Origin of the sequence: Thalassospira sp. NFXS8 (genome assembly GCF_040148805.1) — a bacterium.
Taxonomy (GTDB): Bacteria; Pseudomonadota; Alphaproteobacteria; order Rhodospirillales; family Thalassospiraceae; genus Thalassospira.
Genome location: NZ_JAGEMF010000001.1, coordinates 1,614,511 through 1,672,181 on the forward strand (window position 1 = coordinate 1,614,511; position 57,671 = coordinate 1,672,181).

The 57,671-nt window shown below is 53.6% G+C and carries 51 protein-coding genes and 1 riboswitch (2 of these 52 only partly in view); of the genes, 20 read left to right on the forward strand and 31 right to left on the reverse strand.

Annotated features, from left to right (window positions below):
- The 3 genes in view from J4E05_RS07340 to xseA are tightly spaced (each overlapping or abutting the next) and all read right to left on the reverse strand, a layout consistent with a single transcriptional unit that may run on beyond the window.
- Positions 1–652, reverse strand: the beginning of a protein-coding gene (locus J4E05_RS07340; RefSeq protein ID WP_349593848.1) for a gamma-glutamyltransferase family protein. 938 nt of this gene lie to the left of the window's left edge; only the first 652 of its 1,590 coding nucleotides appear in the window; its start codon is at positions 650–652; its stop codon lies off the left edge, out of view.
- A complete protein-coding gene (locus J4E05_RS07345; protein ID WP_349593851.1) occupies positions 649–1,506 on the reverse strand; it encodes a M23 family metallopeptidase in 858 nt (285 codons plus the stop codon). The genes J4E05_RS07340 and J4E05_RS07345 overlap by 4 nt, the downstream gene beginning before the upstream one ends.
- Complete coding sequence (xseA, locus tag J4E05_RS07350) at positions 1,506–3,197, reverse strand: exodeoxyribonuclease VII large subunit (RefSeq protein WP_349593854.1); 1,692 nt, start codon at positions 3,195–3,197, stop codon at positions 1,506–1,508. Before xseA ends, J4E05_RS07345 begins: the two co-directional genes overlap by 1 nt.
- Positions 3,198–3,319: 122 nt before the next feature.
- Between xseA and purD the strand changes: the two genes are divergently transcribed.
- The 4 genes from purD (at position 3,320) to J4E05_RS07370 (ending at position 8,637) form a co-directional block, all read left to right on the forward strand.
- Entirely contained in the window at positions 3,320–4,603 is a 1,284-nt protein-coding gene (gene purD / locus J4E05_RS07355) for a phosphoribosylamine--glycine ligase (RefSeq protein WP_349593857.1), read from the forward strand.
- A 133-nt stretch (positions 4,604–4,736) separates the two neighbouring features.
- Positions 4,737–6,218, forward strand: coding sequence for a sensor histidine kinase (locus J4E05_RS07360; protein ID WP_349593860.1), 1,482 nt, complete (start codon positions 4,737–4,739; stop codon positions 6,216–6,218).
- Positions 6,196–7,647, forward strand: a complete 1,452-nt coding sequence (locus J4E05_RS07365; RefSeq protein ID WP_349593862.1) for a sigma-54-dependent transcriptional regulator — start codon at positions 6,196–6,198, stop codon at positions 7,645–7,647. The genes J4E05_RS07360 and J4E05_RS07365 overlap by 23 nt, the downstream gene beginning before the upstream one ends.
- Positions 7,648–7,896: 249 nt before the next feature.
- Complete coding sequence (locus J4E05_RS07370) at positions 7,897–8,637, forward strand: hypothetical protein (protein ID WP_349593864.1); 741 nt, start codon at positions 7,897–7,899, stop codon at positions 8,635–8,637.
- A 52-nt stretch (positions 8,638–8,689) separates the two neighbouring features.
- Here J4E05_RS07370 and J4E05_RS07375 read toward each other — a convergent pair whose 3' ends face one another.
- The 5 genes from J4E05_RS07375 to J4E05_RS07395 form a co-directional block, all read right to left on the reverse strand.
- A complete protein-coding gene (locus tag J4E05_RS07375) occupies positions 8,690–9,460 on the reverse strand; it encodes an ABC transporter ATP-binding protein (protein WP_349593866.1) in 771 nt (256 codons plus the stop codon).
- The gene (locus J4E05_RS07380; protein WP_417844891.1) at positions 9,457–10,491 is read right to left on the reverse strand and encodes a FecCD family ABC transporter permease; all 1,035 of its coding nucleotides are present in this window, start codon (positions 10,489–10,491) and stop codon (positions 9,457–9,459) included. The genes J4E05_RS07375 and J4E05_RS07380 overlap by 4 nt, the downstream gene beginning before the upstream one ends.
- Positions 10,492–10,493: 2 nt before the next feature.
- Entirely contained in the window at positions 10,494–11,519 is a 1,026-nt protein-coding gene (locus tag J4E05_RS07385) for an ABC transporter substrate-binding protein (RefSeq protein WP_349593868.1), read from the reverse strand.
- A gap of 161 nt (positions 11,520–11,680) precedes the next feature.
- A riboswitch (cobalamin riboswitch) is annotated at positions 11,681–11,884 on the reverse strand.
- A 56-nt stretch (positions 11,885–11,940) separates the two neighbouring features.
- Positions 11,941–13,275: a type II toxin-antitoxin system HipA family toxin gene (locus J4E05_RS07390; protein ID WP_349593870.1), complete on the reverse strand. Its 1,335-nt coding sequence runs from the start codon at positions 13,273–13,275 to the stop codon at positions 11,941–11,943.
- A complete protein-coding gene (locus J4E05_RS07395) occupies positions 13,272–13,526 on the reverse strand; it encodes a helix-turn-helix domain-containing protein (protein ID WP_349593872.1) in 255 nt (84 codons plus the stop codon). The genes J4E05_RS07390 and J4E05_RS07395 overlap by 4 nt, the downstream gene beginning before the upstream one ends.
- A 321-nt stretch (positions 13,527–13,847) precedes the next feature.
- Here J4E05_RS07395 and J4E05_RS07400 point away from each other — a divergent pair, with 321 nt between their 5' ends.
- Positions 13,848–15,455 (forward strand): OpgD/OpgG family glucan biosynthesis protein, encoded by a 1,608-nt coding sequence (locus tag J4E05_RS07400; protein WP_349593874.1) that lies wholly within the window; start codon positions 13,848–13,850, stop codon positions 15,453–15,455.
- Between the two features lie 88 nt (positions 15,456–15,543).
- On the opposite strand, the gene J4E05_RS07405 is transcribed toward J4E05_RS07400, so the two are convergent.
- Positions 15,544–17,052 (reverse strand): DASS family sodium-coupled anion symporter, encoded by a 1,509-nt coding sequence (locus J4E05_RS07405; RefSeq protein ID WP_349593877.1) that lies wholly within the window; start codon positions 17,050–17,052, stop codon positions 15,544–15,546.
- A gap of 271 nt (positions 17,053–17,323) precedes the next feature.
- On the opposite strand from J4E05_RS07405, the gene J4E05_RS07410 reads away from it, so the two are divergent.
- Together J4E05_RS07410 and J4E05_RS07415 are read left to right on the forward strand one after the other, a co-directional pair.
- Positions 17,324–18,259 (forward strand): AraC family transcriptional regulator, encoded by a 936-nt coding sequence (locus J4E05_RS07410; protein ID WP_349593880.1) that lies wholly within the window; start codon positions 17,324–17,326, stop codon positions 18,257–18,259.
- A 105-nt stretch (positions 18,260–18,364) separates the two neighbouring features.
- Positions 18,365–19,114: an SDR family oxidoreductase gene (locus J4E05_RS07415; protein ID WP_349593882.1), complete on the forward strand. Its 750-nt coding sequence runs from the start codon at positions 18,365–18,367 to the stop codon at positions 19,112–19,114.
- A 109-nt stretch (positions 19,115–19,223) separates the two neighbouring features.
- On the opposite strand, the gene J4E05_RS07420 is transcribed toward J4E05_RS07415, so the two are convergent.
- Positions 19,224–19,676: a nucleoside deaminase gene (locus J4E05_RS07420; protein ID WP_085592482.1), complete on the reverse strand. Its 453-nt coding sequence runs from the start codon at positions 19,674–19,676 to the stop codon at positions 19,224–19,226.
- 236 nt (positions 19,677–19,912) lie between these two features.
- On the opposite strand from J4E05_RS07420, the gene J4E05_RS07425 reads away from it, so the two are divergent.
- The 6 genes from J4E05_RS07425 to J4E05_RS07450 all read left to right on the forward strand — a co-directional run bounded on the left by J4E05_RS07425 (position 19,913) and on the right by J4E05_RS07450 (position 26,659).
- Positions 19,913–20,641 (forward strand): gamma-glutamyl-gamma-aminobutyrate hydrolase family protein, encoded by a 729-nt coding sequence (locus J4E05_RS07425; protein ID WP_349593886.1) that lies wholly within the window; start codon positions 19,913–19,915, stop codon positions 20,639–20,641.
- Positions 20,638–22,530, forward strand: coding sequence for a pseudouridine synthase (locus J4E05_RS07430; RefSeq protein ID WP_349593889.1), 1,893 nt, complete (start codon positions 20,638–20,640; stop codon positions 22,528–22,530). Before J4E05_RS07425 ends, J4E05_RS07430 begins: the two co-directional genes overlap by 4 nt.
- A complete protein-coding gene (rsmD, locus tag J4E05_RS07435; RefSeq protein ID WP_349593892.1) occupies positions 22,530–23,102 on the forward strand; it encodes a 16S rRNA (guanine(966)-N(2))-methyltransferase RsmD in 573 nt (190 codons plus the stop codon). The genes J4E05_RS07430 and rsmD overlap by 1 nt, the downstream gene beginning before the upstream one ends.
- A gap of 116 nt (positions 23,103–23,218) precedes the next feature.
- Complete coding sequence (locus tag J4E05_RS07440) at positions 23,219–23,812, forward strand: helix-turn-helix transcriptional regulator (protein ID WP_085592472.1); 594 nt, start codon at positions 23,219–23,221, stop codon at positions 23,810–23,812.
- 159 nt (positions 23,813–23,971) lie between these two features.
- A complete protein-coding gene (locus J4E05_RS07445; protein ID WP_349593895.1) occupies positions 23,972–25,129 on the forward strand; it encodes an MFS transporter in 1,158 nt (385 codons plus the stop codon).
- 93 nt (positions 25,130–25,222) lie between these two features.
- Positions 25,223–26,659 carry a serine hydrolase domain-containing protein gene (locus tag J4E05_RS07450; RefSeq protein WP_349593898.1) on the forward strand — a complete coding sequence of 479 codons (1,437 nt, stop codon included), beginning with the start codon at positions 25,223–25,225 and terminating at the stop codon, positions 26,657–26,659.
- Between the two features lie 191 nt (positions 26,660–26,850).
- Here the strand turns inward: J4E05_RS07450 and J4E05_RS07455 are convergent, their stop codons facing one another.
- From J4E05_RS07455 to J4E05_RS07465, 3 genes are all read right to left on the reverse strand, one after another.
- The gene (locus tag J4E05_RS07455; protein ID WP_085592466.1) at positions 26,851–28,320 is read right to left on the reverse strand and encodes an AMP nucleosidase; all 1,470 of its coding nucleotides are present in this window, start codon (positions 28,318–28,320) and stop codon (positions 26,851–26,853) included.
- A gap of 1,358 nt (positions 28,321–29,678) precedes the next feature.
- The gene (locus J4E05_RS07460) at positions 29,679–29,921 is read right to left on the reverse strand and encodes a hypothetical protein (RefSeq protein ID WP_349593902.1); all 243 of its coding nucleotides are present in this window, start codon (positions 29,919–29,921) and stop codon (positions 29,679–29,681) included.
- Positions 29,922–29,923: 2 nt separating this feature from the next.
- On the reverse strand, positions 29,924–30,448 hold the full coding sequence (locus J4E05_RS07465) for a sigma-70 family RNA polymerase sigma factor (protein WP_349593905.1): 525 nt from the start codon (positions 30,446–30,448) through the stop codon (positions 29,924–29,926).
- Between the two features lie 347 nt (positions 30,449–30,795).
- Here J4E05_RS07465 and J4E05_RS07470 point away from each other — a divergent pair, with 347 nt between their 5' ends.
- Positions 30,796–31,005 (forward strand): hypothetical protein, encoded by a 210-nt coding sequence (locus tag J4E05_RS07470; protein WP_085593582.1) that lies wholly within the window; start codon positions 30,796–30,798, stop codon positions 31,003–31,005.
- 90 nt (positions 31,006–31,095) lie between these two features.
- Here J4E05_RS07470 and J4E05_RS07475 read toward each other — a convergent pair whose 3' ends face one another.
- Both J4E05_RS07475 and J4E05_RS07480 read right to left on the reverse strand, forming a co-directional pair.
- Complete coding sequence (locus J4E05_RS07475) at positions 31,096–31,740, reverse strand: YqaA family protein (protein WP_349593909.1); 645 nt, start codon at positions 31,738–31,740, stop codon at positions 31,096–31,098.
- Between the two features lie 163 nt (positions 31,741–31,903).
- A complete protein-coding gene (locus tag J4E05_RS07480; protein ID WP_085593589.1) occupies positions 31,904–32,353 on the reverse strand; it encodes a hypothetical protein in 450 nt (149 codons plus the stop codon).
- 193 nt (positions 32,354–32,546) lie between these two features.
- Between J4E05_RS07480 and J4E05_RS07485 the strand changes: the two genes are divergently transcribed.
- Positions 32,547–33,050: a Dps family protein gene (locus J4E05_RS07485; RefSeq protein WP_085593580.1), complete on the forward strand. Its 504-nt coding sequence runs from the start codon at positions 32,547–32,549 to the stop codon at positions 33,048–33,050.
- 155 nt (positions 33,051–33,205) lie between these two features.
- On the forward strand, positions 33,206–34,576 hold the full coding sequence (locus J4E05_RS07490; RefSeq protein ID WP_349593914.1) for a diacylglycerol/lipid kinase family protein: 1,371 nt from the start codon (positions 33,206–33,208) through the stop codon (positions 34,574–34,576).
- 184 nt (positions 34,577–34,760) lie between these two features.
- Here the strand turns inward: J4E05_RS07490 and ftsY are convergent, their stop codons facing one another.
- The 11 genes from ftsY to J4E05_RS07545 form a co-directional block, all read right to left on the reverse strand.
- Positions 34,761–35,696: a signal recognition particle-docking protein FtsY gene (ftsY, locus tag J4E05_RS07495; RefSeq protein ID WP_349593917.1), complete on the reverse strand. Its 936-nt coding sequence runs from the start codon at positions 35,694–35,696 to the stop codon at positions 34,761–34,763.
- Entirely contained in the window at positions 35,693–36,940 is a 1,248-nt protein-coding gene (gene mtaB / locus J4E05_RS07500; protein ID WP_349593920.1) for a tRNA (N(6)-L-threonylcarbamoyladenosine(37)-C(2))-methylthiotransferase MtaB, read from the reverse strand. Before mtaB ends, ftsY begins: the two co-directional genes overlap by 4 nt.
- Positions 36,941–37,429: 489 nt before the next feature.
- Entirely contained in the window at positions 37,430–38,479 is a 1,050-nt protein-coding gene (locus J4E05_RS07505) for a GGDEF domain-containing protein (protein ID WP_349593923.1), read from the reverse strand.
- Between the two features lie 174 nt (positions 38,480–38,653).
- Positions 38,654–39,580 (reverse strand): acetylglutamate kinase, encoded by a 927-nt coding sequence (gene argB / locus J4E05_RS07510; protein ID WP_085593576.1) that lies wholly within the window; start codon positions 39,578–39,580, stop codon positions 38,654–38,656.
- A gap of 37 nt (positions 39,581–39,617) precedes the next feature.
- Positions 39,618–40,280, reverse strand: coding sequence for a ribosome biogenesis GTP-binding protein YihA/YsxC (gene yihA / locus J4E05_RS07515; protein WP_085593575.1), 663 nt, complete (start codon positions 40,278–40,280; stop codon positions 39,618–39,620).
- Between the two features lie 43 nt (positions 40,281–40,323).
- On the reverse strand, positions 40,324–42,048 hold the full coding sequence (gene yidC, locus J4E05_RS07520) for a membrane protein insertase YidC (protein WP_085593574.1): 1,725 nt from the start codon (positions 42,046–42,048) through the stop codon (positions 40,324–40,326).
- A 50-nt stretch (positions 42,049–42,098) separates the two neighbouring features.
- Positions 42,099–42,389, reverse strand: coding sequence for a membrane protein insertion efficiency factor YidD (yidD, locus tag J4E05_RS07525; protein WP_085593573.1), 291 nt, complete (start codon positions 42,387–42,389; stop codon positions 42,099–42,101).
- On the reverse strand, positions 42,386–42,847 hold the full coding sequence (gene rnpA, locus J4E05_RS07530) for a ribonuclease P protein component (RefSeq protein WP_085593572.1): 462 nt from the start codon (positions 42,845–42,847) through the stop codon (positions 42,386–42,388). The genes yidD and rnpA overlap by 4 nt, the downstream gene beginning before the upstream one ends.
- Before the next feature lie 4 nt (positions 42,848–42,851).
- A complete protein-coding gene (gene rpmH, locus J4E05_RS07535) occupies positions 42,852–42,986 on the reverse strand; it encodes a 50S ribosomal protein L34 (RefSeq protein ID WP_073953396.1) in 135 nt (44 codons plus the stop codon).
- A gap of 489 nt (positions 42,987–43,475) precedes the next feature.
- The gene (locus J4E05_RS07540) at positions 43,476–43,934 is read right to left on the reverse strand and encodes an RNA-binding S4 domain-containing protein (protein ID WP_349593930.1); all 459 of its coding nucleotides are present in this window, start codon (positions 43,932–43,934) and stop codon (positions 43,476–43,478) included.
- Positions 43,935–43,970: 36 nt separating this feature from the next.
- A complete protein-coding gene (locus J4E05_RS07545) occupies positions 43,971–46,913 on the reverse strand; it encodes a helicase-related protein (RefSeq protein WP_349593932.1) in 2,943 nt (980 codons plus the stop codon).
- A 567-nt stretch (positions 46,914–47,480) separates the two neighbouring features.
- Between J4E05_RS07545 and katG the strand changes: the two genes are divergently transcribed.
- Complete coding sequence (katG, locus tag J4E05_RS07550; protein WP_349593935.1) at positions 47,481–49,655, forward strand: catalase/peroxidase HPI; 2,175 nt, start codon at positions 47,481–47,483, stop codon at positions 49,653–49,655.
- A 160-nt stretch (positions 49,656–49,815) separates the two neighbouring features.
- On the opposite strand, the gene J4E05_RS07555 is transcribed toward katG, so the two are convergent.
- Positions 49,816–50,139, reverse strand: a complete 324-nt coding sequence (locus J4E05_RS07555) for an HPF/RaiA family ribosome-associated protein (RefSeq protein WP_085593568.1) — start codon at positions 50,137–50,139, stop codon at positions 49,816–49,818.
- Positions 50,140–50,400: 261 nt separating this feature from the next.
- Between J4E05_RS07555 and htpG the strand changes: the two genes are divergently transcribed.
- The 3 genes from htpG to J4E05_RS07570 all read left to right on the forward strand — a co-directional run bounded on the left by htpG (position 50,401) and on the right by J4E05_RS07570 (position 54,612).
- Positions 50,401–52,290 carry a molecular chaperone HtpG gene (gene htpG, locus J4E05_RS07560; protein WP_349593938.1) on the forward strand — a complete coding sequence of 630 codons (1,890 nt, stop codon included), beginning with the start codon at positions 50,401–50,403 and terminating at the stop codon, positions 52,288–52,290.
- A 110-nt stretch (positions 52,291–52,400) separates the two neighbouring features.
- Positions 52,401–53,183 (forward strand): SDR family oxidoreductase, encoded by a 783-nt coding sequence (locus J4E05_RS07565; protein ID WP_349593941.1) that lies wholly within the window; start codon positions 52,401–52,403, stop codon positions 53,181–53,183.
- A 103-nt stretch (positions 53,184–53,286) separates the two neighbouring features.
- The gene (locus tag J4E05_RS07570; protein WP_085593565.1) at positions 53,287–54,612 is read left to right on the forward strand and encodes a deoxyguanosinetriphosphate triphosphohydrolase; all 1,326 of its coding nucleotides are present in this window, start codon (positions 53,287–53,289) and stop codon (positions 54,610–54,612) included.
- Between the two features lie 129 nt (positions 54,613–54,741).
- Here the strand turns inward: J4E05_RS07570 and J4E05_RS07575 are convergent, their stop codons facing one another.
- From J4E05_RS07575 to J4E05_RS07590, 4 genes are all read right to left on the reverse strand, one after another.
- A complete protein-coding gene (locus J4E05_RS07575) occupies positions 54,742–54,939 on the reverse strand; it encodes a YqaE/Pmp3 family membrane protein (protein ID WP_085593564.1) in 198 nt (65 codons plus the stop codon).
- Positions 54,940–55,164: 225 nt separating this feature from the next.
- Positions 55,165–56,031: a DUF748 domain-containing protein gene (locus J4E05_RS07580; protein WP_349593945.1), complete on the reverse strand. Its 867-nt coding sequence runs from the start codon at positions 56,029–56,031 to the stop codon at positions 55,165–55,167.
- A 239-nt stretch (positions 56,032–56,270) separates the two neighbouring features.
- Entirely contained in the window at positions 56,271–57,065 is a 795-nt protein-coding gene (xth, locus tag J4E05_RS07585; protein ID WP_085593562.1) for an exodeoxyribonuclease III, read from the reverse strand.
- A 29-nt stretch (positions 57,066–57,094) separates the two neighbouring features.
- On the reverse strand, positions 57,095–57,671 hold the 3' portion of the coding sequence (locus tag J4E05_RS07590; protein ID WP_349593947.1) for a fumarylacetoacetate hydrolase family protein. 110 nt of this gene lie beyond the right edge of the window; the window shows 577 of its 687 coding nt (coding positions 111–687); its start codon lies beyond the right edge, outside the window — the gene reads right to left on this strand; the stop codon is at positions 57,095–57,097.

Genomic DNA, 57,671 nt, shown 5'->3' on the forward strand with positions numbered 1-57,671 from the left:
GTTCTTCAATCGTCGTGGCCAGTTGCGATTGAACGTGGAGGTCACCCGCGTTCGCCACGCGAAACGCAGTGCCGGCGCCATCACCTTCTGCCTGTTGCAAGTCGCCTTTGGCACCATAAATTGCCCGGGTTTCTTCGCAAAACCCCAGTAACGGGGTTACAATATTCATAACGTAATTCTGGAAATCATCGATGACGACACCGTCACGGGCCAGTTTGCAGGCCGACTGCGCCAAATCGGCCATCGGCAAATGGCACAAATCGCCATGCACCGCAAATAACCCGGCAACCATACCCGGTGTTGCCACAGCCCCGTAACCGCCATGAAATTCCTGCGTTACACCCCCCGCAAAACGGGCGATACAGCTTTCAAATTCAAGGCTTTCACCCGGGCGTTTGGCGAGCGGTGTTTCGACAAAAAAATCATATAACCGGGGTGTTTTCCCTGCGGGTCGGGCCATTAAAAAACCGCCACCACCTAACGATGCCAGCACCGGTTCCGCCACACAGGCCGCCCACATTGCAGCAATAATCGCATCAAAGGCCGTGCCCCCCGCCTCAAGCACGTCCTGTGCGGCGCGGGCTGTTTGTTCGTGCCCGGCGGCTACGGCACCCCGGGTATGGCAGGTTTCATCGCCCCGGTGAGGTGTCATTTTTTCGCCCCCGCCAAAACCTGTTCCATCGGTGGCACCAGCAAGGCCGCATCAATGCGGGTTGGGCCAACATTTACCCGCCAGTCCAGATGCGGCCCGGTGGCACGGCCACTGGCCCCCGAATGCGCCACCACATCGCCCTGATGCACCACATCGCCAACTTTGACGTCAATTTTCGACAAATGCAAAAAGGCCGAAACAACGCCAAGGCCATGATCAATAAACAATGTTGCGCCCGAAAAATACATATCGGGATGGGCAAGGGTTACAACCCCGTCCGCCGGGGCAACAACGGGTGTTCCCATTGGTACCGCAACATCAACCCCCCAATGGGCCGCGCGCGGTTGGCCGTTTAAAATGCGTTGCGATCCATAAACCCCGCTAATGCGCCCGGTCGCGGGCCAGATAAAGCCGGATTTATAATATTCAGTGGCAAATCGTTCGGTGCGGGCTTCGCGGGCCTGGCGGGAATCATCCTTGATCCGGTCCATCACTGCCGGGTCCGGCGTCACCATTTTGGGCGGCAAACCATCAATACGCTGAATGTTAAATTCGCGGTGTTTGATCGGATAGGTGAATTGTTCGGTGCTGCCATCGGCATGGGTCAATGTCAGGGTTGCCGGGCCTTGATAATCGCGTTCAAATCCCAGGGCAAAATTGCCATCCGGGGCGATTGTATCAATCTTTTCGCCGTCCAGCATCACGCTGGTGCCCGGCGTTGTCTGACCAAAGACAACCCCGCCCTGGCTAAACGCACCTTTAAATTCCGGCGCGCCGGCCTGTGCGGGCATTCCCGCCGCCGTCATTCCGGCCAGCACGGTTGCAATAAATGCCAGTTTCGTTACCCAACGCATTATAACAGGCTCCCTTGGCGGTCATCATCTTTGGGGCGCGGATCTTTTTTGCGCCGGGGTTTTTCAGGTTTCGGTCGACCTTGCGCGTCATCATCCGGCGACGTTTTCACCGATTCTGCATCTGCATCCGATGCTAGGTTGTTTTGCCCGTCAGGCGGGGTTTGGGTACTGCCGCCTGTAACTGCATGACCGGCCACCACATTGGCAACACCGTCCTGCATTTCCAGAACATATCCTTCCCCGTCGACAAGTGATGCTGCCTGTGCGCGTAATTTACCGTTCCGGTCACGGACCACGGCGAAACCGCGTTTTAAAACATTGCGGTACGAATAACTTTCCAGCAGCCGGTCATAGCGAGCCAGCCCGTCTTTTTCGCGGGTGATGGTGTTTTTTACCGCGGCATTCAGCCGTGAGGCCAGGTCGGCCACATGTTTACGTTCGCGGTTAATATCGCGGGTCGCATTGCCGGGGCGCAACCCTGCCGCCGTCTGGTCCAGCCGGGCTTTCTGGCTTTGTACCCGCGCACTGATGGCACCCTCCAGCCGCAGCCGGGCATTTTCCAAACGCCCCCGTTTTTCCGACAATTGTTCGCGCGGGCTGACCAGCCGGGCACTGGTTTCGTTCAACCGCGATTTTGCCTGTTGCAACATCGCCTGTGCCGCACGCGGCAACCGATCGGACCAGTTATCTAGCATCTGGGCACGGTCTTCGAGCATTCGTTTCGGGTCGCCCAACCCACGCCCGGCACTATCAAGGGCGATACGTTTTTCTGCCCCCAGTCGCCGAACGGCCTGCGCCAGCCGCTGCCCGTCGTCGTTGACCTGTGCCAATAAATCCAGCCGTACCGGCACTGCCTTTTCCGCCGCCCCCGTCGGGGTTGGCGCGCGCAGATCGGATACATAATCAATCAGGGTGGTATCGGTTTCGTGGCCTACCGCCGAAATAACCGGAATGGTCGATTCCGCCACCGCACGGGCAACGATTTCCTCGTTAAAGGCCCACAAATCTTCCAGCGAGCCGCCTCCACGCGCCACAATCAGCACATCGGGGCGGGGAATATCGCCATACGGCAGTAATTCGTTAAAGCCGCGCACGGCATGGGCTACCTGCTCGGCTGCCCCCTTGCCCTGCACCATAACCGGCCACAATAACACCCGGCGTGGAAACCGTTCGCGCAGGCGATGCATAATATCGCGAATCACCGCCCCCGTGGGCGAGGTGACAATACCGATAACATCGGGCAAAAAGGGAATCGGACGTTTACGGTCAGCTTCGAACAGGCCCTCGGCAGCCAGTTTTTTCTTGCGGTCTTCCAGCAATTTCAACAGGGCGCCTTCACCGGCCACTTCCATGCTGTCGATCACGATCTGGTATTTCGACCGGCCGGGAAAAGTGGTGAGACGCCCGGTAACAATCACTTCCATGCCGTCTTCGGGCTGCACACCAAGTTTACCTGCGGCCCCGCGCCAGCACACGGCATCAAGTACCGCACTGTCATCCTTAAGCGCCAAATACAAATGGCCGCTGGATGCCCGTTTGAAACCTGAAATTTCGCCGCGCACCCGGACAAAGGAAAAGGCATCCTCGACCGTGCGTTTCAGCGCGTTGGACAAATCGGAAACCGAAAATTCCGGCAGATTGCCAGATTGTTGCGGTTGCGGTGCATATGGGTCGAACAAATCTTGCGTCATCAAGGGTACTTTATGCTAAAAGCCCGCGTGAATTATTAACGCGGTTACGTAAAACATTACGCAGTGGAGATGTGAAGCCTAAAGGATCACATCTGGACCATCAAGCAGTCGGGGTAAAAGTCATGAAAGTTCTGGTCGTTGGCGGCGGTGGACGGGAACACGCATTATGCTGGGCAATTGCACGCAGCCCGCGTTTGACCAAACTTTGGTGCGCACCGGGTAATGCCGGGATCGCCGATTCTGCGCAATGTGTTGCCATTGCCGATAGCGATATGGACGGCCTGGTAAAATTTGCCACCGATCATAAGGTTGACCTGGTGGTGGTTGGCCCCGAAGCGCCACTGGTTGCCGGTTTGGGTGACGCGTTGGCAGCTGCCGGTATTAAGTATTTTGGCTGCACCGGGGCCGCTGCCCAGCTTGAAGGTTCCAAGGGTTTCATGAAGGACATGGTCGCCAAATTTGGCGTACCAACGGCTGGTTATGGCCGCTTTACCAATCGTGACGACGCCCGCGCATTTGTTGAAAAAACCGGCGCGCCCATCGTGATCAAAACCGATGGCCTGGCCGCAGGCAAGGGTGTGACCATTTGTGAAACCATCGCTGACGCCTATGCCGCCATTGATGACGCCATGATTGGCGGCAAATTTGGGGATGCCGGGGCCGAACTGGTGATTGAGGAATTTTTACGCGGTGAAGAAGCATCATTTTTTGCCGTGTGCGATGGCAAAAATGTAATTCCGCTGATTGCGGCACAGGACCATAAAGCCGTTGGCGAAGGCGACACCGGCCCCAATACCGGCGGCATGGGGGCCTATTCCCCGGCACCGGTATTTACCAAAACGGTTGAAGATCGCGTAATGCGCGACATTATCGTGCCCACGGTCGAGGGCATGGCCGCCGAAGGACACCCGTTTAGCGGCGTTTTGTTTGCCGGACTGATGATTGACGAGAACGAAAACCCGAAACTGATTGAATATAACATCCGTTTTGGCGACCCGGAATGCCAGGTTTTGATGAGCCTTCTTAAATCCGACGTGCTGGATATTCTGGAAGCATCAGCCAACGAAACGCTGGATCAGGTTACCCCGCAATGGCATGACGAAACCGCCCTTGTGGTCGTGATGGCCGCCAAAGGCTACCCGGGATCGTATGAAAAAGGCAGCGAAATTAAAAACATTGATGCCGCCAATGCCATGGAAAACGTTAAGGTTTTACACGCTGGCACCAAAATGGATGGCGATAAGCTAACCGCAACCGGCGGCCGGGTTCTGGGTGTGACGGCACGCGGCACCAGCGTTGGCGATGCTCAGAAACGCGCCTATGAAGCCGTTGATGCCATTGATTGGGACGGTGGTTTTTGCCGCCGCGATATTGGCTGGCGTGCAATTGCCCGCGAACAGGCCTGATCTGCCAAAACGGCGAACATCGGTTTGCCTTAATCTGTTCCTATGAAACGAATCGCCTCCTGTTTTCACGATCCTGAACCGGCCCCCGGTTTTCAGGATCGTGAACTTCATTTCGTTTCAAGGAAACCCGCCTATGCCCCCTGCTTACGCAAGGCCAATGTCGGCGCGCACCACATTGTTGCAGCCTCTTCGGGTGTCGGTGGCACTGGCAACCATTGCCCTTATCCTGTCACTTGGGTTTCTTGCCTTAACAGCGTGGCATTCGGCCTATCGGCTTAGCCCGCTTGAAAATCACATTCGTCAAATTCAGGGTTTACAGCAAACCGACATTGCCATCGGCAAATTACTGACCCGTCACCTTGGCAGTCACCAACCGCCAACGGCGATGGAACTGGCACATATCCGCGCCGATCTGGACGATTTATTGCAGCAAAACGGGCAATTATCACCCAAAACGCCCGAAAACCTGCGAATGGCGTCAGATTATCTTTCCTTGCCAATTGATAACCCCAGCAGCAACCTGATTGGTGCCTTGTCCCTGATCCGCAAGGTTTTGACACAGGAAAACGCCCTGCAACAGCAGGCAATAAAAACGGCCCGCCAGTCGGCCGATCAGGAATTTACCATCGCCCTAATCGCCTTGATCGCAACCCCGATCCTTGCCATTGCCGTGATGATATGGTTTCGCCGCCGGGCGTTTCGCGCAGTTAGCAGACTTTCGGAATTATTAGATAACGTTGCCAGTTTGCGATTTGTCGAAATCGGGCCGGTATCGGAAAACGACCCGCTCGCGCCGATCTATGACCACTATAATGAAATGACGGCCAGCCTGCGCACAGTAGCGCAGCAAAGCCGAGACCATACCGACCAGCTTGAAAACCAGGTGCGTGCCGCATCCGAAACCTTGTTACGCCAACAGGCAGAGCTTGAAAACGGGGCAAAAATGGCCGCGATTGGCGAATTTTCCGCCCGACTTGCCCATGAACTGCGTAACCCGGTATCGGGTATTTCAATGGCCCTGCGCAATATGGAAATTGAAACCGAAGACCCCGACCACCGCGAACGCCTGGGCCTGATTGCCGGGGAAATGGACCGGGTAACGCGATTGTTAAATTCATTACTGCAAAACAAATCCTTTACCTTGGAAACGCCGGTGCAGGTATCAAGCGACCAATTGGTTGGCGATGTGGTTAAATTGTTTGGCTATCGCCTGCCCACGCATATTTCAATCAAGGTCCACAGCGAAAATTACACTATCGTTCTGCCGCGCGACACGGTACGTCAGGTCTTGCTTAATCTGTTGAAAAACTCGTGCGAGGCGCTGGGTGACCAGCCAGGCACCATTACTGTTTCCTTTGACGTTGCGAAAAACACAGCCCGCCTGACCGTCGCCGACACCGGACCGGGATATTCCGATGCTCTGTTGACGCGGGGTATTCGGCCGTTTCAAACGGGCAAGACGGATGGCGTGGGCCTTGGCCTGTCGATTGTGCAACATCTGGTACATGGCGCGGGCGGCACCCTTCACTTTGATCGCAACACCAATGGCGGCGCCAAAACCGTTATCGAATTCCCCTGCGAGGAGCCTGATCATGCGCACCATCACCATCATTGAAGATGAAAAATTGCTGGGCAGCGAACTTAAACGCCGGTTCGAGCGCGAAGGATGGTCCGTCACATTATCGCCAACACTGGCCGATGCCCGGCGATTAATTATGGAACTTGATTTCAGCCCGTCGATTGTTCTGTCTGATATGAACCTGCCCGACGGCAACGGACTGGATTTTTTAGAAGAAGTGCGCGAACACGGTGGCCGATCGGAATGGATTTTTCTGTCGGGTTATGGATCACGGCAGGATATTGCCCGGGCCGCAAAGCTGGGGGCGCTGGATTTTCTGGCAAAACCGCTGGATTACCACAAGCTGGACCTGACAATTGCCACCGCAACGCGTGGGGCACGTGCCCGCCAGCGCATCACAGATACAGCCCGAACAGGGGCGCAAAAATACAGCCCCGACAGCTTTATAGGCGACAGTCCTGCGGCCACACAGGTGCGCACCATGTTGGGCCAGCTTGCCACCATTCCGATCACCAGCATTTTGCTGGGCGGCGAAACCGGCACTGGCAAGGGTTTGGTTGCCAAAATACTGCATTATGCCGGCCAACGCGCCGAAGGGCCCTTTGTGGATTTAAACTGTGCTGCCATTCCGCGTGACATGCTGGAATCCGAACTGTTTGGCCACGAACCCGGGGCCTTTACCGGGGCCAAGGGCCGTCATCGTGGCCTGATGGAACAGGCCGATGGCGGCACCCTGTTTTTAGATGAAATTGGCGAAATGGATATTGGCCTGCAATCCAAATTGCTAAAGGCGATTGAAGAACAAAGTTTTCGCCGGGTGGGCGGCGAGGAAAAAATATCGGTCGATATTCAGTTAATTGCCGCATCAAACCGCGACTTGCGCGCGGCATCCGATCAGGGCGATTTCCGCCGCGATCTCTATCACCGCATATCTGTTTTTGAATTGCGCTTGCCCAGCCTGCGCGAACGGCCAAACGACATTGCCAGCATTGTCACCACCCTTTTTACCGAATTTAACGCCCGGTCGGGCAAACAGGTCAGCATCTTGCCACCGCCCATTCTTGAAACCCTGCAATCCTATAGCTGGCCGGGGAACGTGCGTGAATTACGCAATGTGATCGAACGTTCGGTGATGCTGGCGACCGGGCCGGAACTGCCCCGCGAATGGTTGGGCATAGCGCCTGACAGTACTACTGCGTCACCCGCAACACCGGTTGCCCCACACCGGCAATCTGGCCCCGCCCCCATCGCCCCGGCCGATGCGACGTTGCACGATCCCGACGGGCTAACATTGCCACTTGATGGATCAATGACGCTTGATGACATGGAAGAATGCATTATTCGCACCGTGCTGGAACGCCATAATTACAATGTGATGGCCGCCGTTCGTGCGCTGGGCACCACGCGAGAAACCCTGCGTTATCGCATTCGTAAATACGGGCTGGAGGCCCTGGTGAACGCCTAAGCGGGCAATACAACCGGGCCAACCACCACATCACCCCCAAAATTGGTGGTAATATCCACCAATGCCCGGCGTCAAACTGGCACCATTTATAAATATCATTTAAAATCAAATAGTTAAATTCTGGCACGGTCCCTGCAAAATAAAGATCAGATGTCGCAGAAAACGACATACGGAACGGCCCACAAACGACACCCATCGCGGACCTTCTGATCATTATCTTTATCGGGTTTTGTAAAAAGGACTAAAGCCATGAAAAACGTTACCCGCAAATTTGCCATTGCCACCCTGGCTTTTGGTGTTTCTGCCGCCTTTGTTCCGGCCTTTGCCAATGCTGCCAGTGCAAGCCCCTATCAGGCAATTGTGCCCAACAATACCGCTGGCAAACATGGGGCGGAAAAAGAATATGAAATCTGGCTGGCGGCACACCCGGATACAAATACTTCCGACCAGAACAGCCCGGCCCACATCAGCCACGAAGTTGTTCCAAACAATATCAGCGGGCCGCACCGCGCGCGCAAGGAAACCGATATTTATGACGCCAAACAGGCCAAACTGCCCCAGCCGGACGTCAACAGCCCGGCCATTCAGGCCCAGTTTTCACAGGAAGGGCAAACTGTTTTACAGCAGGTTCATCAGGCCCGCGTCGCCCTTGCCAAAAATGACCGGGTAACAGCGAAAAAGCTGTTGCACAATGCCCGCGCCACAATGGCAAACATGTATGACGAAGGCGCAAGCGGCAATCTTGTGATCAATGGTCAATTGGTAATGGATCAGGATCTTGTCGTTCCGCAGGACAGCACAGGCACCAAGGTTGCCTTTAACAAGGTTATCATGCCGTTTTCCGAAACCCTTGGCGATTTGAACCTGGCCTATACCCAGTTGATCAACAGCCAGCCGCAAGACGCCAATAAAACGCTGGGGCTGGTCGAACGCAACCTGAGCGTTCAGTCCGCCCTGGTCACCCAGGCCCCGACCACAGCCAAATCATAACCGGACTGAAATCGTCGCATCAAAATACCGGGTGGAAACACCCGGTATTTGCCTATTTGTCAAACGCGGCGTGATAACGGATAAAACAGTTACCGTCATTGTCCTGCTCAACCTGGGCTGACACGCCAAAAACATCGCGCAGCATGGTTTTGGTCAATATCTCGGGCACCGTGCCAAGCCCCACCAGTACGCCGTGGTTCATCACGGCAATACGGTCACAAAACAGGGCTGCATGGTTCAAATCATGCAGGGCGGCAACCACCGTTACCGGCAATGTGCGCACCAGTTCCAGCAGACCAAGTTGATGGCGAATATCAAGATGATTGGTTGGTTCATCAAGCAGCAGAAATTTGGGTTCCTGTGCCAACGCACGGGCAATGTGAACCCGCTGTTTTTCCCCGCCCGACAAAGTCTGCCAGTGACGGTCTGCCATATGCGCCATATCCACATCGGCCAATGCCTGTGCCACCAGGTCATCATCGTGTGATGTCCAGGGCGACAACATGCTTAAATATGGTGTGCGCCCCAACGAAACCGCTTCGCGTACCGTTAAACGGTCGGTGGTATCGGCCTGCTGTTCGACAAAGCCAATATGTTGCGCCAGCTTACGACGGCCGTGCCTGTGCATGTCCTGGCGGCTTAACAATGCCCGCCCGCGATCCGGGCGACGAATGCCCGACAGAATTGACATCAAACTGGTTTTACCTGACCCGTTCGGGCCAATCAGGCCTAAAAACTCGCCCGGTATAACTTCAAGCGAAACCCCCTTGATAATCTGGCGGTATCCGGCGAACCATTCCACATCCTGCAATTCCAAACTCATCGCAAAACCCTTCGATGACATAGAATCAGGGCAAAGGCCGGTGCCCCAACAAGGGCCGTTACCACGCCAATTGGCACCACCTGGCCTGGCACAATGATGCGGGAAATAACATCGGCACTAATAAGAAAAAGCGCCCCGATCAAGGCCGATAAAGGCAATAACAAACCATGGCGTGCCCCGACAAAAAACCGCGCGGCATGGGGAATAACCAAACCGACAAAACCAATAGAACCAACAATGCTGACCATAACCGCCGTCATCATCGCCGACGACCCGATTAACACCACATAAACCCGCCGCACCGGAATACCCAGCGATGCCGCTGATTCCCGGCCAAATGTAAAAGCATCAAGCGCACGGGCATACCACAAACACACCAGCAAACCGCATATTACCGCAGGCAATGCCAACCACACATCGGGCCAGCGCACCCCGCTTAGATTTCCTAGCAACCAAAACATAATGCCGCGCGCCTGTTCGGCATTGGCTGATTTGGTGACGATAAACGATGTCAGGGCGTTAAACATTTGCGACCCGGCGATGCCGGCCAAAATAATTGCGCCGGTGCCCCGCCCGGCCTGAAGGGCCAGTAAACTGACAAAGGCAAAAGCCGCCACGGCACCGCCAAATGCGCCCAACGACAAGGAAACCATGCCCCCGCCAAGCCCGAGAATAACCACACTGACAGCCCCGGTAGATGCCCCGGCTGATATGCCCAGTAAATAGGGATCGGCCAAACTGTTGCGCAAAAGGGCTTGCAACACCACACCAGAAACGGCCAACCCGGCCCCGCAACACGCGGCCACCACGGCCCGGCTAAGGCGGTAATTCCAGATAATACCGGAATCGATGGCATCGACATGACGATTGGCATCGAACAAATGATTTGCCAGCGTATCAAGCACCGTCCGGACCGGGATTGACGTTTCACCCACCGAGGCGGCAAATGCCAATGCCGCACAAAGCAGCATCAGCGCGGCCAAAGCCGCGCCAATACGGTGCCAGAAGGCAGGATGTTTAAACAAACCCACGCTTACTGATCTAGCCCAAAGGCCTTGATCGCCTTTGCCAGGTTTTCAATCCCGGCAATGGTCCGAATTGTAGGGTTCATCGACTGGGCATCCATCACGACAATATGGTTATTCCGCACTGCTTTCATCTGGCTGGCAACCGGGTCAGACTTCAGAAACTGCATTTTCAGTTCCCAGTTATCGGCCGGGAAACGACGGCGTTCCATTTTGCCGATCACGATAATGTCGGGGTCGGCCCGGGCAATGGTTTCCCAGCCGACGGTGGGCCATTCGTCGTTACTTTTGATAACGTTTTCAATGCCCAATATGTTTGAAATATAGCCTGGCGCCCCCTTTTGCCCGGCAACGTACGGGTCGATCTGCAATTCTGCACTGGAAAACCAGTAAACAACCGATATGTGGTGCCCGCCAATATTGGCAACGGTTTCGCGGGCAGCTTTCTCGCGCTGTTTTAGGTCCGCAATCAGATCGGCCCCACGTTTTTCAACGTTAAATATCTTCGAAAAGTCTTCAATTTCCTGGTAAATGCTGGTCATGGCAAAGGCGTCTTCGCGGGTGCCATCACCACCTGTGGTATTATCCTTGCCCACACAATCGGCCGGGGCGGTATAAACCGGTATGCCCAGTTCACCAAACTGGTCGATCGTGCCAACGGCCCCATTTGGCCCGACATGCCATTGAAACTGGGTTGTTACCAGATCAGGCTTTTGCCCGACCACACTTTCAAATGACGGGTCATTATCGGCCAGACGGGGAATTTTGCTGTTCACGTCGGCAAATTCCGGCATTACCGGGTCAATCCACACCGCCGTTCCCACAACCGCGTCCGCCAGCCCCAGCAGGTATAAAACCTCGGTATTGCTTTGCCCCAGCGACACAACACGCTGCGGGGCCTGGTCAAACGTAAGGGTTCGACCACAATTTTCGATGGTCAACGGATAGGTGGTTGCCTGCGCCCCACCATTTGACAACAACATGCCTGCTGCAAACGCCCCGGCAGCAAGAACCTGTTTTAATTGGCTGGTCATTTCCAGTCCTTTCAAAGGAACACCAGTTACGCCAAACGACGTACCAGCGGGGAAACCGGAAAATCAATAGGAGGGCCCAATGCAATAAGCCAGGATCCACACGGAAACAGGGGTGCGGCATCAAAACCTGCGCAGGACAACTCCGGGGCACCCCGCCCAGTCTGTCGTTACGGTTGTCGGCAGGTCTCCTGGCTCGCGGGTCAAAACATGTTCCTGGCCTTCCCGGGGCAAATACCCCAGTGGCATTGATCAGGACATGCTCGCCGCATACAGTTGCGGGGGCAGCTTCGTTTGACTGCCTGGAAAATCAGGCAGCGTTGAATTCCCTTTTATCCAAAATGGATACCGACAAAAATGATGTCCCATAAGGACCGATCATCGTCAAGGCGTTTGATCACTCATGCCTGACGGGCATAAGCCTTCATGCGTCCAATTTCGCGTTGTGAGAAAGCCCCAAACCCAATATCCGGTGACGGGCCTTAATGCCATTCACAAGGGCATCACATAAATCCATCGGAAAATCATTGGGTAAAAGGGCGATTGTTTGATCAATTGCAGCAGGAACATCCTCGAAAATTCTGGTGAGGAGATCCAACACAAGGGAAACGCCAAAACCGGATTCCTTTGCGGATTGCAGGAAATGCAGCGATGTAATTTCATCAATGCGATAGTGTTTTTTTGCCCCGACAGACATTGCCAGCCGATACTGGCCATGCCGAATTTGCCCTTCATCAGCGGCCTGCTGCGCTGACAAAATATCGTATAAAGGCGTCATTACAAAACCGGCGCCGGGTTGTAAAAACAGGCTGAAGTTTTTGGCATGACCATCTGTTGCCCCTAAAATCCAGAACAAAATCTGAGCCTGAAAAAATACAAGCTGGTCATCGGTTGGCGTATTACTGCCAGCCAGCAACGCTGCACAGGATTTAACATCCGGTCCACCATCCGCCTGATATTTCTGACTGGGCGAATATTTCAGAGCCTGGCAAAAATCCTCCTGTGGCAGGCGGATCAGCTTGCCCTGACGGGTCCAGCGCCGATCAAACCGCTCGATAATCAAGGCCCGGGTATCGTCGAAATCATGGATTTCCACGTTGGCCACATTGGCCCCCATCGCGCGACAAAACTCCATGCAGAAAAACTCGTTCTCCACGCTGCGAGATAAATTAACCCCGTTTGGCAACTGGCCTAATTGTGTTTTCACAATATGCGTGGTTGGTGTCGCCCCCAAAGGACGCAACCATTTGCCATCTTTCCTTAATAGCGCGGTTTTTTCCTGTGCCCCGGCAATCGAAATTCTAAAATCATCTTCTTCAACGATGCCAAGTGGGGCTGTAGCAAGATTCTTGATCACGTCTGCAATTTGCGTGTCGCTCAGAACATCTCCATCCAGTGCCGGCGGCCCGGCCTCACCGTCATAATCGGCCAAAAATTGCAACGCCCCGACACAATCACGTCCGATTTTTTCCAGCATATGATACGCATCAGTCCCCTCTGCCCCTACCTTTGCGGCAACACGCTCCCGAATTTTCTGATTATCAGGAAGCAGATTTTCCAGATACGAAATAACCGGCGCACCAATATGGGCTTGCACCTGCAAAGGCAGTGACAGCGAAACTGGCAGGGCATATTCCCAATCCAGCCAGGTCTGATCGTATCGAAATGTCACCGCCCCGCTGGTTGCCATCACAATTTCGCCAACAAGCCGCCCATTCAGCACAACCGTCAAAGGTTTGTTACGTCTTGTCGGTTTCAAGAGAAAATGTCCTCTATGCTGGGTTGGTTTTCCTGAACGCGGTCCTGAACAACGAATTCAAGATCAAGGGCCGCCAGCACACTTAACACTGTGCGCATTTGCGTCCCCGGATCCCCGTTTTCCAGGGACGAAATCGTTGCCACCCTCAAATTGGTTCGCGCACTGACATCTTTTTGGGTCATGCCTTTGGCCTTGCGCACACGCCGCAAGGCATTACCAATCTGATCAGGCGTTCGGGCAGTAATTTTCATCGGGATCCTCAATATTACGCTATAGCGTAATTTATCTTATTTTACGCCATAGCGCAAATTTTATCATATTACGCTATAACGTAATTTATATACTTTTACGCTATGGCGTAATACAAAGCCTGACCCGAGCCGACATATTGCCTTTGCAACATCCGAGAAAATGTCAATCGCACAAAATGATGTGCTGCCATCTAAAACGGGATCAATTCAAAAACTTGCGCGTTGGTATATTTGGCCGCGAATTCGCCATGCTTTGTCCGAATTGCCACCACAGTATTTCGCAAGTTTGTGCAAATCAAAAATATAACAGGGATAATTTCGATGGACACTTCCGCACAGCGCCGACACTTTTTAAAGTCCGCTGCGGCTGCCGGTTTGATATTGCCGGGTATGTCGATGTGGCAACAGGCCTTTGCCGCCGATGCCGTTAAAAAGCTGGCACTGGGCAAAAAGCACAAATTCAGCTTTGATGCGCTGGTCGAGCGCGCCCGCAAAATGGCAGGCAAACCCTATGTTGCCCCGAAAACACCCGACAAGGCGATCCTTGAACAGATTGATTATGCCGAACATGGCAAACTGAAATACAAACGCGACTTTGCGCCTTTTTCTGACGGGTCAGGCACCTATCCGGTCACCTATTTCCATATGGGGCAGTTTTTCCAGAAACCGGTGCATATGTACCTTTTGGAAAACGGCATGTCGCAGGAAGTCGAATATAAAACCGATTATTTCGAAATGCCCGAAAACAGCCCGGCACGCAAACTGTCGGAAAATATCGGTTTCGCCGGTTTCCGCCTGCATGAAGACATTCACCGCGATGACTGGAAAACCCAGGACTGGGTTGCCTTTTTGGGCGCGTCCTATTTCCGCGCCATTGGCGATGAAGGGCAATATGGCCTCTCTGCGCGCGGCATTGCCATTAATACGGCCACCCCGCAGGGCGAGGAATTTCCCGATTTTACCGAGTTTTACATTGAACCCGCGAAAAGTGCCGAAGACCCGGTAACGGTTTATGCCCTGCTAGATGGCCCCAGCATCACTGGTGCTTACCGGTTTTACCTGACGCGCGACAAGGGTGTGACGATGGATGTGGAAAAATTCCTGTTCATTCGCAAGGACATTGAACGGTTTGGCGTTGCCCCGCTGACCAGCATGTTCTGGTATTCGGAGCAAAACCGCCCATTCCGCATGGACTGGCGCCCTGAAGTGCATGATTCAGACGGGCTGGCCTTATGGACCGGCGGCGGCGAACGCATATGGCGGCAACTTAACAACCCCGAATTTACCCGCGCATCGGCCTTTGGTGATGATAACCCGCGCGGCTTTGGCCTGATGCAACGCGACCGCGATGTCACCCATTACCTCGATGGTGTGATGTATCATCGCCGCCCCAGCCTGTGGGTCGAACCGCTGGGGGCCTGGGGCAAAGGGGCTGTGCAACTGGTCGAAATCCCCACCGACGATGAAATCCACGACAATATTGCCGCTTTCTGGGTGCCGGAGGCCCCGGCCAAGGCCGGGCAATCCTATCATTTCCGCTATCGGCTATATTGGCAGGCGCACACGCCTTATCCACTGGAAAAACTGGCCCATGTCAAGGCCACAAGGCTTGGCCGCGGCGGACAGGAAGGCCTGCCACGGCCCAAAGGCCTGACCAAATTTGTTGTTGATTTTGAAGGCGACATTTTGGGAACACTGGCCTATGGCGAATATCCCGAAGCGATTATTTCGGTATCACGCGGCAAACTGTCGCGGATCAAAACAGAACCCATCCCCGACACCCGCCTGTGGCGCGCGATTTTCGACCTTGAAGTCGAAGGCAACGATCCCGTTGATATGCGGATGTATTTGAAACGCGGCGACGCCCCCTTGTCTGAAACCTGGATGTTCCAGCATTTACCGGGCCTAAAAAACTGGGATGAACAATAATCCCGGCTTGATCGATATCGTCGACATGTCAAGTACGAACCCGCCTTGCACAGGCGGGTTCGTGTGCTTTCTGGCCGCCTCGTCACAGCTAGGCAAGCCCCAGCCATTTCCAGTACGTGGCGGTAAAGACCAGCGTCAAACCATAGGCGATCACGGTTAACACCAGCCCGGTCCGGACAAAGTCCTTTACCGCGAAGGTATCTGTGCCATGCGCGACCATGCCCTGCGGCGAGTTGACCGGTAAAATAAAGCCGAAACTGACCACGAATTGCAGCAAAATGGTAGTGCCAAACACATTGACACTGCCATTATCCATTTGCTGGAGAACGGCAATGATAATCGGGATCATCGAGGATGCCAAAGCCGTGGCGCTGGCGAACCCCAAATGGATCACAATCAAAAATCCACCCAGAACCGCGACAATGCCCAAAGTACCAAAGCCCGACAGGCCAAATATATCAACCGCCGACTTTGCCAGCCACGACGCCGCCCCGGTACTCAGCAATGCGGACCCCAGACTGATACCAACCCCGAACAAAACAATGGTGCCCCAGGGAAATTTGGCATTGGCCTGTTTCCAGTTCATGACACCCACACCGGGCAACAGCAAAAATGTCACGGCAAGGACGGTCAAAGTTGCACTATCAAAATGATGCAGAACCCCTTCGGTTGCCCAGCAAAAAACCAGTAACAGGGAAACCACCAACAGGCGTTTTTCCGCCCCGGTCATGGGGCCTATTTCTTTAAGGGCGGCGGCCACACTTTCGCGCCCGCCTGGCACCGTGTCATGTTCTGGCGGCATCATCCGCATCATCACAAAATACAGTGCCACCGACATCAGCAGTGAAAACGGCGCTGCGGCAATAAACCAGTCCAGCCAGGTAATTTCGACGCCCAAAATCCGCTGTAAAAACCCGACAGCAACCATGTTCTGGGCTGCCGCTGTTTTAATACCGACATTCCAGATGCTGACAGCCTGAACCGTTGTCATAATCAGCAAACCGGCAAAGCGGCTTTGTTTACCCGCCCCAAACGTGGCCACAATCCCCATCATAATCGGGATAACGGCAGCGGCACGCGCCGTTGCACTGGGCACAAGAAATGCCAGCAAGGTGGCAACAACAATACTGCCAATCACAATATGACTTACCTTGGCCCCCACCTTGGACAATACCATCATCGCGATCCGGCGATCCAGCCCGGTCAGGGTCATGGCGGCGGATAACAGCAAGGCCGACGCCACGAGAATAAGCGCGCGGCTGCTAAACCCGGTAATGGCGGTGCCCAGCGCCTTGGATGTACCCAAGAGTGTGTCGCTATCGCCCACAGCGGGCGACAGGCCAAGCGTCACCGCAATCATGGCGGCGATCAGAATGGCACTTACGGCGAAATCGACCGCTTCTGTCACCCAGATAATGACGGCGAACATAAAAATCGCCAACATCCGCTGCCCGGCAATTGGCAGGCCCTCGGGTGTTGGCAGCAGCATGATTACGACAAAGGCCGCAATCGCCGCAATCAAACCAAAATTCAGCGCTTTTGCAGGCGCGCGAAAAGGTGTTTTATCCTTGTTGGCGGCAGGCGTTTTGTCAGACATCAAATTTCCATCCGTCTGTTTTGATCCCGATGATCAAAAACATGTTTCTGACAAACGTTTTATACCTGTTTTAAAACCGGTTTTCTGATCTGGCGCAGACAACCAAAAAATCTTTGCCGCCTGTTGGGGGCTTTGTCACCAAATGGGCCGGGTTTCATTGTTTTGTGGCTATAGGTCCATCGCTGTCCCTATAATCCAAATCGCGGTCATACCCGCATGGCGACAGGTATCAATGATATATCCCCATTCCCACATATAACTGGAATTACCGATGTCTGATCCTTTAGCCGAAATTGTCACGCTGCTGCAGCCCCAGGCACCTTTTTCAAAACTGGTCAAATCAAGCGGCGCATGGCGTGTTCAGCGCACAAATGTGGACCAGGTATATTATTGTCTGATCCTTACGGGCCAGGCCTGCCTTGAGGTTAACGGGAAACCCCCGTTAACCCTTAAACAAGGCGATTTCGCGCTTATTCCGGAAGCCTACAGTTTTGCCATGTCAAGCGTTACCCCCCCCAAACCGGAGGACGACCTTAGAAGCGTCCCGGTCAAACAGGACGACGGAACCTTCCGGTTAGGGGACCCGAACGTTCCGGTCGAAACACAACAGCTAATCGGATTTTGTGTTTTTGGCGCGCCCGATGCCTCCCTGCTGGTATCCCTGCTGCCCGATGTCATTGTCATTCGCGGGCAAAGCCGCATTCGTACCCTGGCAAAGCTGGTTGGCGACGAAGCGCGGGCCAACCGACCGGCCCGCGACATATTGCTCGAACGCCTGCTGGAAGCACTTTTAATTGAAACCTTGCGATCCGTCCCGGAAACAACCGCATCACCGGGCTTGCTCAAGGGGTTGTCCGACGACCGGTTAAACATTGCCTTGCGCTGCATGCACGCCAAACCGGACCAGAACTGGACCGTCGCCGAACTGGCAAAACAGGCCGGGTTATCGCGATCGGCATTCTTTGCACGCTTTAACAAAACACTTGGCATCGCCCCGATGGATTATCTTTTGCACTGGCGCATGACACTGGCAAAACAGATGTTGCGACAAACCAAATGTGGTGTTGCCGAAGTCGCCAACAAAGTTGGCTATGGTTCGGCCAGCGCATTTAGTGTGGCGTTTTCCCGCCATACCGGGTTCCCGCCGGCGCAATATGGCCGCCAGACCGATCTTATGGCAACAACCGAACCTGCCGAGCCGATATAACAGCGCAAATTGGACTAACTCTAACGTTTTATGGATTTCAGATTATAGAAGGTACGGATCCTTCATCCTATATCTTGGGCCTCATCACAACACAGAGGTCTTCCCATGAAAACAGTTCTGATTACAGGTTGCTCGTCCGGGTTTGGTCGCGATACCGCCAGCTATTTTCTGGCACAGGGGTGGCATGTTATCGCAACCATGCGCACCCCGAACGAAGATGTTTTGCCCAAATCCGACAAACTGCGCCTGATCAAACTTGATGTTACCAACGATGCCAGCATCGCCGCTGCCATCAGGGACGCCGGTAAAATTGATGTTCTGGTAAACAATGCCGGTATCGGCTGGCTGAACGCGGTTGAAGGCACATCAATGGAAATTGTGCGCCAGATTTTTGAAACCAACACCTTTGGCACCATCGCCATGACCAAAGCCGTTTTGCCACAATTTCGTGCCCAAGGCAGCGGCGTGATTATCAACGTTACATCGTCAGTCACGCTAAAGCCGTTACATTTGCTGTCGGTTTATACCGCCAGCAAGGCCGCGATTAACGGTTTTACCGAATCAATGGCGCTGGAACTTGAACCGTTCAACATTCAGGCCCGCATTGTGCTGCCTGGCCGCGCCCCGACCACACAATTTGGCGAAAACGCCCGCGCCCTCATGAGCAAGGAAGGGGGATTTCCCGACGCCTATGGCGAATTGGTACAGCAGGTTTTTGCAAACTTTGAACAGGAATCGCCCGACATGGTGACCCAATCGGATGATGTGGCAAAGGCGATATGGCGCGCCGCAACCGACCCGTCCTGCCCGGTTCGCCTGCCGGCTGGTGCGGATGCTGTCGCATTATCAAGCTAACTGCCCCGGTGCCATCCCTGACGGCCTCCACCCTGTGGCCCGGTATATTGCCGGGCCATTTCTGTATATTGATATTACAGCCCCACCGTACCCCGTTTTTTGCGTTCGGTTAACGCAGCGATCCAAAAAATTCCTTTAGCAAAGTGGCAGCCTCAATTTCACCAATGCCGCCATAAACCTCGGGCCGGTGATGGCAACTTGTGCTTTCAAACACACGCGGCCCGTGGTCTACCCCGCCGCCTTTGGGGTCATAGGCACCAAAATAAACCCGGCGAATGCGGGCAAAGGAAATGGCCGTTGCACACATCGGGCAAGGTTCAAGCGTGACATACAAATCGCAATTGGGCAGGCGCGGTTCGCCGCGCAATGCTGCTGCGGCGCGGATGGCAACAATTTCGGCGTGGGCCGTCGGGTCGTTGTTTTCCTCGGTCAGGTTACCGGCGCGGGCCAGAACCTCGCCCGTATCGGTATCAACAACCACAGCCCCCACCGGCACCTCACCGCGACGGGCGGCAGCACGGGCTTCCTGCAATGCCATATCCATGAAACTGTCTGCGCTCATCGCGTTCATCCCGCCTTGCTGATCTTGTTACGTCACGACCTGATATCATCCGATATCAGTCATGCCTTACCATCTGTTTTCATTTTGCGACACTGGCCCTATGATCAGGTCGGCAGATACTGCAAAACAGTGCAATTTACGCCCCATAGGGTCAAGAAGCCATAAAGTGTTGCCAAACTGGCCCCCATATAACGATTGCCATTGCCCATACCCCGACAGAAGGCTAAACAGCGCCCATGAACACACGTGTAAAAAAACCGATCATTGGCATTACCCTTGATTCCGAAGAACCCGGCGGGTATTCGAAATTTCCGTGGTATGCGCTGCGCCAGAACTATGCCGGGGCCGTTGTGGCCGCAGGCGGCATTCCCATGCCCCTGCCCCATGAAATTGATCTGGTGCCCGAATTACTTGATCTGATCGACGGACTGGTCGTAACCGGCGGGGCGTTTGATGTGGACCCGTCCCTGTTTGGGGCAACCGAACGCCACGATAGTGTAATTACCAAGGACCGCCGCACCAAATTTGAATGGGCCATGGCACAGGGCGCGCTGGATCGCGACATGCCGGTTCTGGGCATTTGCGGCGGCCAGCAACTTTTAAACGTTATTCTGGGCGGGTCGTTGATCCAGCATATTCCCGATACGGTGAAAAACTGCCTGCCCCACGAACAGCCTAACCCGCGCGACGAAGCCGGACACGACGTTAGCGTTGAAACCGGAACATTGCTGGCGCGGATTTGCGACAATGTTGACCATCTATCTGTAAATTCAGCCCATCATCAGGCCGTTGCCGATGTTGGGCCGAACGTGATTATCAATTCACGCGCCCCGGACGGTGTGATCGAAGGCATCGAACATCCCGGCTACCGTTATTGCCTTGGCGTACAATGGCATCCCGAATTTCACATCAGCACCGGAGATGCCAAAATCTTCGACGCCCTGATCATTGAGGCCCGAAAATGACCGACAAGGCAGATACCGCCCCGTCACAAACCGACATCCCTGCAAATATCGACGCCGAAGACGATTTCGACGCCGAAATGCCGCAGGATGATTTTGACGCCGACATCGATGGCGAAACCGACCTGGTTGAAGTCGAAATCCCCGAAGAAGACCTGCCGCGCGAACGCATTGCCAAACGCATTGCCCGTTCCGGTGTCTGTTCGCGCCGCGATGCCGAACAGCTGATTAAAACCGGCAAGGTCAAACTGAACGGCAGACGCCTGGATACCCCGGCTGTCACCGTGACCGACAACGATGTTATTCTGATCAACGAAAAACCGTTGCCGGAAAAACAGAAACCGCGCCTGTGGCGCCTGTTTAAAAAACGCGGCCTGGTGACCAGCCATCGCGACGAACAGGGCCGCGAAACCGTTTTTAACAGCCTGCCACCGCATGTTCCGCGTGTTATTTCGGTCGGCCGACTTGACCTTAACTCCGAAGGCCTGTTGTTGCTGACCAATGACGGCGAACTGGCCCGTTATCTTGAGCTTCCTGCCACTGGCTGGGCGCGGCGCTACCGCGTGCGTGTACATGGCTTTATCGATGATTCCAAACTTAAACAGCTCGCCGACGGCATCACCGTTGACGGTGTTAATTACGGATCGATTCAGGCGGAAGTAGACGTTCAAAAAGGCACCAATGCCTGGATGACGATTACGCTTCGCGAAGGCAAAAACCGCGAAATTCGCCGGGTTATGGAACATTTGGGCTGGCCGGTTACGCGCCTGATGCGCCTGTCCTATGGTCCCTTCCATCTGGGTAAAATGGCACCGGGCGACATTGAAGAAATTACCGGCAAGGTGATGAAAGAACAGCTTACCGGCTTCTTTGGGGGTGACGGCAGCAAAGCCGCAGCCAAGCGCGACAATGACAATCATGGCCAGGCCAAAGCCAAACCGAAAAAACCCAAAGCCCACCGCAAAACCCCGGCTCGCAGCGATAGCCGTGGTGGCCCGCGCGATGCAGATACGGGCACAAGCCTGAAAAGCACCGGTCCGCGCCCGTTCGAAAATGATAGCCGCAGCAGCGGATATAACGACCGCGCCCCTGCCGGGCGAGGCCGCGATAATGACCGTGATGATAATCGTGGCTTTGGCCGCGACGACAATACCCGCCGGGGCGCACCACAAAATCGCTCTTTCGGTGGCGGCAATGATCGTGGTGATCGCAATGACCGGTCCGGTAACGACACCCGTGGCGGATATAACGACCGCGCCCCCGCCGGGCGAGGCCGCGATAATGACCGTGATGAAAATCGTGGCTTTGGCCGCGACGATAATGCCCGCCGGGGCGCACCGCAGAACCGGTCTTTCGGTGGCGGCAATGATCGTGGTGATCGCAATGACCGGTCTGGCAACGACACCCGTGGCGGATATAACGACCGCACCCCCGCCGGGCGAGGCCGCGATAATGACCGTGATGATAATCGCGGCTTTGGCCGCGACGATAATGCCCGCCGGGGCGCACCACAAAATCGTTCTTTCGGTGGCGGCAATGATCGCAATGACAACGACAGCCGCGATGGTGGCTATCAGGGCCGGTCGTCCGGGCGAGGGCGTGATTCGCAAAACCGCGACAATAACACGGCGGGAAACCGCAGCTTTGGCGGGCAAGGGCAACCTTCCGGCCGCGGCGGAAACCCGCGCAACCGCGATGATGCCGGAGAAAACCGCGACAATACCAGCCGTCCCTTGAACAAGGGTCGTGGCCGTTATGCCGGTGGCAACGCCGGCGCAGGCAAACCGGCTGGCCGCCCCGGCGGCAATACCGGCAGCAAGCCTGCTGGCAACCGTCCGGCGGGACGAAACGGCCCCAAACCGGCAGGTAATGGCAAGCGAGGAGATCGTTAATGCGAATTGTTGGCGGAAGTCTTCGCGGGCGCACCCTGACCTGCCCCGCTGGCAGCGATGTGCGCCCGACACTGGATCGGGTGCGTGAATCGCTGTTTAACATTCTATCCCATGCCAGCCGCTGGTATGAAGATGGAGAAAACCCGTTACTGGACGGCATCGTGCTTGATGCTTTCGCCGGGTCCGGCGCGCTAGGGCTTGAAGCCCTGTCGCGCGGGGCGCAAAAGGCCGTGTTTTTTGACCGCGACGCCAAGGCACTGGCCGCGATTGAAGAAAACATTAAAACGCTGCGCCTTGAAGACCGGGCCACAACGCGCCGTGCCGATGCGACCAAACCGATCAAAAGCCATCAGGCCGCCAGCCTGATTTTTCTTGATCCGCCCTATCACAAGGAAATGATCACACCCAGCATTATTGCGCTGCGTGATGCGGGCTGGATTAACGATAAGACCCTGATCATTGCCGAACGCGCGCTCCGCGATCCCGGTGCCGACGTTCCTGGTATCGACTTGCTGGATTCCCGCAAATACGGGCGCTGCAAAATCGAAATCATGCGCCTGTTTGCTCAATAACAGGTGTCAAGCTGTGAATAAAACGGAGGCCTGCAATGCCTCCGTTCATTTTGGCACATATTGCATCTGACAGCTGCACGCGATAATTTGTAGCGGTGTAAAGATGGAATGGCCCGATGCACCCCCTGAACATCCACAATTCCACCCCCGATGACATTGCCCGGTTTGGCGACAAACTGCGGCAGTGGCGACGCATGGCAGATATAAAGCAGCAACGGCTGGCTGATATTTTGGGGGTGACGCAGGCAACAATATCGCGCTGGGAAAAAGGGGGTCAGCACCCCTCTCCGTTTCAATACCGGCTTTTGCACGACATGATGACGCGCAACCGTAATCTGCGCCTTGATCATGCGATAAAGCGACTGGTGAAACAATCGCGCCAGCGCGTTCACCTGATCGAAGATCGCAGCCACCGGCTGTTATGTTCGTCCCTGCCGCGTCAGCGTGAATGGCAACGTGATGATAATGAATTGCTGGGGCAATCCCTGTGGCGATTTGCAACCCGGGAAATTGCCGCCGCCGAAAAAAGCCTGCACCATATGGGCTGGCACGAGGGCCAGGCCGATCATGTTTTATTTGCCAATTCTGCCCGCGACGGCGGCCCTATGCGCATCATTGATCAATACATTCTTTGGGAACGGTTCTATCTGGCCGATGGGCGGGCAGTACGGTTAACCACCGGGTTTGATCACCGCCCGCAAAATTACTAATCCTGTAAAGATCGTCATGCCGTATTTGCCAGGACCAGGACAAAACAACAACCTTAACGGCCCTGCCATCGCAAATAGCAGACCAACACGCATATTTCATACATAGCCCTGAACACCCGGGCGCGCTAAAAACACACGACCCTGATTTGGAAGTGTCCCATGCGTGCTGTCTTGCCGATTATCTTTTTATATGGAACCGGCCTTTGTGCCTCTATGCAGGTGGGCCTGATCGGACCTATCGCCGTAACATTGCGCCAGCAATTTGACCTGACACAGGCACAGTTTGGTCTGGTGGCATCGTTAATCACGGTCGCAGGTGCCCTGTGCGCCATTCCCACCGGGATCTGGGCCGCCAGACTGGGATTAAAACAGGCCGTGCTGGCAGGGGGTGCCACGATGCTGGCGGGGGCAATTGTTTTTTCCCAGGCCGATAGCGTGGCATTTCTGTATGCCGGGCGTGTGCTGACCAGTATCGGCTATTTGCTGATTGTTGTCGGCGCGCCAAGCTGGATGCCCTATTTTGGCAATTCACGTCTTGTCACGCTGGCGATGGGGCTGTGGGGCACCTTTGTTCCGGTCGGCATTGCCCTTGGCACATGGATAAGCGCAGGCCTCAGCGCATATTTTGGCTGGCGAATAGCTGTTCTGGGCTGTGCCTTGCCGGTTTTACTGTTTGCCGCCCCGCTTCTTGCATTGCAAAAACCACCGCGCGACGGATTTAACCGTTCGCTGGCAAACGGCATCATCGGCGTATTGCGCGATAAAAATGCCCTTTCAATTGCAATGACATTTGCCATCTTTGCCGGAACAACATCGGCAACGGTTGCCTTTATGCCCGCCATGCTGATGGACCGGCTTGGCATCAGCCTGACACTGGCCGCCAGCATGATTGGCATCACAACAATTGCCGGTAACATTGCCGGGTCGTTAAGTGGGGGCATTTTACTCGGCAAAAACACCACTGGCCGCCTTTTATTGCTAACGGCCCTGCCGCTTATGGCAACGTGTATTGCCATTATTTATCTGGCCCCGGGTCTTCTGATCGTGATCATTGCGCTATGCGGTTTTAACTTTGGCCAGGGTATTGTTGCCGGAACATGTTTTGCCATGTTGCCGCGCATAGCGGGAAGAAACCTTTCCATGCCAGCCTTGCAGGGCATGCTCGCGCAATTTGCTGAAATATTTGTTGTCATCATTCCCCCCGTGTCCGGGTTCATTATTGACGACTTTGCCTGGACCGGGGCAGCCATTGCCTTTGCCGCATTTTATTTGATTTCGCTTATATTTGCGCGCAAACGTATCACACCGGCGCCATGATTGTTCCATATCGCATCCTTGTGGGAACGCCCCTTGACCAAAAGGTGAAAGCGGGCGACTTTCCTTGCGCAAAACAAGTTTAAAGGATGTGGAATGGCCTGGCTGAAAGCCATATTTATCGGTTTGTTACTACTGGTTGTTGTGGCTATTTCCGGGTTTTTCATCTGGCTTGCCCCGGTTGGGGCGGGCTATACCGCCAAGGTATTGTGTTCGCGCATTTTTGTCAGCGGCCTGTCGTCGGAACGCGCCTTAAACGAGGACGTCCTGTCCGATAATAGCAGCCTGTTATCGCTGATTACGGCAAATATCGACCTGCGCCACCAAACCGTAAGCGCCCATGCCTTTGGCTTTCGCACACGTGTGGCAGTGTATCGCCCCAATATGGGTTGCACCCTGACCGACCCTGACAAGGTTAGCGCCCTGCAAAATACCGCCCCGGTATTGCGCCCCATCGCGCCCCAGCCTTTAATGACCGCACCTTTGCCACCGGGCATCGACAGGCGCAAATTTAACAACATCCTGTCCGAGGCGATGGACGAACCGTCGATTACCCCCAGCCGCCGGACCCGCGCGATTGTCGTGCTTTACAAGGGCCGGGTTGTTGCCGAACGCTACGACGAGGGAATTACGGTCAACACCCCGCTAACCGGCTGGTCAATGACCAAAAGCGCATTTTCCGCCATCTTAGGCCGTATGCGGATGAAAGACATGTTGCCACCGCTTAATTACCCGGTCAGCATCAACGAATGGGACACCCAGGCCAACGACCCGCGTGTTAAAATTACCTATGATGAATTGCTGCATATGAGCAGCGGCCTTGAGTTTGACGAAAGTTACCGGAACCCGGTTTCAGATGTGGTGCAAATGCTGTTTGTTGCCCCCAGTGCCGCCGGACTGGCTGTTTCGAAACCGCTGGCAACCACGCCGGGCACGGAATGGCGCTATAGCTCCGGCACCACCAACGTTCTTTCCGCCGCCATGCGCAACCTTAGCAGCTCGATGCAGCAATATCAGGCCCTGCCGGCCGAATTGCTGTTTCGCCCCCTTGGAATGCGCCATGCCGTGGTTGAAACCGATAGTGACGGGTATCTGGTCGGATCCAGTTTTATGCATGCCACCGCCCGTGAGTGGGCCAAACTGGGACAACTATACCTGCAGGACGGCGTATGGAACGAAACACGACTGCTGCCCAAAGGCTGGGTTGAACATGCAACAACCCCTGCCCCCACTGCCCCAAACGGGATCTATGGCGCACATTGGTGGCTAAAACTGCCTGATTACAGCAATGACAATCAAAACAGTTCCGATGTTCCCGGCGATGCCTATTTTGCCCTGGGGCATGACGGCCAGTCTCTTAGTGTCATTCCGTCAAAGGACCTGGTAATTGTACGCCTGGGATTAACCCGCAGCCATAATGTATTTGATGTGCGCCGTTTTGTCGGCGGTATCGCCGCACTGTTTCCGCAACACACCGATGCCGCCCCATCGCAAGATGATGGCACAGACAGCGCGAAAGATGAGAAGGGTTAACCCTTTTCCACGCCCGAACATATCATCAACATCGTAAAAAGCCCTGCCACATATCAATGGCAGGGCTTTGCGCATCACGATCTATGAATATCAAAAAGCGGGCGATCCGCCCCGGCCTTATCTGGCAAAGGCCCGATAGCACCTGGCGCGATTAACCCGTTCCTGATGAGTTGGCACATGAAGAACCGGCGTTACCGAAATGCAGGTTCATCAAGCGAGCGCAGCTTGCGGGAATGAAGCTGATTGACTTCCGCCCGCAGGGTTTCAATTGTCTGCAAGCCAATTTCCAGATGCTGGCCAATGCGCTGACGATAGAAATTATTCGCCATGCCAGGCAGTTTCAATTCACCATGTACCGGTTTATCCGACACACATAACAGGGTGCCATATGGCACACGAAAACGAAAACCGTTGGCAGCAATGGTGGCACTTTCCATATCCACCGCAATCGCACGGGCCTGGTTAAGGCGAACAAACAATTCGCTGTAACGCAGTTCCCAGTTGCGATTATCAGTGGTGGCAACCGTGCCGGTCCGCATCCGGGCTTTCATTTCCTTGCCGGTCAGGCCGGTGACTTTGGCAACCGAGTCAGCCAGGGCAACCTGGACTTCCGCAATCGGTGCCACCGGAATCCAGAGCGGCAGGTCTGAATCCAGCACATGGTCATCACGCACATAGCCATGTGCCAATACGTAATCGCCCAAAAGCTGGCTTCGGCGCAAACCGGCACAGTGGCCCAGCATCAACCAGCAATGCGGTCGCAACACCGCAATATGGTCGGTCGCAGTTTTGGCGTTGGACGGCCCCACCCCGATATTGACCAGGGTAACACCCAGTCCATCCTCGCGGATCAAATGGTAAGACGGCATTTGCGGTAATTGTTTAACGGCCTCTCCGCCGGCCTGCCATTTCTTTGGTGCGTTTTTGCGCACATGCACAGCCGGGCCGGGTTCAACAAACGCCACATAGGGGCTTTTGGGGTCCTCAAGCTGGGCTTTGGCATATTCGATAAATTCATCGACATAGCGCTGATAATTGGTGAACAGAACAAATTTCTGGAAATGTTCGGGGGCGGTTGCGGTGTAATGGCGTAACCGGGCCAGCGAATAATCCACCCTTTCGCCAGAAAACAGCGACAATGGTTTTGGCGTATCGCCATTACGAACATGCACGCCATTGGCGATGTCATCATCGGTTCGTGCCAGATCGGGCATGTCGAACGTCATTTGCAACTGGCGAATGTCGGTTGGGCCAATAGCATCGGTTGCTGTTTCCACCAGAAACGGCACCGGAATGGGCCGGTCCGACACACCAACAACAACCGGAACATCGTGATTTTTCAACAGAAGTTCGATCTGCTCGCGGTAATATTCCTCAAACAGGTCGGGCCGGGTCAGGGTGGTGCCATACACACCCGGGTCACGCGGCGCCCCGTAGGAAAGAGTACTTTCGACATGCAGCTTTTCCGGTGGCACCTCGATGCCAAGGTACGGATAATAAGCGCGCACCGGCGAGGTTTGCTGGCCTGTGCCAAAGCGGGTAAAAGCTTCGCGAACGGCGGTTCCGCCCGTTTCGTAAATGTCGCGAATGCGGGCCAGTGCCTTGTCCGCATCGGTAAATTCAAACAGATCGCGTACCGATCCGTGGATTCCGGATACCATAAATATTGCTCCTTTTTATTTTTTTTGGTTGTGAGCGAGAGATTTATCACCGCTCGACCCGGTGCTGGCAACCCCCAATTGTGCAAATGTGAAATGCATCCGCCAAAAACAGAAAAATATACTTAACGTAATATTGCGATGCAAAGCGCCAAAAACCGGGTTATTTCAATATGCCAACCCGGCAAGTTTGCCCGTTATTTTCAAATATTCCAAATGACAGTTTCCCGACCCGGACAAAAGCGACGCTAATATAGTGCGCGCGGCAAGATGCCACACAAAATGGCGTAGCCCCCGTATTCTGGCATTACCGAGGATTCCCCCGCGTTTCCTGCACCGCCCCCAGACGTCTTTGCACGGCACATTAACAGCACGTAAAACGCGCCGCCTGCTTTGAGACGCACCACAAATGACCATTGGTCAACACGCAAAAGACCAAAACCGGCATTTGTTTATGACCGCCACAAAATGCCGAAAAACCCGAAATTTCGCCCATTAGTGGGGATGCCCGGACCAAACCTGCGGCAAGGACAGCGCGATTTGAGGAAAAAAAAGGGCCGGAGCAAAAGCACCGACCCAGGAAAGGGGCTGATAAGACGTTGAGGAAAAAGACCACAACCCCGGTTCGGCAGAAGGCACATCTGCCGAAAACCAATAAATGACTACTGGTCATTTGTCTTTGATACGGGAATTTTTGCGAAAACGCAAGCCTGTAAACGCAGTGGTTATGGGATTTTTCGCAATTGCAACAAACGTGTCATCGAACAGGTTTTCAGCACTTAAAGCACCCAAAACGGGTGTAACCCGCCGTTTGGGCGACATTTAGCAAATTGAGACTTTCCTGAAATCAGGACCACATGAAGGCGCCGTTGCCCAACCGGATATGCCGCCCGCACTGTTACCGTAACGTTAGTGTCAGCGTTCAACCCGAACAGCAGAAAAACAGCATTTCACAATATGGGGTGCTTAGACGTACCCGTTACGCCGCGTCCGGCTGGCCTTACCATCAGGAACCACAATCCCGGGATGAACAGTCCTAACCATCGGAAAAAGCTGGAACAGCGATGTCACACGCCACAACAACCGAAATGTCAGCTACAAATCGGTTCAGGTCGGAATTACGATTCTTCTTTTTGAAACCTTATTAAAAATTGTCGAGTCGCAATGCCAAAAAGGTAGAAACAAGCCTACAAGGCTCCACTTCGAAGGGTACTAAAACATTGTAAAATCCGGATAAATTGGCACTTAATAATAAACCAAAAGCAAAAAAGAAGCCGGAACCTGTAAACAGGAACCGGCCCAATTCGGGATTGAACTAAAAAGACGTTGAGGGAAAAGATGACAATCCCGTGTGTATTCTTCTAGTGAAGCAAGCCAACAGATTTGGCTAAGCTCTTAAGCCGTTGTACCCGGCGATATTGAAGAAAGTCGATCATATTTGTGTTTTCTACATGACCTTTTTCAATATCGATAATCGTTTTGGCTGCCATTGGATCACTTTGCACAAGTTGTTCGATCTCGTGCTTGTCAGCATCCGTTTCGATCTTGCCATGTACATAATTTACGATGTCTTCCCTGCCATATATAGCAAGAATTGCTGTCATTATCAGGCCTCCGTCACAAATCGTGATACATGTTCACGCGTTTCAATTTGACCAACCATACTGCGCAACTTACGGCGAGCACGGCCAACACGAGATTTTACTGTGCCAATTTCAACATTCATGAATTCGGCAGCGTCCTGATAGGACATTTCTTCGACTGTGGTTAACAGGATCGCCTGACGTTCCTGCTCGGGCAGTTCGTCCAGGACGCGGTCAGCGTCACGAAGCTGCAAGCGGGCCATCTGATTGCTACCATGTCCATAGACGTCGCCAAGATCGTCCCAGTCAACATGATGACCACGGGTCTTGGTCCGGCGAACTTCCGAAATAAACGTATTAAACAGGATCCGGTGCAACCATGCTTTCAAGCTGGTGCCTTCCTCGAATTTGTCCTGTTTGCTGATAGCTTTAAGCAGGGTGTCTTGAACGAGATCATTTGCACGATCCTGAGTACCGGTCAGACGATACGCATGACGACGCAATGCTGGAACGTGATCTTCAATTTCATTCATTACCTGGCCCGACATCACAACCTCCGTTTTTTGTTGATGACCCAACCTAACAAAAATACTGAATAAACAAAGTAAAATCGTATACTTCACCTGATCAATACACTCTCAATACACAATATAAACAACCAATGTATTGTCATTAACATCATTATTATAACTAACCACATCACAATACATACGTTATTCACATTGATTATTTTACATATATTGATCAACGGACTTATTCTGATCAAAATCAGTATTGTGGTTGAGTTACGGAGAAAACAGCGGTAACGTCACTTACTCCAAAATTTCTGAAACCACCGGATATCAACGGTTTCCGTGACACCTTATAAGGACACGGATAAGCAAAGGAGCACAAAGTGCCCACGTCTAAACGGACCGAAAAGCTCCAAATTATGTTGGATGACGACGAGCTGAAGGTGATTGATGACTGGCGTTTCGAGCACAGAATGCCGACACGGGCAGCTGCGATCCGCGAATTAATTCGCCGCGGACTGGTATCTGAGGATGTTGATGCCCCTGATGTTGAGGGCAAAACCACCACAGATTTCCGTATCGAAGCCGAATAACGGCAAAAAAAGCGCCCGGAAAAATCGACCGGGCGTTTTTATTTCAATATTACAACAAATGTTCGCTTTAATATTTACCAGTTCCGGGCTTTATTTTGCCTCTTTGTTGCCTTGTTTGGCACTCTTGCTGGAAAAATAGTGGATATACCCGGCACCCAACAGACGGACAATTGCAAAAAGTCCGTAATATCGAATCGCCCGGGATAAAAAAATCGCGATAAAAAACAGCCAGAACGGATAATTCACACCACCGGCAGCCAATGCAGCAAGCTGCATCGGGGCTGGTGTAATGCTTATGATAAACACCACCCAGAATCCCCCCTCCTGGAACCGTTCTTTTAACTGATCGAATTGCTGGTGGCCGTTGCTCCAGTCCAGAAAGGGTGTAACAACATCGTCAAACACCCCCCAGGCCAGAAAATAAAGCACGACCGCCCCGATAACACTGCCGATCAATGTCACTGTTGCGATTTGAATGCCCCGTTTTCGCGAAAATGCCATCAGCGGGGCGATAATCACCTCGACCGGAATGGGAATGATCGTCGTTTCCAGAAAAGACGCAACACCGATACCGGCCAATCCACGTTTCCCCGCCGCCAGGGCATGTAATGGACGCTTTATTTTTTGCCAAATACCGGCAAAACTGGAAGCCGGGGCTGACGATACATTATTGTTATGGATGGTTCCGCTATGACGGGCGGCTCCGTTTTCTTCATCAGAACACTTTTTATTCATGAACGACCTGTTCTGTTTTGCCTAACACAAACGTTAAAACCCCGGCCATGACAGCCAGAACGCCATAACAGACGCTAAAATCAGAACGGCCCGCCTCAATTAATTGAGGCGGGCCGAAAAGCACCCTTGGACTAGCACGCGCCCGAACAGGTTGTGATGTCCGTTACTGAGCGTCAGGCTCGTCGTCGAGTGCATTCTGTGCCTTGTTAAGGGCTGCAATCGTCTCGGCCTTTACATCTTCCCATGTATCGGCGGACGCATCCTGTACGTCATCCATTGCTTCGCTGATGCTGTCTTTGGCATCTTCCCAGGCATCGGCCACAGCGTCCATTGCGTCGTCGCTGTTATCTGCGGCTGAATCTTTCATCTCGTCATATTTTTCGCCCAGAGCATCGGACTTGGATTTTGCCCAATCCATGAAATCTTCTTTTTGCTCGTAGGAATACTCCTTGGCATCTTCATATTCGTTTTTGGCATCGTTCTTCATTTCGGTCGCATCTGCCTTAACAGCATCATCCGTTTTCATCGTATCGGCGGAATCCGCATACGCCGGAATCATAACGGCCGAAGAAACCATAATAGTACCAGCCATCAACATTGCTTTACCAAGCATCACAACCTCCATTTTTTGTTTAAAAAGCGACGCCTTTATTTAACGTTGCTTACCCCTGATAACGGAATGGCAAAGATGATGTTCCCAAGCAGGTCTGTTTATTTCCTTGGAACTTCCCCCTTCACGCACGCGTTCTATAGGCAATCGTTCATCTGCTTTGAACGAACTACGATAAAAAATTCAGGAGTTACCAATGGCTCAGAGCAATATGCAGACCGTTGCCAAGGAATTACCGATTGAAACCGGTGTTGAACGCAAGGATCGCCGCAAACTTTCGGAAATGCTGACCCAGATCGTTGCATCGTCGCATGTTCTGTATGGTAAGGTTCGCGGTGTTCACTGGAACGTTGTGGGACCGAATTTCTATTCGCTGCACAAAATGACAGAAGAACAGTATGAAGACCTTCATACTGCCAATGATGACATGGCCGAGCGTATTCGTGCCATCGGCTTTACCGCGCCGACCGGCCTTTCAACCATGATCAAAAATTCGGTTGTCACTGACGAAACCGAACTTCTCAGCACCGACCAGATGGTTAAGGAACTGATCGAGGATCATGAAAAAATGGCCAAGCTGTTGCGCGAGGGTGTCACCGAAGCCGACAGCGTTGACGACCCCAAAACTGCCGACATGCTGACCGAACGCATTGGCGTACACGAGGAAGCAGCCTGGATGTTGCGCGCGACCCTTTCATAAGGGCAGCATTTATACAGGCGATGAACCGGCGCCACAAAGGCGCCGGTTTTTTTTACGACACTCGCAACGTAATATTTGGCACAGCAAAGCCACATTAGAGCATACTTCCTTTAATGGCAGTTTGCGGTTTTGGAACAGGCAGGGAGATCCCACAGGTGAATAACTCAGACCTCACCGGCAAGGTTCTTTTGTTGCTGACCCGTCACAAGGTCATCGACCGGTGGCGCCGCGACGGGGCACAAGCCCTGCGCAGCGTTTTTGAAAATGCGGGCTACCTTACAGAACTGGTATTCTGTGACGATCCCGATGCCATGATTGAACAAATCAAAACCAACACCCGGCCTGGCGACATTGTTGCCATTGGTGGCGGCGATGGCACCATAAATGCCCTGATTGACCCAATCTGCCAGTCTGGCACGATCTTGCTTGCCCTGCCCCTTGGCACGGCCAACGATTTTGCCCGCAGCCTGAAACTGCCTGATGACCCGATACAGGCCGCCCAGGCTGCCATTAACGGGCAGTTGACCCAGCTTGATATTGGCCGGGTAAATGGAAAAAGTTTTGTCAATGCGGCCTCTATCGGCGTTCCTGCCGATGCCCGCAAACGCATCAATCCCGACCTGAAACGCTGGACCGGTGCAATTAGCTATGCGATTGCCAACTGGCAAAGCTGGCATGAAATGACCCCGCTTGATCTGGACGTAACCTGTGCCGGGCATGACCGGCAACATCTTAAGCTGCGCCAGTTAACGGTTACCAACGGCCAGTATTTTGGCGGGGGCCTGCGCCCGCGTGAAAATAAACGCCTGGATGATGGCAAACTGCATGTTTTTGCCATTCGCGCCGACGTTGACACGCTGTCAGGCATGGATATCGGGGCGGCGCTGCTGTTTGGGTCGGTTGATGAATCGGAACTTGCACTGACAATGGAATGTGATGACATCCATATTGATTGTGCCGAACCACACCCGATTTTGGCTGACGGCGAAATCATCAGCAAATTACCCGCACATTTCACCCTTGAACGCGCGGTGTTGCCGGTTTTTGCCCCGGCAACCTTTACCGGCGACGTCAGCGTGCCTGACGATATCAGCGACAGCGATGCGCTAAACGATATAGCGACCGATGCCGAAGACCTTGCCATCCGCATGGAAGCAAGTTACGGCATTGCGCAAAGCAGCGCGCTGAAATCCATCTGTCATGATAATTCGCGGGTCCTGCGCGATATCATTCGCCAGCTTGAACTGGCTTTGCGCCCCTATGGCTTGCCGCTGTCATCCCCCGACCCGGATTTGCACAGCATGGAACAATTGCGTGACAAGGCTTTGTCGTGGGTTCTAAACGACCTTGACGTTCGTATGGCCGCGGGCCTTGGCAACCAGATCAACGCGCTTCTGGCCCTGTTTGAAGACTGCCCAATCGACAACAAACCCGACCCGGTCAAAAGCAACCTGATCGACCTGAAACAGGCACTGGCAAACATTCATACGGCCCTGGCCGACTTTCACGAAACTGCAAGCACCTGAAACCCCCGGACCACAACGCCTCATTAATCCAACCGGTCAACGAGGCCCTCTCGGTCGGGGGCTGGCTTCCATAAATCAAACGTAAGGAAGCCGACCAACATAATCTGATCTTTTGCGATATCAGCAAAAAGGCCGCCGGATATGCTCCGTGCGGCCTTTGATTTTTGCGGTAGTCAGCCAAAACTTAATCGGCAAGCCCGGCCAGGCTGCGGGCAAAGTTCCGCGCCTCGAACGGGCGTAAATCCTCGGCACTTTCGCCAACACCAATGGCATGCACCGGTTTGCCAAATTTTTCAGCCAGCGCCACAACCACACCACCTTTGGCCGTACCATCAAGTTTGGTAACAATCAGGCCTGAAACATTGGTCGCGGCGGAAAACAATTCGACCTGCGAATGGGCATTTTGCCCCGTTGTCGCGTCAAGCACCAGCAAGGTATCGTGCGGGGCGGTTTCATCGCGCTTATGGATCACCCGAACGATCTTTTTAAGTTCATCCATCAGATGGGCCTTGTTTTGCAACCGTCCGGCCGTATCAATCAGCAAAACATCCATGCCGTCACGCTGGGCCTGCTCGATCGCATCAAAGGCCAGTCCGGCGGCATCCGCCCCGGTATCACGCGAAACAACCGGGCATCCCGTGCGTTCGCCCCAAACCTTTAACTGCTCAACCGCAGCCGCCCGAAACGTGTCGCCTGCCGCCATCATCACCTTCAGGCCCTGATCCTTATAGGATTTCGCCAGCTTGCCAATGGTGGTGGTTTTACCCGACCCATTAACCCCGACCACAAGAATGACGTGGGGCTTGCGATTGGCATCAATCACCAGCGGGTGTGCAACCGGTTCAAGGATTTTAGCCACTTCCTGGGCTATGAATTCCTGAATCTCGGCAGAATCCACTTCCTTGTCAAAACGGGTTCGGGCAAGTTCTGCACTTAACTTTGCAGCTGTTGTCACACCCAGATCGGATGTAATCAGCAGATCTTCGAATTCTTCCAGCGCATCGTCATCAAGACGGCGCTTGGTAAAAATATCGGCAATGCCGGTGGTCAGTTTCGAGGAGGACCGTTTCAACCCGTCCTTTAGTCGGGCAAACCAGCTTTTTTTCCCCTCATCACTCATTCCATCAGCTCCGCAATCAATTTTCCATCTTCGTGGCCAATGACTTTTGCCTTGGCGATCGTGCCCGGTTCTATCACGCGATCCAGCACAACGGGAGCAAAATGCTCTGTATGGCCAGTATTTTCCTTTTCAACCAACACATCTTCGACCAATCCCACACGCGATTGTAAAAATGCCGTTAGTTGAATGTCGCCCGCGTCGCGCAGGGCCGCCGCCCGTTCCTTACGCTTTTCCTTGGCCACCTGTGGCATTTTCGCCGCTGGCGTACCGGGGCGCGATGAATAGGGAAACACATGCAAATAAATCAGCCCGCATTCTTCAACCAGGCGCAGGGTATTCTCGGCCATTTCATCGGTTTCAGTCGGAAAACCGGCAATAATATCGGCGCCAAAGGTCACATCCGGGCGCAATGCACGGACTTTTTGGCAAAAATCGATCACATCCTGGCGCAAATGGCGGCGTTTCATGCGCTTAAGCACCATGTCATCGCCCGCTTGCAGACTAATATGCATATGCGGCATCAGGCGCGGTTCGGTTTCAATCAGGCGGAAAATGTCTTCGTCAATTTCCACCGGGTCGACCGATGAAATACGCAAGCGCGGCAATTCCGGCACCTGGGCCAGCAAGCGGCGCGCCATTTGCCCCAAAGTGGGCTTGCCCGGCAGGTCATGCCCGTAGGATGTAATATCCACCCCGGTCAAAACGACCTCGGCATAGCCATTGGCAACCAGTTCGCGCACCTGGGTCACAATTTCGCCCAGTGGCACACTGCGCGAATTTCCCCGACCATAGGGAATGATGCAGAATGTACAGCGATGGTCACAGCCATTCTGAACCTGAACAAAGGCCCGCGCACGCCCTTCAAAACCCGACACCAGGTGGCTGGCGGTTTCTTCAACCGACATGATGTCATTCACGATCACGCGTTCATGGCTGATATCCATGAAGGTTTCGGCCTTCATTTTGGTATCATTGCCAAAAATGCGGTCGATTTCTTTCATCCCGGCGAATTTGTCGGGGTTTACCTGAACCGCACAGCCGGTCACGAAAATTTTGGCATCCGGGTTTTCGCGGCGCAGGCGGCGAATATTTTGCCGCGCCTGGCGTTCTGCCTCGGTCGTGACAGCGCAGGTATTGATGATAATCGCATCATCCAACCCTGCTGCCTTGGCGTGGTCGCGCATCACCTCGGACTCATAGGTGTTTAAACGGCAACCAAATGTAATGACGCGCGGCTCTGTCATGCTCGGCTTTCGAAGACTGGCGGTAAAAAGTAAAACGGAAACAAATTATTATATTCCGGCAAGCAAGGGCACCTGGCCCCAATGGTGCAAACCGGAAAACCCGGCAACGTTTAGCGTGCCCAGGCGCTGGTTACATACGCTTTTGAACAAATGATTGCAAGACCGGACGCCGGATGCTCCGCTATAGTTACCCACAGCAATCGGATGGCAACACCCCGGTAATTTTACGACCAACAAGGTGGCGGAAACCAAACATCGCCGTTCAACCAACTGAAATCACACTATAATTTTTAGATGCCAAAATACTGACATCGTAAGGCAGGGCGATCCCGGGCAAACTTTACACCCCGTATCGCCTTTGGCAACACTGCCATGCATTGTGCGGTGACGGGCGACCTTAGACCGCTATGACAATGGTCACCCGCACCCCAACGAATATGCGTGAAAACGATAGCGGCAAACCTGAACCAATCAGGTCATGCCAGCGGTTCAGGGGGCAACGGTTTCCGGCTCACCTTCATAAGGCAGGGCGATGCTGTATTGATCGCGCCCCCCCTGTTTGGCCCGATAAAGCGCACTATCGGCCCGATCAACAATAGAAGACGAGGTTTCATACCTTTGATATTCGGCGATGCCAATGGAAATGGTCATACTGCCAAAAGACGTGCCCGATGATTTCGCACGAATTTCGCGGGCACGCACGCGATTACCAAGGTCTTCGGCCAGAAACAGGGCTTCATCCAGCGTGGTTTGCGGCAACAACACCGCGAATTCGTCACCGCCATAGCGCGAGACCGTGTCCCGCCCCTTGATATTGGTTTTTAAAATACCGGCAATCAGCACCAGAATTTCATCGCCAACCCGGTGGCCGTAACGATCGTTCACCTGCTTGAACTGGTCAAGGTCGATCATCATCAGGCAGAAAGGTTCGCTGTCTTCGCCTTCGTCAACAGCATGGCATAAATCCGTCAGGATTTGTTCAAAATGCAACCGGTTGGAGACCCGCGTCAGCCCGTCGGTAAGGGATTGTTCCTGGGCTTTTTGCAGTTCACTTTGCAAATGTGCAATCTGCTGGTGATAGCTATCGAGCTGTTCTGCCAGTGTGCTAACGGTTTTCTGCACCTTGCGGGTATGGCGGGAAACGGCAGTTAGAAGATCTGACGGTTTACCATCCCGTCGCAAAACGGCGTCCGCTTCCTCAAGAACCTTGTGATAGATCCCCAATTCGGAACTGACAGACGCAATGCTTTGCTCGCTATTTTCAATAACGTCGGCAAAACTTTCCATGCCCTGTCGTAAAAAGTCAGTGGTGTGCCGATGCAGGATGTACCGGTAATACAGATCAAGCAGTTGTTTTTCGTCAATTGCCGTGCCCTGCTGGCGCGCGAGTTCAATCGACCGAACGATATCAGGATTATCATCGGCGAAAAAAACGAACCAGACATGAAACAGTTCCGGCACAGGGGCCAGATCATATTCGCGCAACGCATCAAGGGTCGCTGCGACTGTATCCCAATGACGAGATTTAAGAGGAGACACCGTTGTCACCTTGCATATGCTCCGCAGTACCCAAAACAGCATGTCGGTGCTGCACGACACAAACCGAAAAATCCTCATCCACGCCGTACTCTTCAGACGGACGAGTGATTATACATCAACTTGTATCGTGCGCACGAAATTGCCAGAAAAAAGGAAATTGATAAATACGGGGACTTACCCGCGAATCATTGTTCCGGCACCACGTTCGGTAAACAGTTCAAGCAAAACGGCATGAGGTGCCCGGCCATCAACAATAACCGCAGCCTCAACCCCGTTTTGAACGGCATCAAGGCAGGTTTCGGTTTTGGGAATCATCCCGCCCGAAATGGTACCATCGGCAATCATGGCATTGATGCTATCAACATTGGCATCACGCACCAGTTGCTTGTTCTTATCAAGAATGCCTTTAACATCAGTCAGCATATACAGGCGACGCGCGCCAACGGCCTTGGCAATCGCGCCAGCGGCGGTATCGGCGTTGATGTTATAGGTTTGCCCATCTTCCCCCACACCAATAGGTGCAATCACCGGGATGATGTCGGTATTGGTGAAACAATCAAGCACATGCGGGTTAACCGCCACCGGCTCCCCGACAAATCCCAGATCCAGCACCTTTTCGATATTGCTTTCGGGGTCGCGTTTGGTGCGTGTCAATTTTCGCGCCGTAATCAGGTGCGCGTCCTTGCCACACAGGCCAACACCCACACCGCCTGACGAATTGATGTTGGAAACAATTTCCTTGTTGATCTTGCCGGCCAGCACCATTTCAACAACGTCAATTGTTTGCTGGTCGGTCACCCGCAAACCATCAATAAATTCAGACTGAATGTTAAGTTCTTTAAGCATCTGGCCAATCTGCGGGCCGCCGCCATGCACCACAATCGGGTTCATGCCAACCTGCTTTAACAGCACCATATCCTGGGCGAACAAACGGGCCAGTTCCGGGTCACCCATGGCATGACCGCCATATTTAACCACGATTTTCTGGCCGTTATAACGTCGCATGTAAGGCAAAGCTTCCGACAGAACCTTGGCACGGGCCAAAGTCCGATACGCACTGGATTCGGAACTTTCGTCTTCGGGACGGATTTCTTCGCTCATAATGCTCCCCAATTCATGCAACGCGGCAGTCTATTAATTATAACAGGCTCGCAACCTCGGCACGCAATTCCGCAATGCCTGTGCTTTTTTCGCTTGAAGTTGCAAAAATCTGATTAAGGGCAGCAGGATGTTTTTTCAACGCTTCAACCACTTCGGCAATGCGTTTTTCCATCTGTCCTTTTTTCAGCTTGTCCGCCTTGGTCAAAACAACCTGATAAGACACAGCCGTTTCGTCGAGCATTTTCATCATTTCAAGGTCCGCACCCTTAAAGCCGTGGCGCGAATCGATCAGAACAAAAACACGTCGCAGCGTAACACGCCCGCGCAAATAATGGCGAATAAGCCCCTGCCAGCTGCGGACAACATCCTTGGGTGCCTGGGCAAACCCGTAACCTGGCAAGTCCACCAGGTTAAACGCACCATCCAGGTCAAAGAAGTTAAGCTGCTGGGTCCGACCCGGCGTGTTCGATGTCCGCGCCATATCCTTACGCGAACACAGCGCATTGATCAGGCTGGATTTGCCAACGTTGGAACGCCCGGCAAAACAGATTTCCACCTTGTCTTCGGTTGGCAGCTGCTCAAGTTTCGCAACCCCCAACATGAATGTAACCGGGCGCGTAAACAACATGCGCCCGGCTTCGATCTGCTTTTCTTTATAAGTCGGTACTGATGACAGCACCGGTATGTTTTCTTCGGTCATTTTTTTCCGTATCCGCCCTTTGGCGGCCCGAAGACGGGGGTCGTCAGACCCCCATCCGGTACATTATGTAGCGCTGCTGAAGAATCGACAGCGTGTTGTTCCAGGCCCAATAGATCACCAGACCTGCCGGGAATTTTGCCAGCATGAAGGTAAAGATCAGCGGAAGGAACATCATGATCTTGGCCTGGGTCGGATCGGCCGGGGCCGGGTTAAGCTTTTGCTGCAGGAACATGGTAATCCCCATGATCAGCGGCCAAACCCCAATCATCAGCATGTGCGGCGGTGTCCAGTCGATCAAACCAAACAGGTTGAACAACGTGGTCGGATCGGGTGCCGACAAATCCTGAATCCAGCCAAAGAACGGTGCATGACGCATTTCGATGTTCACAAACAGCACTTTATAAAGCGCAAAGAACACCGGAATCTGTACAACGATCGGCAAGCAACCCGATGCCGGATTGATCTTTTCACGTTTGTACAGGCCCATGATTTCCTGCTGCTGACGCTGACGGTCATCGGCGAACTGTTCGCGGATTTTCGTCATTTGCGGCTGCAGCTTTTTCATGCCGCTCATGGATTTGTAGGATTTGTTCGCCAGCGGGAACATTACCGCCTTGACCAGAACCGTAAAGGCCAGGATCGACAAACCAAAGTTGCCAATCACATGGTTGATCCACTGAAGGATCTGGAAGAACGGAATGGTCAGGAACCAGAACCAGCCAAAGTCAATCGCACGATCAAGCAGCTTGATGTCGTATTTGTCGGCATAGGCATCAAGAAGGTTATATTCCTTCGCCCCTGCAAACATATGGCTTTCCGAGCTGGCACTTGCCCCATTGGCAATGGTGCGCGCCGCGCCCAGATAATCGGCCTGGAATTTGTCGGTATTGTTGACACTGTGATGGCTGAAACGCGCGGTCAGGCTTTCGTCATTGGCAGGCGCCAGGGCAACCAGCCAGTATTTGTCGGTAATGCCAACCCAGCCGCCGGTCGATTTATTGCTAACCGTACCATCGTCTTCCATCAGGTCCTTGTAGCTGATTTCTTTCAGCGACCCGTCGATCACACCGACAGGACCTTCGTGAAGGATATAATAACCCGATGTATGGGGCAGACCACGACGCGAAATCAGACCATAGGGATAAAGCGAAACGTCCTTGCCGCTATCATTTTTGACCGACTGCTTCACCGAGAACATATAGTTTTCATCGATGGAAATCGTGCGGGTGAAAGTCAGGCCCTGGCCGTTATCCCAGCTAAGGGTTACCGGTTTTTCCGGGGTTAGCTTGTCGCTATCGGCGGTCCAGCGGGTATCATTGCCCGGCAGGGCAATATCACCGGCACCATCCGCGGCAACCCAGCCAAATTCACCAAAATACGCATCGTCCGACCCGGCAGGGTTCAGAACGTGGATCAGCGGGCTTTTCGGGTCTTCGGTTTCCCGGTAATCCTGCAACTGGATATCGTCAATCAGGCCACCGACCAGACGAATCGACCCCTGAACGCGCGGTGTATTGATAGCAATACGCGGCGACGACGCCAGGGCATCATCACGGTTGGCGACAGGCGCTGCGGTTTTACCACCAGGCGCAGACGGGGTCTGCGTCGATGAAGAAGGCTTCGGTGCAGTGGAATCAACATCCAGCTGCTCGCGAACCTGCGCCTCGCGAACCTGGGGATCAGGTTTGTGAGGGAAAAGGAATTGGAACCCGACCAGGATTACGACCGAAACCGCAATCGCAATCCAGAGGTTACGTTGTTCGTTCATCGCCTCTTTCCGCTTTCGTCCGGCGGCCATCGGCCTGACCGGCTGTTATTCTATCTATATGACGAAAGCGCCGAGGACCGAGGGTCTCTGTCCGGCGGCGCTTCTTTTCGTTCACAACCACAATCAGGCACAGGATCATAGCCATGTCCACCCCAGGGGTGGCACCGCATAATCCGTTTAAACCCGATCCAGCCACCTTTCAACGCCCCGTGTTTTGCCAAAGCCTCCATCATGAAGGCCGAGCATGTTGGCTGGTAACGACATTGCCACCCAACATAGGGAGATAAAACAAGCTGATAGCCCCGAACGGCGAGTTGCATGAGGCGCGCAAGAGGGCTCATTTTACCGAACCTCCTTTTGTCTGACGTTTGCCACCCTTGCCTTTATTCCGGCCCCGCACAGGGCGTGATCGGTCAGCAGGGGATGGTTTGGCGTCAGGTATGCGCCGCAAGGCAGTTCTCATGTCGTCAACCAGCGCATCAAAGGGCCGCTCGATGGTTTGATGCCGTCCTATAACGACATAATCCCATCCAGGCAAAGCCAGTTCTGCTGCCAACTGGTCGGCAACAGCACGCAAACGCCGCCGAACGCGATTGCGTACGACGGCCTTGCCCACCTTTTTGGTGACGGTAAAACCGATTCTGGCGAACCGGTCTTCTCCGGCGCTTTGGTCTTCCGGCTGGATCCCGGGACGCGGAGCGCCTTGCAGGATCAAACCGTCTGTTACCCATTTACGGCGGGTCCCGGCGACACGAAGAAACTCCGCGCGCTTTTTCAGGCGTTCCACCGTAACGGTCACAAGATTAAGCCGACAGACGCTTGCGGCCCTTGGCGCGGCGTGCGGTAATCACGCGGCGGCCACCGACGGTCGCGTTGCGGGAACGGAAGCCATGACGGCGTTTCCGTACGAGTTTGCTGGGCTGGTAGGTGCGTTTCACTGCACATACTCCGTTCTAATGAAGGTAATCCAATAAAATTCAAGGTCCGCTGTATAGGGCTTCCCACCTGCGCTGTCAATCACACCACCGCCTTTTATCCCCGAAATCCGGCAATAGCGGCGGGTTTTGTTAAGCGCAGTATCGATTTGGAACGCAAGGCCGCAGTGGATAAGGGGCTTATGGGGTAAAGTCAACGTGATTTCGCTTTAATTGCCGAATACCCCGACGAATCGCGCCCTGAAAACCAGACGAACAAACCCGGGCAACCTGTTTCACCCATAGATAGAAAATCCGGGTTTTCGGCCAGGGCAACACACTGCCAATCGGGCAACCCGCACAAGGATTCGCCCGCCACCAATCACCCACAATCAGGACGATTGCGTAGCGGGTCGGCAAAAAAACACATGACGAGGACACGAACGGGCCTGGCCCGCCGCCTGCTGCCTTAAACACATGACCATCCCATACGCCTATCAGGCTGCCTCGTGGTTAATCCTCGGTGTTATCGCCACGCAAACGGTCCAGCGCGCGCCTTTCGGCCTTGGTCGGGCGCCCACTACCCGTTTCACGAATGGCAACTGTAGCGGTGCGAATATCGGCGTCTGCATCCTGCTTTTTTATACGCGGCGGGGATTGATCCTCGTACAGGGTCTGTGCCTCGGGCGCGGGGCCACGCCGGGTGCCCACTGCAACAATTTCTACAATGCGAATATGCGGCCCCTGGAAAAACTGGAGTCGGTCCCCCGGGCCTACCGCCACACTGGGTTTTGAAACTGTATTGCTGTTCAAAACAATATGCCCGCCCTGACACGCCTTGCTGGCAAGCGAGCGCGTTTTGAAAAATCGCGCAAACCACAGCCACTTATCAATGCGGACCTTGCCGCCATCCTGTTCGGCCATTGCCTTTTCCTGTTTAAAAACAATTTCGGCCTGCTGCGAAAACCACAACAGGCCGAAATCCTGATCATTGCTGCCTGCGAGGGCTTAACCCTTGGCGGCGAGCATTTCCTTAAGTTTCGCAAACGGCGAATCTTCGTTGATCTCGTTATTTTTTGCGGCAGCCTGATGGGGCTTGGCGTTGTTGCGGCCATGACCACCCTTTGGTGCGGCTTTGGGGCCGCCCTTGGCATGGCGCGGACCACCCCGCTGGCCGTTGTTGCGGTTACCTGCCCCGCGACCTTCACCACGGCCATCTGCACGCCCTTCGGCACCAGCACCCGAACCTGCGGCCTGATTGCGCGGGCCGCGGTTATTTTGCCCGGGCTGATGGCGCTTGCGACGATCAACGCGTACGAAAAATTTCACATCTTCGTATTCGTCATCGGCAGTTTCAGCCGCGACTGCATCTGCGCTATCGGCATTTGCGGCAACATCCGAACCAACGGCATCCGATTCGCCCGATGACGCAACATCGGCTTGTTCAGCATCTGTTGTTGCAACAGATGCCTCACTGCCCTCCGCGGCATCGGCTTTATCTGCCACAACCACGTCCGAGTCGGTCAAGGCGGCAGTGTCAGCAACCGGTTCCGGCGCGGCTTTTTTCACCTTGACGATTTCCGGGCGCCAGCCCAAAGCCGCAAACACACCTTCGGCCTGTTCAACCGTGCAGCCCAGCAACGAAAGAAGATCAGGGTCCGGGCGGACCTTGCCATCATTTTCGCGGGCTTTCTGGCGCAGCAGGGCTGCAAACCGTTCGAGCATATCAACACGGGCAGCAAGCGGACCGACCGGCATATAGCCGGCAGCCAGATAAAAGCCCTTGGAATTGCTACGATCATTGAGAACCGATGTCCGGCCTGCCGGCGGCAGTTCGGGCAGTTCTTCCAGATCGCGGGAAACGGCCCACAAAATGCCGCGCAACTCGACCGGGTCCGGCTTGAGCGCGTCAAGCACATGCACCGTTTCCACACCCAGACGCACGCCCAGCTTTGCCAAGGCCTTGCGATCCTCGTCGGTCAGATCCTTGATCAGACTTTCAAGTTCGGAGCGCGGAACACAGCCCAGACCTTCGTTAAGCTGGAACAGCAACCCGCGAATCGCCCCTGTCATCTGACAGTCACGCAAGCGGGTTAACATTTTAAGACGGGTTTCAATATGGCTGTTCAGCCATGTCTGAAGCCGTACCCGCACCCGTTCCCGGGTAGGGCCGTCAAAAAATTCGCTGTCGATAACGCTGATTTCGGGGCTCAGCACCGTGTCGCCCTTTTTAAGGGTGCCAACAACGGAGTCGTGCCAAAGGATCTCTAGTTTGCCATTCACGGCGAACTGGTTATCCTCGTCCGTTTCCAGTGTTTTGACACGCTGGGCAATTTCGCCACTCAGCGCACGACGGGCGGCACTGGCGATTGCCTTGCCTTCAAAGGCGGCGTCGGTTTCATCGGCAATGAAACGGAATCCTTCCAGTCGGCCGACGAATTCACCTTCGACCTGGACTTCACCATTCGCAGTGATGGTAGACATGAGTTCAGACTTGTCCTTGAGACTTTTCAATAAAACCGAGGTCCGGCGATCCACAAACCTTTGGGTCAACCGTTCATGTAGCACATCTGACAGCTTATCCTCAATGGCGCGCGTTCGTTCCTGCCAATGTATCGCATCATCAAGCCAGTTATGCTTGTGCGAAACATATGTCCAGACCCGAATACCCGCCAAACGCGATGACAGCTGATCGATATCACCATCATAACGATCCATACGCAAGACCTGTTCGCCCATCCAGTCAATTGGCAGCTTGCTTTTTGGCTGACAAAGGAACTGATAGATGGCCGAAAGCAGACGCGGATGGGCGTCAGTATGGATATTCCGGAAGTCTGGAATCTGACAGACTTCCCATAATAGCCGCACCCGGTCCGGGGACCGTGTGATACGGGCTATATCTTCTATATGCGCGAGATAATCCAGCATGATTTCGTCAACAGGTTCACGAACCCGGATCAATGTTGGATTATCAGGCAGGCGGCGCAACGATTTTTGCAAGCCGTCAATCGACCGGAAATCAGGCCGGGATGACCGCCAGTAAACCTTCGCCAACGGCTCAAATTCGTGTTCTTCAATCTGCTCGATAATATCAGGGTCGATACCAGACAGATTACCCGTGACACCAAAACTGCCGTCATTCATGTGGCGCCCGGCACGCCCGGCGATCTGGGCGGTTTCAGCCGCACTTAAACTGCGGTGAAACTGACCGTCAAATTTTGACAGCGCAGCAAAGGCCACATGCTGCAAATCCAGATTAAGGCCCATGCCAATGGCATCGGTGGCAATCAGATGTTCGACATCGCCATTCTGGAACATCTCAACCTGGGCATTGCGCGTGCGCGGACTTAGCGCGCCAAGCACCACCGCCGCCCCGCCCTTCTGGCGGCGCACCAGTTCGGCCACGGCATAAACTTCCTGGGCAGAAAATGTAACAACGGCGGATTGCGATGGCAGGCGCTGTATTTTTTTCGGCCCCGAATAGGTCAAGGTCGAAAAACGTGCCCGTCTGTCAAATTCAACATTCTCGACCAGTTGCCGGATCACAGGGCGAATGGTTTCGGCCCCCATGAACATGGTTTCATAGCGCCCGCGCGCATGCAAAAGGCGATCGGTAAATACATGGCCGCGTTCCGGGTCCGCGCACATCTGGATTTCGTCAATCGCCATAAAATCAACCGGCATGTTCACCGGCATGGCCTCGACCGTACACAGATAATATCTGGCGTGTGGCGGCAGAATACGTTCTTCGCCCGTAATCAGGGCGACGGCCCCCTTGCCCACCTTGGCAATGGCGCGGTCATAATTTTCGCGCGCCAGCAAACGCAACGGAAAGCCAATCATACCCGTGGTATGCGCCAACATCCGTTCCATGGCCAGGTGGGTCTTGCCGGTGTTGGTCGGCCCCAGAACGGCAAGGATGCGGGGACCTGATCGGGTTGAAATCTGCATTAAACTCTTCCAGCAGGCGGTTACCCGATACGGGAACCACCGGTCTTAGCGCTTTTCAACACTTTGCCCGCACAAAGTCAAGTATTCTGCCGTTTTACCCTGCCCCGTTGCACAAGAACGGTTTTACGCCCCGATACAGGCATTTCTATGCTGTTCATTGTCGATATGCCCATCACATTGCCCCTAATACGCAACAGACATGCACAGCCCCGCATGATCGTTTTGTGGCACCACGACGTTACACGGATAAATTTGTGCGCGAAAACAAACCCTATGGTAGATTTTAACGGAACAACAAACACCCAAAGACACATGGGCAACGAAGCAGGTTTAAATCGGGGCACGTAGCTGTTTATGACTTTCGCCTTCAGTAATAGAAAAAAACTATCGAAAGTTAATAAATTTGTGAATTCACTTTAAAATACTGCATTGCTAGAGTTGCCGAAGTGAAGAGATTGCATCCCGAAATATGCAGTGCGGTCACAAAAAAATTCGCAGTTAAACGGCACAGGGTCCAATCGCCATTTGCCGGTAAATTAGTCAACGAAGCCATGATCGGAGATTAAGATGGATGGAAACGGTAAGAATACAGCCGGTAAATGCCCGGTAATGCACGGCGCACATACCTCTACCGGTGAAACCAACACGGATTGGTGGCCCAACGCCCTGAACCTGGACATTTTGCACCAGCACGATACCAAAACCAACCCGCTGGGAACGTCCTTTAGCTATCAGCAGGCGCTAAAAGGCCTTGATGTTGACGCCCTGAAAAAAGACATGCATGCCCTGTTGACCGACAGCCAGGAATGGTGGCCGGCCGACTGGGGGCATTATGGTGGCCTGATGATCCGCATGGCATGGCATTCGGCCGGGTCCTACCGCCTGGCAGACGGGCGGGGTGGTGGCGGCACCGGCAACCAGCGCTTTGCCCCGCTTAATTCATGGCCTGACAACGTAAGCCTGGACAAGGCACGCCGTCTGTTATGGCCGCTCAAGAAAAAATACGGCAACAAGGTCAGCTGGGCCGACCTTTATATTCTGGCAGGGACCATTGCCTACGAATCGATGGGATTGAAAACATTCGGTTTTGCCTTTGGCCGCGAGGATATCTGGGCACCGGAAAAAGACACCTATTGGGGCGCTGAAAAAGAATGGCTGGCCCCCAGTGATGGCCGTTATGGCGACGTTGAAGACCCCACCACAATGGAAAATCCGCTTTCAGCGGTACAAATGGGCCTGATTTATGTGAACCCGGAAGGGGTCAATGGCAGCCCGGACCCGATGAAAACAGCGGCACAGGTTCGCGAAACATTTGCCCGCATGGCAATGGATGACGAAGAAACCGCAGCCCTGACAGCCGGCGGCCACACCGTTGGTAAAACCCATGGTAATGGCGATGCCAGCCGCCTTGGCCCCGAACCCGAAGCCGCCGACGTTGATGCCCAGGGCCTTGGCTGGGCCAACCCGAACGGCAAGGGCGTTGGCCGCGACACCATCACCAGTGGCATTGAAGGGGCGTGGACGACCAACCCGACCAAATGGGATAATGGTTATTTCAAACTTCTGTTCGGTTATGAATGGGAACTCAAGAAAAGCCCGGCTGGTGCATGGCAGTGGGAACCGATCAACATCAGGGAAGAAGACAAGCCGGTCGATGTCGAAGACCCGTCCATTCGTTGCATGCCGATCATGACCGATGCCGATATGGCCATGAAGGTAGACCCGACCTATCGCCAGATTTGCGAACTTTTTGCCAATGACCAGGAATATTTTTCCGACGTTTTTGCCCGCGCGTGGTTCAAACTGACCCACCGTGACATGGGCCCGAAAGCCCGCTATTTTGGCCCGGACGTTCCGAAAGAAGACCTGATCTGGCAGGACCCGATCCCGGCGGGCAGCACCAGCTATGACGTTGCAGCCCTGAAAACGGCAATTGCCAATAGCGGACTGAGCCTTTCGGAAATGGTCACAACCGCATGGGACAGCGCACGCACCTATCGCGGATCGGACATGCGCGGCGGTGCCAATGGTGCCCGCATTCGTCTGGCTCCGCAAAAAGACTGGGCTGGTAACGAACCGGCACGCCTTGCCAAAGTTCTGGGTGTGCTTGAACCGATTGCAGCCCAACATGGCGCAAGCCTGGCTGATACCATTGTGCTGGCCGGTAATGTTGGCATCGAACAGGCCGTGAAAGCCGCCGGTTTCAATGTTGATGTACCTTTCAGCCCGGGTCGCGGCGATGCCAGCGATGAAATGACCGATGCCGATTCGTTTGATGCCCTCGAACCGGTACATGACGGCTATCGTAACTGGCTAAAAGCCGATTATGCCGTCAGTGCCGAAGAAATGTTGCTTGATCGGACCCAATTGATGGGCCTGACGGCCCCTGAAATGGTGGTTCTGGTTGGCGGGATGCGTGTTTTGGGCACCAACCACGGCGGCACCAAACATGGCGTTCTCACTGACCGTGAAGGTACGCTTAGCACCGATTTCTTCGTAAACCTGACCGACATGGCAAACACGTGGAAACCGGCGGGCAAAGATGTCTATGAAATCCGCGACCGTACAACCGGTGCCGTAAAATGGACAGCAAGCCGGGTCGATCTGGTCTTTGGTTCCAATTCCATATTGCGTTCCTATGCCGAACTTTACGCACAGGACGATAATGGCGAAAAATTCGTAACCGATTTTGTCGCCGCCTGGACCAAGGTTATGAACGCAGACCGTTTTGACCTTGCCTGACAGTAATATCTGACATCAGTGCCCTATCCTTACATCCTTTATCCCTGCACCGCCCGCCGGTGCAGGGATTTTCTATAGGTAACGAACAACAACGGGGCGGCATCACATGCCGCCCCGATCCTTTCCCGGATAAAACCGCTATGATCTGCGCAGGGTCAGATCAATGATTGCGCATTTTCTCGGCATAGTCCTTTAGCTGCCGTCGCGCGGCCATAAAACTGTTTTTCAGCGCGATATAGACGTCCTCGTGCGCATGGTCGGCACTGTCGCGTTTGACCATAATTTCCTTTCCCGGAACGTTAATTCCAAAATGGACAGAATATTGCGTGCGCGCATGGGATGAATGGGGCTTTTCAATAACCACATGGCACGATGTCATGCGGTCGAAGGTTTCTTCCAGTTTCTCCACCTTAAAACGAATACGCTCGTCAAGCGCATCGGACTGATCAACATCACGATAGGTGATTTGCACGGGAACCTTCATATAGGGCCTCCTGTTTAAGGCTTGGACGTTCACAAGACTTTGCGCCTTGCATTTTATCCGGGATGACGCCCATCCCGGGGCAGGACCGACACCCTGTTTGCGGTGCCGGGAAAAACCATCTTTAATATAGATGTAGGATACAGGGCTTGCGCTGCAAGATGTGTTGACGCATATCAAGCAGATTAAGGTCGCGGGGGATATAATCGTATCCCTTGTAAATTGATGGTAAGTCCATTGATCCCAAAGGAGAAAACAGAGGTCATGACGGAAGAAAAAATGCGGTTCGAGGCCGAGGTCAGCCGCCTTCTCGACATCGTTGTCCACTCGCTTTATTCCAATAAGGACATCTTCCTGCGCGAGCTCATTTCCAACGCATCCGATGCGTGTGACAAGCTGCGCTACGAAGCCATTGGCAACCCGGAACTGATTGCCGGGGACAGCGAATTTAAAATTCGCCTGATGACAGATAATGTCCGCAACGTTCTGACCATCATTGATAACGGCATTGGCATGAACAAGGCCGATCTGGTGGAAAACCTGGGCACAATCGCCAATTCGGGCACGGCAAAGTTTGTTGAAGCCATGACCCAGGCCAAGGACGCGAAAAAAAGCGTCGATCTGATCGGGCAGTTCGGGGTTGGTTTTTATTCAGCCTTCATGGTTGCCAACAAGGTGGAAGTCATTACCAAAAAGGCGGGTGACAGCCAGGCCTGGAAGTGGACATCGGATGGCAAGGGTGAATACACCATCGCCGAAACCGAAATGGAAGGCCGCGGCACCCAGATCACACTGCATCTGAATGATGATGCCAAGGATTTCACCGAAGAACACCGCCTGCGCCACATCGTTAAAACCTATTCCGACCATATCGGCATTCCGGTTGTGCTGATGAAGGCCGATGGCGATGACGAAACCCTGAACGAAGCATCGGCCCTTTGGACGCGCCCGAAATCGGAAATCACCGACGAGCAGTACAAGGAATTTTACAAACACAGCTCGCACGCGTTTGATGAACCCTGGAAAACCATCCACTATCAGGCCGAAGGTGCCATTGAATATACCGGGCTTCTTTATATCCCGACCATGCGCCCGTTCGATTTGTATGATCCGTCACGCACCAATCACCTGAAACTTTATGTGCGCAAGGTTTTCATCACCGAAGGTGCCGACGAATTGCTGCCGCCGTGGTTGCGGTTTGTATCGGGTGTGGTTGACAGCCAGGACCTGCCGCTTAACGTTTCGCGCGAAATGTTGCAGGACCACCCGCTGCTGACCAAAATCAAAAACGGCCTGACCAAAAAACTGCTTTCGGAACTTGAAAGCAGTGCCAAAAAGGACACCGAAGGTTACAACACCTTCTGGGAGGCCTTTGGCTCGGTCGTGAAGGAAGGGCTGTATGAAGATTATACCAATCGTGATCGTATCCTGAAGCTGGCCCGGTTCAAATCATCGAAGGTCGATGGCTGGACCAGCCTTGAAGATTATGTCAGCCGGATGAAAGAAGGCCAGAAGGCCATCTATTATATCAGCGGTGAGGATGTGGATGCCCTGCGCCGCAGCCCGCAGTTGGAAGGATTCGATGCCAAGGGCGTTGAAGTCCTGCTATTGACGGACCCGGTTGATGAATTCTGGATGCCGTCTGTCGGCCAGTTTGACGAAAAAGACTTCAAATCTGTCACCCGGGGCGGTGCCGATTTGAATGACGTCAAAACCGATGAAAATGAGGCCGACAAAAAAGACGACGCCGACGAAAAACCGGTGAGCGACGCCGAACTTGATACCCTGATTGCCGCGATCAAAATTGCGCTGGGTACCAACGTGAAAGATGTTCGCGAATCCGACCGTTTAACCAGTTCTGCCTGCTGCCTGATCGCCGATGAAAGTGACATGGACCTGCGGATGGAACGGCTGATGAAACAGCATAACCGGGTTGACGATGTCAGCACGCGCATTCTGGAAATCAACCCGAAACACAGCCTGATCAAAAAGCTGTCCGGTGTTGCCAATGCCGATGCCAAAGCTGATATCCTGAATGACGCTGCCCTGCTTTTGCTTGATCAGGCCCGTATTTTAGAAGGCGAAGCCCTGCCCGACCCGGTCGCCTTTGCCCGTCGCCTTGATCTGGTAATGGAAAAGGGGCTGGGCCAATAAGGCATCGGCCCATACGAAACCCTTAAAATGAAGTGGCGCGTTCCCCAACGCGCCACTTTTTTAATATTTAAGGTTGTATTAATCGGCATTTACAAACACAGGAGCCCCGGATGAAACGCCTTGAAAACAAAACCTGTGTCGTTACCGGTGCTGCGCGCGGCATCGGTGCCGCCATTTGCCGGGCTTTTATCAACGAAGGTGCAAATGTCATCGCCACCGATTGTGACGAAACAGCCCTTCAGGCTTTTGCCCGCGAAACAAAATGCACGCCCGTTCACCTTGATGTTGGCTGTGAAAAAGGCTGGCAGAAACTGGCAAAGGCGGCGCCGGAAATCGATGTTCTGGTCAATAATGCCGGCATCACCGGTTTTGAAAATGGTGTGGTTGCCCATGACCCCGAACATGCCAGCCTTGCCGACTGGCAGGCCGTTCATCGCGTTAATCTTGACGGAACATTTCTGGGTTGCCGATATGCCATTGGCGCCATGCAAAACCGGCCTTCCGGATCGATCATAAATATCTCATCGCGGTCCGGCATGGTCGGTATTCCCCTGGCTGCCGCTTATGCCGCCTCAAAGGCTGCTGTTCGCAACCACAGTAAAACGGTTGCGCTTTATTGTGCCCAGAAAGGGTATAATATTCGCTGTAATTCCATTCATCCTGCCGCCATTTTAACACCCATGTGGGAACCCATGCTGGGTACTGGCCCTGACCGCGAAACACGGATGGCAGCCCTTGTGGCCGATACACCGGCCAAACGGTTTGGCACCCCCGCAGAAGTCGCCGCCGTGGCCGTGATGCTGGCATCGGACGAGGCTGCCTATATGACAGGAGCCGAACTTACCATTGATGGCGGCCTGCTGGCTGGGTCGGCTGCGGTGCCCGGTGCATAATTAAATTTTACCCAACCTGTTTTAGCAGCAGCAGTCTTAAGGTTATATCATGACCTTTGCGGCAAAGTGCGCCCATGACCGACACATTCAGGAACCAAAACAGATGATGAACTGGCAAAAACTGCTGTCCCCGGCCCGGTTGGGCACCCAACATTCATCTGTGGGAACCTTTGGCCGGTCCGATTTTCATAAAGATTACGACCGGATCATTTTTTCATCGGCCTTTCGCCGCCTGCAACGCAAAACCCAGGTTCACCCCCTGCCTGAAAACGACAATATTCACACCCGGCTGACCCACAGCCTCGAGGTTTCCTGTGTTGCGCGGTCAATGGGGCTGATGGTGGGGCATCGTCTGGCGGAAAAACAGCATCTTCCCGATCATGTCGAGGCCGATCATTTGGCCGCAATCAGCCAGGCCGCCGCCTTGGCCCACGATATTGGCAACCCGCCTTTTGGTCATGCCGGGGAATATGCCATTCGCCAATGGTTTGCCGAAGCCGACGAAAAATTCCTGGCGCCTCTGTCCGATGGTGAACGCGCCGATTTACTGACATTCGAGGGCAATGCCCAGGGTTTTCGGTTGCTGACCAACAAACGCACCGGCCTGCATGATGGCGGTATGCGCCTGACCTATGCCACCCTTGCCAGTTTCATCAAATATCCGTGGACGGCAATTGACAGCCCCTTTCCCGAAAAGCGCAAATTCGGCGCGTTTCAACAGGAAGCCCCGATGCTGGCAAAGGTGGCGGACGTCACCGGTCTGATCAGGCGGGGAGAAAATTGTTATGCCCGCCACCCGCTGGTTTATCTGGTCGAGGCGGCAGACGATATTTGTTATGCCCTGATCGATATTGAAGACGGGATCGAACTGGAACTGGTTGATTTTCAGGTATTTGAGAACCTGATCATGCCATGCATCCATGATGTACCAGGGGAATATCACCGCGAACAAAACGTTACGCGAAAAATGAACTTTCTGCGGGGGCGCATCATGACCGGGCTGCTTGCCGCGACCAGCGATGCCTTTATTGCCAACGAAGAACAATTGCTGGCGGGCGAAATGACGGGCGAACTTCTAAGCCATGTTGATGGCCCCTATAACGATATGATTTTACGGGCCAAGGAATTTTCCGAACAGCAGATCATTTTGAACCGCCGCAAGGTTCAGATCGAGGTTGGTGCCTTTGCCTGTATCGAAGTCTTGCTGGAAACCTTTTGTCGCACGGCACTGGAAATTCATCAGGCGCATAGCGAAAGCGAATTATCCTATCGCGCCGCACGGGTGCGTGAACTGATTGGCCGCGATGATTTACCAATCGGTGGCGGGCTTTATGATCTTTATCTGTCGATACTCGATTATATTTCCGGCATGACCGACGATTTTGCAGCCCGCCTGACCCGTGATATTGGCGGTTCGCAAGGGCGATAATTGCAACACACTGATCACGGCATAATATGGCACCACCCAATACCAGCATCGCTTCGAAGGACTAAACCATAAAAAAAACCCGGCACATATGACAGTGCCGGGTAACATGTCTGGTCCATTTTCGCCGTATCAGAACGTGCGATCGCCGAACGCGTTCTGGATCTTTTTGTCGGTATTATACTGGCTTAGCGCATAAACCGCCCAGATCGCAGCCGGAATCCAGCCCAGAAGGGTGATTTGCAAAATCAGGCAGATAATCCCGGCAAAAGGCCGCCCAATGGTAAAAAACAACAGCCACGGCAACAATAAAGCAATCAGTAAACGCATTTCATATCCCTTGTTCAAATGCGGAACGGTTTTTTCCCATTCCATACAGATTAATCACGAAACCGCAGGCGCAACATTGTTAAAATATCAATCTCCTCGCGGCGCTATATAAGCGATAAAATTTGGCAAGTTTAGGGCTGTTTAGCCCTGATTTCAGACCTTTAGGCTTGCTGCAGCCTGCCCGACAAATACAGTATCAGGACAACGCCACTGCGGCCCCTGTTGTCATTCACTATCGGACTTACCCGTGCCAAACAGACCTTTAACCGCATTTCCCACGGCATTCGCTCCATTTTTTAACGAACTACCGCCATCTGTGCCCGATCCGGCGGTTCCCGACGTTCCCAGTGCCCCCAGCGGGGCCGTCAGGCTTTTGCTAAAATCACCAACACCCTGCATCAAACCGTCCATATTCAACTTTGAAACCGAGTTAATCACGGCACCGTTCATCGCCGATAAAATTTTCTCGGCAACCTGTGCAGGCGTTGCCCCGTTACTGTCGCGGCCGATATCGGTCAAATGCAGGTCAGGCAACGACGTTGACAGCTTTTTCCCACCGAGGAAACTGGCCGAAATTGCCACAGAGCCATTCTGAATATACACGTGATCAATGACAACACGGGTGCCACTTTGATCCTCGTTGATTTGTTTGGCATCCTTGGTCGCATCATCACCGGCCGGCCCGGAAACACGACTGATAAAACTTTCAACATTGCGCTGGATCGTCGCAATATTGGATGTGTTATCGCCGACCTCGTAAATGATCGACGGCGCATCGATCATAACCTTTTCAACATGAATAACAGGCTCGGTCAGTGACGATCCATCAATCACAACCGAAATATCCCCTAGCGAAAAGGCCTGCTCGCTATAAAATCCATCCGGATTACCAATTTTCAGACCTTTGATCTCGGCGGTGTTCTGGGTGGTTTCAATCTTAACGGCATCAACGCTAACCTCGGCCTGGGTCACCCGCGTTCCGGCTTCCTCGATGGTCGATTTCACAATCGAATCAAGGTTGGCATAAAGATAAACAAGAAACCCGACAACGATCAGCACAATGATCGTCAGGCCAATCAGGATTTTACGCATATCATTTTCCCACTTCCGGAAATACTGGACGAACCGGCATAATATCGAGCACAGGATTATTACGCCAAAGGCCCAACCGCTATTTCCTCTCCCCAAACCGGGGGAAAGTTTCCCATAAAAAAAGCACAGGAGGAAGAAAAATCCGCTGTTTCAAGCAGATACCTCGCCTGTGCTTCTTTTTGTATCGCGGCAGCCTTTGTACCGGTTCCTGACCACAAGAACCGGTTAATCTGCAAATATCAAACGTTGAACTCGGCAATGACCGGCGCATGATCCGACGGTTTCACCCAATCACGCGCAGTATCGTATACTGATGCCCTGGTGACTGTTCCGGCCAGTTCCGGTGTCATCCAAACATGGTCCAGCCGTCGGCCCTTGTTCGAGACCCGCCAGTCGCGTGACCGATAGCTCCACCAGCTAAACAGTTTTTCCGGTTCCGGGTAAATTTCACGCACGGCATCAATAAAATCGCCGCTTTGACGAAAACGTTCCAGCGCTTCCACCTCGACCGGGGTATGGCTGACCACTTTCAAAAGCTGCTTGTGCGACCAGACATCATTTTCCGACGGGGCAATGTTAAAATCCCCAACCAGCACGGCTTTACGTTCACCGGTCTGGCGGCGTTCTGTCCACCACTGGGTCATTTCCTGCAAAAATGACAGTTTATGCGCGAATTTTTCATTGATGGTAACATCAGGTTCATCCCCACCGGCGGGGATGTAAAAATTATGCACTTCAACACCATTTTCAAACACCGCCATACAATGACGACGGTCTTCCTTGCCGCAAAAATGCTTAATTTCAGTGCCGGTAAATGGCATTTTGGAAATAATCGCCACGCCGTTATAGGATTTCATTCCATGCACGTGGCGGTGTTTATAGCCCAGTGCATCAAAGGCCTCGTGGGGGAAATGCTCGTCGGGGCATTTTAATTCCTGCAAGCACAACACATCGGGCTGCTGGTCGCGCAAAAACTCTGCCACCTGGTCGATGCGCAAGCGCACCGAATTGATATTCCAGCTTACGATTTTCAAAACCGGCTCCGTTATTGGGGTTACTCAGGTTATTTCAATGTCACCGACAGTGAACCAACATTTTCAATCACCAGGTCCATGCGGTCGCCACGGACAACCGCACCAACACCTTCGGGGGTTCCGGTATAAAGCAAATCGCCCGCTTTAAGTTCGATCAGGGTGGAAAGATGAACCAGCGCATCAATCGCCGGCCAGATCATTTTGGCGGTTGTATCATTCTGGCGCACGGTATCGTTAACCGACAGCTTCAAATTGGTGTCAGCCGGGGTACCACAGGCAGCTTTGGGGCGAATGGCGGAAATCGCGGCACAATCATCAAATGATTTGCCCATATCCCACGGCAAGCGGCGCTCCTTAAGGTCGCCCTGCACATCGCGGCGCGTCATATCAAGGCCGCAGGCATAGCCAAAAATTGCCGCTTCAATTGCCGACCGGTCCAGATCCTTGCCACCCGCACCCAGGGCAACAACCAGTTCACCTTCATAATGCAAATCCTGCGTGGCAGAAGGATAAGCCAGATCGCCGTCACCAACCTTCAGGCAATTTGCCGGTTTCATGAAAATACAAGGTGGCGTACTGGCCGGGTCCGACCCCATTTCACGCACA

What these genes read in the sequence shown, in the direction of transcription:
- purD (WP_349593857.1), top strand. Translation starts at nt 3,320, where the DNA reads ATGAAAGTTCTGGTCGTTGGCGGCGGTGGACGGGAACACGCATTATGC.
- J4E05_RS07475 (WP_349593909.1), bottom strand. Translation starts at nt 31,740, where the DNA reads ATGAATAAAAAGTGTTCTGATGAAGAAAACGGAGCCGCCCGTCATAGC.
- J4E05_RS07395 (WP_349593872.1), bottom strand. Translation starts at nt 13,526, where the DNA reads ATGAAAATTACTGCCCGAACGCCTGATCAGATTGGTAATGCCTTGCGG.
- J4E05_RS07415 (WP_349593882.1), top strand. Translation starts at nt 18,365, where the DNA reads ATGAAAACAGTTCTGATTACAGGTTGCTCGTCCGGGTTTGGTCGCGAT.
- J4E05_RS07455 (WP_085592466.1), bottom strand. Translation starts at nt 28,320, where the DNA reads ATGGTATCCGGAATCCACGGATCGGTACGCGATCTGTTTGAATTTACC.
- mtaB (WP_349593920.1), bottom strand. Translation starts at nt 36,940, where the DNA reads ATGACAGAGCCGCGCGTCATTACATTTGGTTGCCGTTTAAACACCTAT.
- J4E05_RS07485 (WP_085593580.1), top strand. Translation starts at nt 32,547, where the DNA reads ATGGCTCAGAGCAATATGCAGACCGTTGCCAAGGAATTACCGATTGAA.
- J4E05_RS07365 (WP_349593862.1), top strand. Translation starts at nt 6,196, where the DNA reads ATGCGCACCATCACCATCATTGAAGATGAAAAATTGCTGGGCAGCGAA.
- J4E05_RS07375 (WP_349593866.1), bottom strand. Translation starts at nt 9,460, where the DNA reads ATGAGTTTGGAATTGCAGGATGTGGAATGGTTCGCCGGATACCGCCAG.
- J4E05_RS07450 (WP_349593898.1), top strand. Translation starts at nt 25,223, where the DNA reads ATGGCCTGGCTGAAAGCCATATTTATCGGTTTGTTACTACTGGTTGTT.
- J4E05_RS07400 (WP_349593874.1), top strand. Translation starts at nt 13,848, where the DNA reads ATGGACACTTCCGCACAGCGCCGACACTTTTTAAAGTCCGCTGCGGCT.
- yidC (WP_085593574.1), bottom strand. Translation starts at nt 42,048, where the DNA reads ATGAACGAACAACGTAACCTCTGGATTGCGATTGCGGTTTCGGTCGTA.
- htpG (WP_349593938.1), top strand. Translation starts at nt 50,401, where the DNA reads ATGACGGAAGAAAAAATGCGGTTCGAGGCCGAGGTCAGCCGCCTTCTC.
- J4E05_RS07345 (WP_349593851.1), bottom strand. Translation starts at nt 1,506, where the DNA reads ATGCGTTGGGTAACGAAACTGGCATTTATTGCAACCGTGCTGGCCGGA.
- J4E05_RS07410 (WP_349593880.1), top strand. Translation starts at nt 17,324, where the DNA reads ATGTCTGATCCTTTAGCCGAAATTGTCACGCTGCTGCAGCCCCAGGCA.
- J4E05_RS07360 (WP_349593860.1), top strand. Translation starts at nt 4,737, where the DNA reads ATGCCCCCTGCTTACGCAAGGCCAATGTCGGCGCGCACCACATTGTTG.
- J4E05_RS07460 (WP_349593902.1), bottom strand. Translation starts at nt 29,921, where the DNA reads ATGACAGCAATTCTTGCTATATATGGCAGGGAAGACATCGTAAATTAT.
- J4E05_RS07385 (WP_349593868.1), bottom strand. Translation starts at nt 11,519, where the DNA reads ATGACCAGCCAATTAAAACAGGTTCTTGCTGCCGGGGCGTTTGCAGCA.
- J4E05_RS07580 (WP_349593945.1), bottom strand. Translation starts at nt 56,031, where the DNA reads ATGCGTAAAATCCTGATTGGCCTGACGATCATTGTGCTGATCGTTGTC.
- J4E05_RS07565 (WP_349593941.1), top strand. Translation starts at nt 52,401, where the DNA reads ATGAAACGCCTTGAAAACAAAACCTGTGTCGTTACCGGTGCTGCGCGC.
- J4E05_RS07420 (WP_085592482.1), bottom strand. Translation starts at nt 19,676, where the DNA reads ATGAGCGCAGACAGTTTCATGGATATGGCATTGCAGGAAGCCCGTGCT.
- J4E05_RS07545 (WP_349593932.1), bottom strand. Translation starts at nt 46,913, where the DNA reads ATGCAGATTTCAACCCGATCAGGTCCCCGCATCCTTGCCGTTCTGGGG.
- J4E05_RS07555 (WP_085593568.1), bottom strand. Translation starts at nt 50,139, where the DNA reads ATGAAGGTTCCCGTGCAAATCACCTATCGTGATGTTGATCAGTCCGAT.
- J4E05_RS07465 (WP_349593905.1), bottom strand. Translation starts at nt 30,448, where the DNA reads ATGTCGGGCCAGGTAATGAATGAAATTGAAGATCACGTTCCAGCATTG.
- J4E05_RS07405 (WP_349593877.1), bottom strand. Translation starts at nt 17,052, where the DNA reads ATGTCTGACAAAACGCCTGCCGCCAACAAGGATAAAACACCTTTTCGC.
- J4E05_RS07575 (WP_085593564.1), bottom strand. Translation starts at nt 54,939, where the DNA reads ATGCGTTTACTGATTGCTTTATTGTTGCCGTGGCTGTTGTTTTTTACC.
- yidD (WP_085593573.1), bottom strand. Translation starts at nt 42,389, where the DNA reads ATGAGCCCTCTTGCGCGCCTCATGCAACTCGCCGTTCGGGGCTATCAG.
- J4E05_RS07430 (WP_349593889.1), top strand. Translation starts at nt 20,638, where the DNA reads ATGACCGACAAGGCAGATACCGCCCCGTCACAAACCGACATCCCTGCA.
- xseA (WP_349593854.1), bottom strand. Translation starts at nt 3,197, where the DNA reads ATGACGCAAGATTTGTTCGACCCATATGCACCGCAACCGCAACAATCT.
- J4E05_RS07370 (WP_349593864.1), top strand. Translation starts at nt 7,897, where the DNA reads ATGAAAAACGTTACCCGCAAATTTGCCATTGCCACCCTGGCTTTTGGT.
- ftsY (WP_349593917.1), bottom strand. Translation starts at nt 35,696, where the DNA reads ATGAGTGATGAGGGGAAAAAAAGCTGGTTTGCCCGACTAAAGGACGGG.
- argB (WP_085593576.1), bottom strand. Translation starts at nt 39,580, where the DNA reads ATGAGCGAAGAAATCCGTCCCGAAGACGAAAGTTCCGAATCCAGTGCG.
- katG (WP_349593935.1), top strand. Translation starts at nt 47,481, where the DNA reads ATGGATGGAAACGGTAAGAATACAGCCGGTAAATGCCCGGTAATGCAC.
- J4E05_RS07425 (WP_349593886.1), top strand. Translation starts at nt 19,913, where the DNA reads ATGAACACACGTGTAAAAAAACCGATCATTGGCATTACCCTTGATTCC.
- J4E05_RS07480 (WP_085593589.1), bottom strand. Translation starts at nt 32,353, where the DNA reads ATGCTTGGTAAAGCAATGTTGATGGCTGGTACTATTATGGTTTCTTCG.
- J4E05_RS07445 (WP_349593895.1), top strand. Translation starts at nt 23,972, where the DNA reads ATGCGTGCTGTCTTGCCGATTATCTTTTTATATGGAACCGGCCTTTGT.
- J4E05_RS07440 (WP_085592472.1), top strand. Translation starts at nt 23,219, where the DNA reads ATGCACCCCCTGAACATCCACAATTCCACCCCCGATGACATTGCCCGG.
- rsmD (WP_349593892.1), top strand. Translation starts at nt 22,530, where the DNA reads ATGCGAATTGTTGGCGGAAGTCTTCGCGGGCGCACCCTGACCTGCCCC.
- J4E05_RS07570 (WP_085593565.1), top strand. Translation starts at nt 53,287, where the DNA reads ATGATGAACTGGCAAAAACTGCTGTCCCCGGCCCGGTTGGGCACCCAA.
- yihA (WP_085593575.1), bottom strand. Translation starts at nt 40,280, where the DNA reads ATGACCGAAGAAAACATACCGGTGCTGTCATCAGTACCGACTTATAAA.